Raw genomic sequence first — 49,476 nt, forward strand, 5'->3', positions numbered from 1 at the left:
TCTACAATGTGTACTCACTTAACAGCAGTATCATCGAAGTGAGCTACTTTTTTGCCATATCTCCTATTATTATTTGGCTTATATCCATCGTTATCATAGGGAATTTTTCTTTGCTTTCTAAAAGGAAAATAAGCCTTTCTGACCTAGGAAAAAAAACGTTGGGTGTGTATATGCCATTGGGAGCTTTAATCATCTCCGTACTCATGGGGTACTACTTAAAACCAGCGATGGTTAATTATTTAATTGACCACGGATATCAGTTGAAAGAGACAATTAGAGCTTCTGCTCCTTGGCGACCAGATACTGATATCTACGTGCTTGAAAAGAAAAATACAGGCCTTTGACAAATTGCCACAGCTCACTAAAGCAATTAAGCAATTAAGCAATTAAGCAATTAAGCAATTAAGCAATTAAGCAATTTGAAAGGTTAGCTCAATGACCAGTTTTATTCGCATACTCCGATTTTCTCTCTCTGTAGGCATCATCGTTATCTCCACTATTTTTCTTGTTAAGAACTTTAGTACGTTGTTTGACGAAGATGCAAACTATGTAGTGATACGCGGATTCATCTCACTGTGGGCTATGTTTGGTGTGTTTTTTCTTGGCATCTCAGCATTGTCCATGTCGATAGTGACGAAAGGCAGTTGGCGTCAATCTCATTTCAACCGTATTTATGTAAGTTCGATACTAATTAATGCAGCTGTATTATCACCAGCATTAGCTGGCGTTTTGAAGTACCAATTGGAAAGTAAAGCACATGGTTATGTACAGTGTGAAGACCTTTCCCGCTCATCACGCCGCTACTCTAGTGCAACCTACGCAACAACAGCAGATGAATGCCAAGAATTGGCGAAGCTCAAGCAAAAACACAACGAGTAAAAGTACACGAAGCCATGGTTAATTAATGGTTGACAAAATACTGTTTGTTATTGGATCTGCAGTCATAGTGACCATCATTCCTTTTGGAATGTATGAAATGGCTGAAAGTCTATACGCGAGTGTCTTTTTGACAAAAAATGAAGTCGAAGTTAGCTATATTTTCGGCGTGCTTCCCTTGCTCACCTCAATATGGCTACTTGCACTGTTGGGATTAATTAGCCTTCCAATTAGGAAGAAAATCAACTTATCTAGTAAAACTAAAAAAATCATAGGCACCTACATCCCTATCTACACGGCTCTATTCGGAGTCGTGATAGCCATAATTGGCAAACCATTGATCGTCGAAAACTTACTGAGCCACGGATATGTACTTGAACGTACGGTCGATATAAAAACAACATTCCAGTGGGTGCTTGATAAAGAAGTTTATGTATATAGGGGCAATAATAAAGCGGATCCAAAAACATAATGATTAGGCCTACCTAGCCAAACCTGGCCTATATCAACATAACACATTGATTTTAAATTAAATTTACATCCTAAAATCAACCCTAGACTTACCTAAGGATTAAATTATAAAATCGTTGTTGAATAAAACCTTAGAGTATAGACTCTAAAAAATCATATTGAGTCAGAACGGTTTTTATGAAAATTCGTCCATTAGCAGTGCTCGCCGGAGGCTTGTGGCTGGCCAGTTCGTCTGCGTTTGCCGCAGCCATCAGCTTTGATCAGGCCTGGCAACTTCTTCAGCAGGAAAACAATTCGCTTGCCGCGCAGCGCTCCAATGTTGAGCGCTACCAGAATCTACAAAACGCAACCGGAAACCTGAATCTACCTCAAATCACGTTGGGTGCGAACTACACGGTACTTGATGATGACATTAAAGTCTCTGGCAAACAGTTGTTTGACAGCACAGGTGAGAGCATTAATGTGCCGCCGACGCTGGCCCCCATATTAGGCCCTATCCTATCGGACTTAGGGTCCGTCACATCGACGATCACTGAACGAGAGATTTTCACCTCTTCTATCCGGGCGATCTGGCCAATTTTTACGGGTGGACGCATCTCAGCCGCACAATCTGCTGCAGAAGGTCGGAAAGAAGAAGCACAAAGTGAACTGAAGATGGAAACTCAGGCCCGCTATGAAGACCTGAGCAAATACTATTTTAGCGTTCTGCTGGCCAAAGATGTGCTCGACACACGCTTAGCTGTAGAGAAAGGGCTGACGCGACACAGAGACAATGCGCTTAAACTGGAACAACAAGGCCAAATCGCTCACGTTGAAAGACTTCAAGCTGAAGCCTCGTTAGACAAAGCGACGGTAGAGCGTAAAAAGGCACAAAAAAATCTCGATATCGCCCAGGCAGCGCTAACTCAAATCCTCAATCAGGACGACATCGTCGAGCCAAGTGGCGCATTGTTTATCAACGACAACTTACCCCCACTGAACGCGTTTGTGGATCAAACCCTAAATACCTACCCGGGGCTTTCCTTACTGGATGCCAAAGAGAAGCAAGCCAGCAGCCTGATCAAAGCGGAAAAAGGGAAGTACTACCCTGAGGTCTACCTGTACGGTGATTACAACTTATATGAAGATGACTCGCTTGCCAGTCAATTAAAACCGGATTGGCTGGTCGGTGTTGGTGTCAGTATTCCTCTGATTGAATCTTCTGGCCGGAGTGAACAAGTAAAAGCGGCTAATAACGCGGTCTCTCAGGTTCGCTACCTTAAAGCTCAGGCTCAGCAGGATCTTAAAGTGTTGGTGAAAAAAACGTACCTGGAGGCTGAACAAGCTCAAGAAGAAGTCAAAGGTCTGAACTCCAGTATCCAACTGGCTCAGGAAAACCTCAAACTGCGCCAGAAAGCTTTCTCACAAGGGTTGTCGACCTCACTCGATGTGGTCGACGCCGAGCTATACCTTGCGAGTGTACGAACTCAGCAGTCTGCCGCCAGCTTCAATTATTTGTTATCCCTTACCCGGTTGCTGGCGTTATCAAGCGAAATGAACGCGTTCGACCATTACCAACAATCCGCAATTCAGCCAAGTCAAATGAATCAATAGGTGGAAAATGAAACTCGTAAAACCGACTATTATTGCCGTCTCCGCCATCGCTCTGACTGCGTGGATTGGCTACAGTTTTTATCAGGCGTACCAACCCGAGCCTGTACGCCTTCAGGGACAAATTGAATCGCAGCAGTACAGCATTTCCTCCAAAGTTGCTGGCCGTATTGATCAGGTTCTGGTTCGTAAAGGAGATGAGATTAAACAAGGTCAGTTGATCTTCACCATCCACAGCCCAGAGATTGAAGCCAAGCTCGAACAAGCCGTGGCGGGCCAGAGAGCCGCTGGCGCTCTGGCGGAAGAAGCAGAAAACGGCACGCGCGAACAACAGATTCGTGCCGCGCAGGATCAGTGGCAAAAAGCCAAAGCCGCGGCGCTGCTGGCTGAGAAGACCTACCTGCGAATCAACAACTTGTATAAAGAAGGCGTCGTGGCGGAACAAAAACGCGATGAGGCCCTCACGCAGTGGCAAGCAGCCAAATACACAGAGAGTGCTGCGCTGCAAATGTACAATCTGGCTAAAGAAGGCGCGCGAGAAGAGATCAAAACTGCTGCCGCCGAAAAAGCCAAAGCCGCTGCTGGCGCCGTGGCTGAAGTACAGGCCATTGCTGAAGACACCAAAATTGCCAGTTGGTTTGATGGTGAGGTATCGCAAGTTTTGCTGCGTAGTGGCGAACTTGCACCACAGGGATTCCCTGTAGTGACGGTTATTGATACACAAGATTCATGGGCCGTGTTGAATGTGCGAGAAGATCAACTGAAGCATTTTGAAAAAGGCGCTGAATTCACCGCTTATTTGCCGGCGCTGGATAAAGAACTCACCTTTAAGGTCAGCCACATTGCCGCGATGGGCGACTTTGCAACCTGGCGTTCCACCGACGCTTCCCAGGGTTTTGACCTGCGTACTTTTGAAGTAGAAGCCCGGCCGATCACGCCAGTGAAAAATCTGCGCATGGGCATGAGTGTCGTGGTAAATCTGTAAGATGAATCTACACATTCCCTCTCAACGGCAACTGCTCAGACGGGATAAATGGCTACTCTCTTGCCTGACCTGGGTGCCGGTCATGCTGGCAATCATGCTATGGTGGATTTTCTCTCATGGCATTGCCCGAGATTTGCCGATTGGTGTGGTTGACCTTTCACACAGCTCACTGTCCCGTACACTCAATCGAGACTATGACGCGACGTCTGCCATGAGCGTTGATTATCAGTTTCAGGATGTCGCTCAGGCACGTCAGGCCTTAATTCAGGGCGATGTGTACGCTTACGTCATCATCCCGGCCAATTTTGACAAAGACATATACCGCGGCATGCCACCCCAGGTTTCTGTTTTTTATAACAGCCAGTTCATTTTAGTCGGCAAGCTGATCAAATCCTCGGTTGCTGCCGCTCAGGGCACATTCAACGCTAAAGTTGATGTGATGCGCAATCTGGCTAAAGGCAACACCACCACACTCAGTGCAATGGGTCAGGCATTGCCGGTGCGTACTCAGATCACTGCCCTGTTCAATAAAAACTCAAACTATGCCCAGTTTCTGATCAGCGCCATTGTGCCCGCGTTGTGGCAAATCAGTATGGTGGCCAGCACCATACTGATCCTTGCTGCCAACCAGCATGCGGTCGCCCTGACCACGTGGCTGAGTGAGCGGCCGCTTGCGACTATCGCCAGAACTCTGGCCGGCTATGTCCCGCTCTTTCTGGCTCAAGGCGTGGCTTTTCTCATCTGGTTCTATCAACTGATTGAATGGCCGATGCATGGCAGCCTGAGTGCCTTGATTCTGGCACAACTTGTGACCGTGATAGCTTGTATGATCATGGGAAGCTTCTTTTTCTTCATGACGCTGGACGCTGCCCGGGCACTGAGTCTTGGCGGCGCGTTTACCGCTCCTGGCCTGGCATTTATGGGTATTACCTTTCCGGCAACCGACATGAACAGCCTCGCTCAGTTCTGGCGCAGTCTGCTGCCCATCAGTCACTATATTGAAGTTCAAGTAGCACAGGTGAGTTATGGCGCCGACGTACTTACGTCTCTTTACCACCTATTGCCTATGGCGGGATACGTCGTACCGCTCGGGCTGACTTTGCTGTTCGTTCGCAAACATCTCGCGAAAGCGCGCCAGGAGGAAGTGTCTGTATGAGTTTCTTTGAACTGGTGAAAGCCGAATGCAAAGCTTTGTTTACGAACCCTGCCGTCGTTCTGACGATATTTGGCGGGCTGGTCTTTTATTCGTTTCTCTATCCACTTCCCTATGCCAAACAGGTACCTCAGCAACAACGGATCAGTATCGTTAACCTGGATAAGAGTCAGACGAGCTACCAACTAGAACGCATGGTAGACGCCACATCACAAGTTGAGGTTGTCCAGCGTGATGACTCCATCGCCAGTGCCAAACAAGCATTTCTAGAGGGCAAGGTCAGCGGCATATTGGTGATACCGGAACATTTTTATCGCGATCTGCTGCTTGGAACCAGTCCAACGCTCGCCTACACTGGTGATGCGTCCTACTTCCTGGTGTATGGCACCATCGTCGAGGGTCTGGCCGAAGCTGGCGGCACCCTGTCTGCACAGGCGAAGGTGTCGAGGCTGGTATTAGAGGGCGAGCCGTTGTCGCTGGCCAGTCAACAGTATGCACCGGTCAAGCTCAACATGAAGCCGACTTTTAACCCACGCGGCGGTTATGTGGATTACGTGGTGCCCGCGGTGTTTGTCCTGATCCTACAACAAACTCTGGCCATGGCTTCTGGCCTGATGGGGGGAACACAGAAATACGGTCACGGATACTGGAACCGGGTGTCTGCCCCCATGTTGATCACCGCCAGAACCTTAGTGCTGACCATCATCTACTACGTCATGAGCATGTATTATTTTGGTGCCAGCTTTACGATGCACGGTATCAGCCAACTTGCTCAAGCCAGCCAACTGCTGGCTCTGCTGCTGCCCTTCTTGTTATCGACCATCTTTATCGGTATCTGGCTCGGCGCAGTGACACCTCGGCGCGAACTGGTGACTGTGGTCGTCCTGATCAGTTCAATGCCACTGGTGTTTGCCGCTGGGTTTATCTGGCCGGTTGAAGCGATTCCGGCTCCGATTGTCTGGGTATCGCACCTGTTTCCAAGTACCGTCGCGATTCAGGGTTACCTCAAACTTAACCAGATGGGCGCGAGTTGGCATCAGGTTGCCAGTGAATACACACAACTGTGGGCGCTGACACTTGCGTGGGGCGCCATTGCGCTGATCAGTTATCGAAAGAGTCAAAAACAATGGGTCTGTTGACACAACAATGTCAGACCCTACTCATCGTTCGGTGAGTTTTGAGTCATATCTGAGAATCGGGTCTCTATTGAGGCCCGATTGTGGTTTAAGATGGCAGATGAACCTATAAGATATCGACATCCAATCCAACACGCGCGCCCATATGCAACCTAACACCCACCGCAAACCTGAAATTAAGATACGTTCGTTTCTGGCGATCATCTTAGTCCCTCTGCTGATTGTTATCCCAACAGCGGTCTATCTGGCGGTCTCTGGCGTGCAACGTGATTTGCGTACAATTGCTGACGCATACACTCACAGGATTGACGAAGTCATTACTGAACTGAGAGATGAAAACCGTCGGGCCATACAGCACGCTGACCGCTGCGAAGCGATTCGGGAAGAACTGTTGTTTGAGAGCATACTGCGTGAGTTGATCATCGTAAAAAACGGGGTGGCAGTCTGCTCATCAAAACGGGGAGAAATCGATCATAACCTCACCGACTTCATTCATCGTGACGGCGTCACCTCTGGCGAGTATCTAATTGACCTGAGTAAAGACCCGGCGCAGCGTACTTTGATCGTGGTTGATACACTGCCCGGCGATAAGTTCTCCGGCGCTTTTTCCATCGTTGAGCGCGGCTACTTAGTCGATCGCATCGGTCGGGTAGAAAATGACAAACTCAGTTATATTCGGGCGCGTTTTGGGGAACGTACCTACCCCGCCGGACAGTCGTTTCATTCAGAGTCACTGCACCTGATATATCCTTCAAAGAAATATGATTACTCATTGCTGGTTGAAGCCAAGCGCGAATTCATTCTCCGGGAGCTCCTCTACTTTATCGCCAGTGGTATCCCGGTCTCTCTGATGATCTCTGCTCTGTTTCTCGTCACCACACGCTATCTGCGTAATCGTGAATCTCTGCTGGATGATTTGAAAAAGGGATTAAAACGTAGCGAGTTGTTTCTGGTGTATCAACCGATCATCGACGCCAGCCAGAATAAAGTGACCAAGCTGGAAGCCCTCGTCCGCTGGAAACATCCTACTCTCGGGTTGATCGGCCCGGACACCTTTATCTCCATTGCTGAATACCATAACCTGGTGGATGAGATCACTGATTTCGCTCTTGAACGTGCGTTAACTGAATTGACCGAGTTACCGCTGAGCAAAGGCATTCAGGTGGCGATCAATATTCCGCCGTCTTACCTGCATAACCCGGATAATATTGATGCTCTGATTTATTACAACAGCGAGTTCAAGCAGCAGGGATACGAGCTTTGTGTTGAAATTACCGAACGTCAGATGCTCGATGAGCTCAGCCGGAACGAAGTAAATAACCTTCACCACCAAGGTTTGTCCATTGCAATTGATGACTTTGGTACCGGGCACACCTCCCTGTCAGTGCTGAAAGACATACGTTTCAGTTTTCTGAAAATCGACAAGTGTTTTATTGACACAATTGGCATTGATACCGTCAACGCCATGGTGCTGACCACCATCATTGATTTGGGGCACAAACTGGGGGTACGGCTGATTGCCGAAGGAATAGAAACGCAAGCGCAGGCCGATTACCTCAAAGCGCAGAAGGTGCACTTCCTACAGGGCTTTTACTTTGCCAAACCAATAGCGGCGCCCGAACTATCGGCCTGTATTACGGATATCGATCAACGCACGTGAATCCGAGCTGTCCGATCAAAAGCCGCGTTTTTTCCAGAACTGGCCTTCGTCTCTCGCTACCAGATGGAACGTTTTCTCAGCGATGGTTCTACCGTTAAGTTCAATACGCATTTGCCATTGGCCCAGTTTGTCATTCACTGGAGCCCAAATAGCATCGCCAAGATAGAAGTCCCAGTCGTTGCTGCCGACATGCTCTTCACCCTCAAAAGGCGCCAGCGGATCCCCTTTCTTACTCAAAATACCCGGGTGGTCAATACAGTAATGAATGACGGCCCCTTTGGCTTTTTTGATGTTGACGATAAACCCGAACTCGACATCAATGTCTGCTGGTACGTGCGTCGTAAACTCTTGAATTTTAGGAAGGTGCTTAGATTTTGAATCCCATGTGGAATAAATTCCGTAAGACGTCATTTCAATTATCGGGGATCGCTTTGCCACGCCTGCCACCTTTTTCGCATTTCTTTAATAGTGTGTTCATCAACACCGTGGATATTCTGATATTCGCCATCACACTCGATCACTTCCAGACGCGCACCATAAACTTGCGCCATTTTCTGATAGACCCGCATTTCCCAGCGCCGGATAAATGTATTGGCGACCACAACATCCTGACCGGCAGCTAGACAACGTTTGGTTTGGGCCTGGCACCAATGGTGAGCTCGCGCAATATGATCAGCATCATAGTGATACTCCCCTTCGTCATTGAGGAAATACATGTCGGCTTCGAAATGATGGGCATTCATGGTTTTTGCTAAGGTCGATTTCCCCGACCCTGGAAGCCCACGAACTAATGTCAGTGTTGGTGCCATTTGCTGTCCAGACTTAAGATCAAGAGGCGATATTAAGGAAAAATGCGTCAATTGGCTATCGACATCTCAAATTGATTAGGTTAACTTTGGAAGTATAGACGTCCAGAAAGACAAGCTTAGGGAGAAAGCTGTGCCGATCAAGATCCCCGATCAATTACCTGCTACGGATATTTTGCGCAACGAGAATATCTTTATTATGGCGGAATCACGTGCATCCACTCAGGAGATTCGTCCACTTAAGGTGCTGATCCTGAACTTGATGCCAAAGAAGATTGAGACCGAAACCCAATTCCTGCGTCTGTTGTCCAACTCCCCACTTCAGGTGGATGTTGAGTTGCTGAGAATCGATGATCGTCCAAGTAAAAACACACCAACGGAACATCTGGACACCTTCTATCGTCAGTTTGAAACCATTAAGAATCGCAATTTCGATGGTCTTATCATTACAGGCGCCCCGCTAGGTTTGGTTCAGTTTGAAGATGTTCTCTACTGGGAGCACCTTCAGACCATTATGGCATGGGCCAAAGCGCATGTGACATCAACCCTTTATGTCTGCTGGGCGGCTCAGGCAGGGCTAAAACTTCTGTACGACTTGCCCAAACGTACGCGTAAAGAGAAGTTGTCTGGTGTTTACCATCATGAGATTCACGATCCACACCATCCGGTTCTGCGCGGCTTTGATGATACATTTTTAGCACCACACTCCCGCTACGCTGATTTCTCACCGGAATTTCTCAATGAACATACCGATCTGGACATTCTGGCCACGTCCGATATTGCCGGTGTTTATCTCGCCTCCACGAAAGACAAGCGCAATGTGTTTGTCACCGGGCACCCTGAATACGATGCCATGACACTGCACAACGAGTACATCCGCGATTTAGGTGAAGGCATGGAACCGGCGATCCCAATCAACTACTACCCAAACAACAACCCGGACAATAAGCCAATTGCCAGTTGGCGCAGTCACGGGCATTTGTTGTTCTCTAACTGGCTGAACTACTGCGTTTATCAACAAACACCGTACGATCTTGAACATTTCAGCGAAGACAAGTTTACTCGGGACGAGAACTGACGGTTGGGATTGGTTACACCGCCAGCAACTGGCGGTGCAATCTCATGTATATTGCCAGACAGATCGCATTGTCATGCTCCGGAATACTGAAATCCGTCACTCTGACTTATCATACGAGGGTGATTTCAAAGGAGTGAACCATGCGGCTTTGTTTTGTGGCCTGTCTGTTGCTGACCCTCACGGGGTGCATATCGGTATCGGACAACCAACAGACAGAATTTAAACCTAACCCTGTTGATATGTCAGAATCAAGAATAGCCCTAGGGCTGGGTTATCTGGATCAGGGCAACATGCCCCGTGCCCGTGAGAATCTGGAACAGGCTCTCAAGCACGCTCCCGACTACTATCGCGCCCAACTGTCCATGGCCTACTACTACGAAGCCGTAGGTGAAGCAGAATCGGCCGCAGCGCAGTATCGTCAGGCACTCAAACAGCACCCTCACAATGGCAACGTTTTGAATAATTACGGCACGTTTTTGTGTAAGCATGGTAAATACAACCTGGCAGATATTTACTTCAATAAAGCCATCCACCAGCCGGACTATTACCAGGTCGCGTCTTCTTATGAAAATGCCGCGTTTTGCGCCTTAAAGTCAGGCGATAAAGCACAAGCCAAAAACTATTTCCAGCAGGCCGTCGATCACAACCCAAACCGGATTCGTGCGCTATTCCAGTTAACCCAGTTGGATATCGATCAAAAAGACTATACCAATGCCAGACAACGCCTGTTGCAGTTTCAGGAAAAATGGGGCGTGCATCGCGCCTCATTGGAAATGCTGATAAAAGTCGAAGAAAAAGCGGGCAACACCCAAATGAAGAACAGCTACCAAAATCAACTGCTGGCTCTAAGCCATTAAAAAAGCGAGCCGCAGCTCGCTTGCATTATCTTTGCTTGGCTTTAAACCAACGCGCTCTTTGCTCCGGCGTTTGAAACGTCCAGGCGATAAAGCGACTGATTTTCTGTCCCTGACTCATTTCATAAACCCGTGCTTCTGCCGCGCCAGCTTTCTCCAGATTTTTTCTCATCCAGCGAACGTTCTCTTTTTTTGAGAGCAAACTGGTAAACCACAATACCTGAGCGCCAAAGTCACGGCTCTCAAACGCCATGTTCTTAATAAACGACGCTTCGCCACCCGGACACCAGAGTTCAGCTTTCTGACCACCAAAATTCAATACGGTGTTGGCATCCTTGGCCGGTTTTGCAAATTGATGGGACTGGCCTCGCTTTGCCCGGTTTTCATTCAGATTACGTAATTTCCGCTGTGTCCCTTGCTCCGCTTCCGCCAATGATTTGTGAAACGGCGGATTGCAGGTGGTAATGTCGTAATATTCACCCGGTTGGATGATACCTTGAAACGTAAAACGACTCTGTTCCTGAAGCCGACATGTCACTAAGCCAGAAAGAGAACGATTGTTAGCTACGATCTGATTGGCATTTTTGACCGATACCGGATCAACGTCACTGCCTACATAACGCCATCCATACGCAACAGAAGCCACAATCGGATATATGCAGTTCGCCCCTACACCGATATCCAACGCCTGAATCTGGTTGTGCTTTAATCCTGGACATTCGTTGCTCATCAGTTCGGCAGCGCGATGAATGTAATCAGCCCGCCCGGGAATCGGTGGACACAAATAGCCTTGAGGAATATCCCACGCCTGAACACCATAATAGTGTGCCAAAAGTGCCTTGTTCAGACATTTCACGGCCGTCGGATCCGAAAAATCGATACTTTGCTCACCTTTTGGATTTTTGACCACGTGAGCTTTCAGCTCCGGCAGCGCTCTAACCAGTTCCAGAAATGGATAACGTCCCCGGTGCGGGTTGTTGGCGTGTAAGCCCGCTTTTCCTTTTATCGTTTTAAATACCATGCAGCTTTGGGATTCGGCCTGTGTCTTTCCTTGGGCGACTGCACGCTGTAACGATCGGTTATTTTTTTTAGTCATATTGGTTTACTGGTTTTTCAGTTCCTGATAAATCATGAACAAGCGGGCATCAAGTTCGAGTTGGTGGTAATCCGGCTCCATATGACAACAAAGTTGATAAAATGCTTTGTTGTGCTCTTTTTCTTTAAGATGGGCCAACTCATGAACCACCAACATCTTCAACAGGGGTTCTGGTGCATCTTTGAAGATACTGGCAATACGTATTTCATTCTTCGAACGAATTTTTCCACCATGCACTCGTGAAGCATAGGTATGAAGTCCCAGAGCATTGTTAATGAGATGAATTTTGCTGTCGTAAATGACTTTGCTCAATGGGGCCGTTTTCTTCATAAAACGATTTTTGAGCGCCATCGTGTAATCAAACAGGGCTTTCTCACTCTTGATAGTGTGTTTTTCTGGGTAGCGATGCTCGAACCAGCGCACTAACTTACCGGATGTCACCAAAGACGCTACTTGCTCAACAATGTGCTGCGGGTACCCGTGCACGTAACGAAGTGAAGAATGCATGACTCACCAACTCTGCCATCATGTCCTGAAATGAAAGGCGGCAAGTGTATCAGATATGCACGGCCGTGTTGACAACTGAAATGGCCAGCGAGCGCTTTTGTCTCGGGTCGGTTTTCGCTACACTAGCCTGCTAAATTTTCGAAAACCCGTACTGCTATGAAACGTGTTGTTCTGTACGTCAAAGACAAATGCCCACACTGCAAAGATGCTCAACGTTATCTGGAATCAAAAAACATTCCGTATCGTCTTTGCAATGCAAAAATGCAGCGTGGCCGCAAAGAGCTGGATGCCATCGGCGCCCGTTCTCTGCCGGTACTTAGAATTGGCGATCGTATTATGATTGGTTGGAACCCTGCCAACTTCGAAAAAATGTACCGCTCCAAATAGCGAGCGGTTAAAACGACAAAAGCCCCGAGAATATCGGGGCTTTGGTATTTTACATGTCAGTAAAGAAAGACTTACTGTTCAACCGTGTACTCAAATTCTGGTACGTACACATCAACACGGCGGTTCTTAGCGCGGCCTTCTCTGGTCGAGTTATCTGCAACCGGATTGCTCTCCCCTTCACCGCGGGCAGAGATGCGATTAGCCGAGATACCACGCTTCATCAGATCATTTTTAACAGATTGCGCGCGTTTCTCTGAGATCATCTGGTTATACTTTTCCGTACCGGAAGAGTCGGTATGCCCCACGATTTCGACATTGGCTTGAGGATACTTGTTGAGGAAATCCACCAGCTCACCCAAGTGCTGTTCACTTTCAGGTTTTAGCTCGGTGCTGTTGAGCGCGAACAGACCTGAACCCAGTAGCGACGCTTCGTAAGTTTTGGTCATAACCACAGGCTCTTCGACAACCATCTCCTCTTCCACCATCATCACCGGCTCTTCTTCGGCACCAAACTTGAATGCCACACCCAGTGTTGCAGAATTGGCTTCTGCGCGAACGATATCATTGTTGATGTCTGTCAGTACCTGGTACTCCAGACGGACCGCAACTTTCTTGTGTGGGTCAAGTTGCAGACCGACCGCACCCAGATAAGAGGCGTCGTTTTCGTCACCATAGTCGACGTACGCACCTCCAAACTTGCCGTAGACAGAGAACGAGTCGGTTAAATAGAGGTTGAGTTTCGGTGCCAGAGTGAACGCCTGAACGGAATCGTCGTCAAGACCAGCAGCATCAAACTTACCTAAGTGATCGTAGCCAGCTTCAAGTGACAGAAAATCCCAGAACTGGTAACCACCAAAGACACCCAGAGTCACATCTTCGTCATCACATGCGGATGTAGAAGTACATGCGTCATCCAGCCAAGATTTACCTGCTTTAGCACCGAGATAGAACTCAGCCATTGCAGACGTTGACGCCAATAACATTGACGCTGAAATTAGTGCAGCGAGCTTTTTCATTGTCATTCCTTAGTCTGTTTTTCTAATTACATTCCAGCTACGCACTTTTACCACTGCGCAACCTTATGAACATAGATTGGAACAAACAAAAGTCAAACCAGACAAAGCGGAAACAAATTGAATTTATTAAAATTAATGAAACAAATTGTGTACCGTTCCAAAAAACTCGAAAAATAATGAGAACTTTCTTGATTTTTGGCTGTCTCCCGACTCTGTACCCAAGAATCACACATAGCGCTTGATGAATTCGATGAAAGTACGGTCCGCTTTCGACAAATATCCGTCTTTACGCCAGGCTAAAGCTAAATCGAGCATAACGGGCTGTTGAAAGGAAATACCAACCACATCCTTTTCGTGCTGAGTCACCAGCTCCAGCAATGCCGTAATCGCGAATTCGTTCTTTACAATACTGAGTATCATCGGCAACAAATTGGTTTCAAACGAAAATTTCATGCTCAGCCCATATTTCTCACACACAGCATCAATGAAGTCCCGGTGAAAGTAGCCCGGTTTGAACATCACTAACTCGTGCTCAAAAAATTCGTCAAAGGTAAGCGATGCTCGCTCCGCCAATGGATGATCTCGACCCACCACTGCGACCATTTCCGACGTCAGCAGATGGTCCGTTTCCAGATCGTCCGGCACATCCGCATTATTGATCACGCCGATATCCAGCTCACCGTCCAGAAGCATCTGACGTATTGATTGTGTTCCGGCATCGATCAAGGTCAGTTTCAGGTTCGGGTAATGACTTTTGAACGCCATAACAATCTCAGGAAAAAAGTACGACCCCATCATACTTGGCGCCCCCAACCTGACCTCTCCTTTTTCCAGACCGATCAGTTCATCCATGGCCAGTTTAGCGTCATCGAATTGTTGCAGGATGCGCTTGGCATGTTCATAGAGCACCTTCCCTTCGTAGGTCAACTCAACCTTACGGTCTTGCCGACGAAACAGCTCCACGCCTAATTGAGCTTCAAACTTGCGAATGGAGATACTCAGTGCAGGCTGAGCTATGTGCAGGGCTTTCGCCGCCATGGTGAAATGTCCGTGGTCAGCGACAGCGACAAAATGTTTCAGTTGGCGACTGTCCATAGTGAATATAAAAAATATATCATTGTGATATTTTTAATATATTTAATTAATCCAGAAGTAAATGATAACTTAATCACGTTTTCTACGTGAGGTGATGAGTCATTTTATGATCGAATTAGGCAGCCGTGAATACCGCCATGTTGTCTTGAGCCTGGCTCTGGGTTCGTTTCTGGTTTTTTGTAACTTATATGTTTTTCAGCCAATGCTGCCCTACATGGCGGTCGAGTTTGGCGTCAGCGAAACGCAAGTCAACTGGATATTTGCTGCCTCAACGTTGGCACTGTCGCTGTTTCTGGTTCCCTGGGCTATCAGTTCCGAATCGTTCGGGCGCCGGCGTATAATGCTACTCGGGCTGTTTGCCATGCCGTTAATTGGCGTTCTGATGGTGTTCACAGACAGCCTATGGTTACTGGCCATGACTCGTGCGCTGATGGGAGTTGCGCTGGCAGCTTTTGCGTCCGTCGCAGTGGCCTATATGGTCGAAGAGTTGTCGCCGGCCGCGTTCAGTCAGGCGATTGGTGGCTATATTGCGGCTAACTCTCTGGGTGGTATATGTGGACGGATCGCAGGCGGAATGATCACAGAAGCATTTGGCTGGCATGAAGCGGTGTTGGCCATGGCAGCCTTCAGTTTTGTCGGCGCCGTTGCAGTCTGGTCATTGTTACCCACTCAGCAACATTTCACGCCCACTCGTGGTCTGTTTTTTCATCATAACCGTGCCTTGGTTAAACATCTCTCTAACCGTACCATCTGGCTTGCCATGTTGATTGGCGGTGCCAATTTCGCGTTGTTTGTCAACCTGTACTCTGTGATGGGCTTTCGCCTGGTCAGTGAACCACATAATCTGCCTATTGGCTTGGCCTCGTTGATATTTGTCTGTTATCTATCCGGAACCATCAGCTCTAAACTGACCGGGCAATGGACTAAACGCCGCCAGCCCATTCCCGGGATGGTGACAGGCAGTATTCTCAGCATGATTGGCATGTGGCTGGCGCTGGTCGATCAACTGCCCTTTATGTTGTTAGGTCTAATCCTGATCAGCTTTGGCGCGTTCTTCACCCATACGCTGGCTTACGCCTGGGTGAGCCAGAAAGCCACGCAAGCAAAAGCGACCGCAACGGCCCTGTATCTGGTGCACTATTATGTTGGTGGCAGTTTGGGCGGGTTCTTCCTGATTTATTGCTGGCAGCATGGTGGCTGGTTGAGCGTGTCTCTGGGAGGAATGCTGCTGTACGTCTGTATTTTTTCGCTCTGTTATGCGTTATCCAAGCGCCAATCGGCTGGTGAACAAAACCAACACCAAGTGACGGCGTAATCTGGTACACTCAGCCGCTTGTTCAACTCAAATACGTGTAGTCATGTCAGAACTCCAATCAGCCGACAGCAATGCAATAGCTCAGCAGGTCGAGCAGTGGTTAACAGAGGTGGTGATCGGGTTAAACTTATGTCCGTTTGCCGCCAAACCTCAACGCAACAAGCAAATCAAGATCTTCGTCAGCTCAGCAAGCCAGGATGAAGACCTGCTACAGGATATCCTTGACCAGATCATTGAGCTGGACGAAACCGAACCCGACGCGCTGGAAACAACCTTGGTCGTCGCGCCACACATGCTTGCAGACTTCTTTGAGTACAACTTATTTATTGATTGGGTCGAGGCACTGATTCGCCAACATGACCGCGAAGGCGTTTACCAGGTCGCGACCTTCCATCCTGACTACTGCTTCGCCGGAACAGCATCAGACGATGCCGAAAACCTGACTAACCGTTCCCCTTATCCAATCTTTCACCTGATTCGCGAGGAGAGCATGGAACGAGTTCTGAAACACTACCCCAACCCGGAAGCCATTCCGGATACCAATATCGCCCGGGTACAAAACTTAACCGAAGCGGAACGCAAACGGCTCTTCCCGTACCTATTTGGCTCTCTGAGATAGCCGCAAGACAGGGGGTCTGGTAAGATTGGCCCATCATTTTGACCACAATGGACCGGGATAATGCACTTATCTAAACTGACCCAAGACATTTTTGATCACCTCTACCGTGACATCACCGAATTCAGAAGTACTTTTGATCTTCCGGTGGCAGCACCTGACAGCCTGGATGAGAAGGCGGATACGCTGCATACATCTTTAGCAATTGAAGAGCTGACGGAACTGGCTGAGGCTGACAACAAAACAGAGCAAGCAGACGCGATCGTCGACAGTGTCTACGTGCTGATGGGACGTCTGGTGCACCTTGGGCACGATAAAGTTGAGGATAACCTGGCAATCAGCTACCTGATTGATTTGTTACTGAACGTGGCTGTTAATCGTGGTATCGAGTTCCTTCCATGTTGGGATGAAGTTCACTCAAGCAACATGAGTAAAGTGTGCCGCAATGAACAAGAATACACCGACACAGAAGTTCACTACGCTGAGCAAGGCATTAAACTGATGGCGGTCCAAAAAGGCGACTACATCATCGCGAAGTGTGCGGAAGACTTTGTTTCCGACGCCAAAACCATTCGTCAGGGAAAAGTGCTGAAATCGGTGTACTACCGCCCTGCTGATCTGGCGCCACTCACTCGCTAAATACGGCAATCAGCCTGTCAATAACATGCCGACCCAATGGTTGGCATGTTACGTTTTAAAAGCAAAAAAAAGCCACCTCAGGGAGACCAAGGCGGCTAGCAATACGTGTCTGTGAGACACAAGCCTAACAAGAACGAGAATGTATCCCTTTCACTAATGCCAAGCGCGTGCCAACTTTTACAAAAACATAACCAATTGATTTATAATGATTTTATTTTTCACCACAATGAATCTTATCGTGCGATTGCTCTAATCTGGTGCTCTTTGCACAAATCTTGTTAACGATTCAGTCGAAGATCAGATACGGCTGCCCTTCCAGGTCAAGCATTTTTACCCGGGTTTTAAACACATCCGAAAGGCGTTGCGGGTTAAGCACCTCTTTTGCCGTACCGACACTTTGCAAAACGCCCTTGTCGAGCAAAATCGCTTTATCAGCCAACCGTAACGTCCGGTTAAGATCATGATTCGCCATTACGACACAAATGCCCTGTTGCGCCACTTCACGAATCAACTGATACAATAATGCTTCCTGACCAATGTCGAGCGGTGCCGCTGGCTCATCAAGAAACAACGCCTTAGCATTAGGGTTCAATGAAGGCCACACTTGCAGGCAAATCGCGGCCAACCTGACTCTCTGCCATTCTCCGCCTGACAACTGATTTATTGAGCGATGCAGTTTATCCCTGATGTCGACCAACTGGGTTAAATGCGCGATGACCTCACCAATGGTTTCTTGTGTTGCACAGGTATGTTCAGGAACCGACAAAGCCAAATACTGAAACACCTCAATATCAAACGCAGGTCGTTCACTCTGACTCAAATAAGCCCGTTTCAGAGCAAGTTCTTTAAGCGTGACGTTTTTGACATCAACTCCATCAACTAAGGCTTGCCCCTGATAATCCAGGACGCCAGCGATGGCCGACAGTAAAGTGCTTTTGCCACTTCCGTTCGGCCCAACAACATGAACGACTTCGCCTCGTTCACACTGAAAGGACATCGGCAGCAACCGTGACCCAACACACAAGCTCTTAATCTTTATCATGCGCAGTAATTCAACCTGAAAGTCTCTCCGCCGCGTAGAATGACGAACTTGTGAAAGAATTTCAACCAATCGCTACAAAGCACTCAATACCAGGTTATTGATTTTTTTATTTTTTCTTTTGAAAGAGAATCTGACTGACCATGATAGAAATTAATAGCACGCACAAGTCTTTGAATTCACAATTTTTCCTGAGCCAACCTTGCTCGTAAATAAGAACAACGTTAATATCTTCGACGTAAGACTTAATTTGCAATTAAAGCTTGGCAAATAGTGACCCTAAACAGCCATAGAAATTTAATTGAGACTCAAAATTACAGCAATAAAAGTGACATAACATCGCACTACTTAATTAAGTCTCCTTTCCTTCACATTTGAAGGTTATTTTTGCTAACGACGTTTGTTTAATCCATTACGCTAGATAAATTATATGAAAATACTTCATACAGAATCCGTAAACGGCTGGGGTGGCCAGGGTATTCGAGTGCTCAACGAATCGTTAGGCATGATAGAGAGAGGTCATGAAGTGGTGATCGCCTGCCCGCAAGACTCCGCGCTATTTGAAAATGCTCAAAAGCGCGGAGTTCCCGCCGTCGCTCTTCCCATCCGGAGAAAATCGTTTTCCGGCCTTTTTAGCATGTATAAGTATCTTTCATCACACCACTTCGATGTTATTAATACGCACAGCTCAACGGACAGTTGGCTCGTTGCAGTGAGCTTGATATTTTGTCGAAATAAACCGAAAGTTGTTCGTACGCGACATATTTCCACTTCAGTTAAAAACAATAAATCGACACTTTGGCTCTACAATCAGGGGTGTGATTTTATTGTCACAGCCGGTGAAAGACTGAGAGAACAGTTGAATCGTGAAAACAAGATTCCTCTGGAGAAAATTCAATCCGTACCAACCGGAAGTGATGAACTGCATTTCCTTCCTACTCAGGATATTCTAAAAAGTAAGCAAGCAGTCAATTTGCCTACTGATAAGATGGTGATCGGTATTGTTGCTAAAATGCGCTCCTGGAAAGGTCATGAGACCTTGGTCGATGCACTGCAAAAACTCAAGCGGGATGATTTTCATCTTGTCATTGTCGGTGATGGCCCTAAACGCGCTGAGATTGAACCCCGCGTTCCGTCCCTTCACTATCCTGTCACCTTTACTGGTGAGTTGGACAACGTGGTACCTTATTTACAGGCAATGGACGTTTTCTGCCTTCCCTCGTACGGTTTTGAAGGGCTTCCTCAGGCAATGATGCAAGCCATGCTGTGCCAACTTCCGGTCATCGCTACCGACGTTGGCAGCGTGACGGAGTTGATTCAGCATGAGCAAAATGGCCTGATCGTTAACATTCGAGACAGCGATGATCTGGCAAAAGCCATTGAGCGTCTGTTGGATGACCGTACGCTGCGTACCCGTTTCGCAGAAAAAGCACGTCAAATCGCGCTGGAAAAATGTACGCTGACTAAAATGGTCAACGACATGGAAACCATTTTCGCCAGCTAAAACGCACAAAGGTTACCTCAAGGTAACCTTTTTAGCGCTTGCCCGCACACTTAGCGTAAGTCGTCGTTAGGCATCATGATTTCGCACCAACATCCAGATAAATACCGGCGCGCCTATGGTCGTGGTTACGACACCGAGCGGCAGTTCTGCGGCATTGAGCGCGGTTCTGGCGACTAAGTCTGCAATCACCAGCAGCAATGCACCAAAGAGAGCCGAAAGTGGGATCAGATAGCGGTTCTCTGTCCCCAGGGCCAAACGCAATAAGTGCGGCACGACCAACCCCACAAAGCCGATCACGCCGCCAAGGGCCACAGCGCCACCCACCAGTACCGACACAGCAAGAATAAGCTTCCAGCGAATGGCATTCACGTCTACCCCTAACTGCTTAGCATGCAATTCACCCAACATGAGTTTGTCTAGCACGTTGCCTTGGCAACACAGCCACAGCACAAAAGGAATCAGCATTATGGTTAACGTATGTTGATACCAGGTTGCACCACCGATACTGCCCATCAGCCAGTACATCAACTGACGTAAGCTCAGGTTGTCACTGAAATAGAATGCCCAGGTGACCACCGCGCCGGACAAAATCCCCAGTGCCACCCCCACCAGCAGCAAACGAGTGGTGGTCAGTTTCATCGCTTTAGCCATCGACACAAGCAGAAGGGTAAAAACCAGAGATCCCATCACTGCCGCCAGCATGAATCCAACTGGCGTTGCCGCCCACGGCAGAAAAAACAACACCAGAACCATGGCAAGGCTGGCGCCACCGGATATTCCAAGTACGCCCGGCTCAGCCAGCACATTGCCCAGCAGCACCTGTAGCACCGCGCCGGAAACCGCCAGTGAAGCCCCAATTGCAACGGCAGCCAGCAAACGAGGCAAGCGCAGTTGCATGACTAATTGTTGGTCCAGTGCTGACCATTCGGCGAAGGGCGAGATGAACACTTCCCCCACCATCAAATAGCCAAAACTGAACAAGATCAATCCGGCAATGAAAAAAGTGGCGCTGCGCTGCCAACGCTGGCGTTTAACTCGAAGAAGCTGATTGAAATCCATCAAAGCATCGGTATTTGTGTATAAACAAAAAGAATGGCTTAACGATACCGTTAAGCCATTCAAATAGAAAGCGAATCTAAGTCGGTCTCAGGTTAATCGTAGACCAGTTGATCGTCTTCGTAACGTGTCGCGACTTCACACACCATCAGAGCTGCACGCTGACCGATTGCGACATGACGGTTCGGGAACACGATCGCCTCACCCTCATTTTTCGCCATCAGCGGCTTATCGCCATCATGACCAAACACTTCTCCGTGCTTAAATGCGGTAAAGTTTTCAACCTGATCATCGAACATAAAGTCGAAATCGTCATGCAGGCGCACCAACGTACGGCTGACACGATACATAATGGTTCGTTTAGGCAAGTGTTCCGCTTTGGCAGAGGCCACCAAATCACGTAACGCCAGATCAAAGGCCACCAATTTCTCGAGATCATTTTCCCCGATGCGAGCCACACGCCCCAGTTCCATCGTCAATGCTTGTGCGCCGAAGTTTTCAGCGCTGTACCAACTGAAGGTACTGGATGGTGCATTGGACAACAACACCGCTTCCACATGGCCGCTTTCAACGAAATCAAACAAGGCTTTGCTGCGCACCGGATGGCGGGTTTTCGGGCTCACCGCAAAAGTGTAATGCTTGGACAAACGAATGGCGCAGTGTAAGTCCAGATGCCAACGGGTTTCTGGCTCTGTTCCGGCATAGAAGTCCGACACCACCGATTTCAGATTGTCTGCAATCGTGGTCTCTTTCGACGGCTCATGCTCTTTGTCGTCAAACAAGCGGTTGAGGTTTTGCTCGATAAAACGCGTGTGATTATTGGTGGCTTCCGGGTGCGCAACAATAAACAGACAACGTTCAGTGACAGGCTGAAAACCGGTTTGAATATCTTCGATAATCTTATCGGCCAGCTCCATGGGTGCGGTTTCATCGCCATGAACACCACACGAGATAATAATGTTTTTGGTCTCAGACCCGACATGCTGAGGAATCACTTCCAGCACACCACGTTGGTGCAGTTTCAGTGTCACTCCGGAAGCTGACGTTTGCTCGCCCGGGAGCATTTCGTGTTCTAAGTCGAGGCTGTCAAAAAGAAAAGATTGGCGAAAGAGGGATTTCGTCATGCGCTACTCCTTTATTGCACAGCGGTATGTTAATGAATTGTACGGACGATTTATGTTGAAATGATCTCACTTATCGACAGAAAACCTGTCTCTGCCTGTAAATCCATTCACACTCTGCACAAAATTAAGCCGAGCATCACCGCTCGGCTCATATTCCGCATATTCTACCACTAAATCATTGCGCTAGCAGTTGTTCAAAGCGATCAATTTTTTCTTTGACGCGCGCAAAACTCTGTTGCCAGAAATCGGGCTTGGTCAGGTCCATGCCCAGGTGCTTTTGCACTACCTCTTCTGCCATCATACTGCCGGTGTCGCGGAGCAACGCAACGTAATCGGCATAAAACTGGTCGCCTTTTGCCTCGCGTTGCGCGTAAACGCCGCCACTGAAGAGATAGCCAAACAGGTACGGGTAGTTGTAAAAGCTGATTTCCGAAATACTGAAATGCAGTTTGCTGGCCCAGAAATAAGGATCCGTTTCGTCCATCGATTCCCCGTACCACACTTTCCAGGATTGGCTCATCAGTTCGCACAACTGACTGGCGCTAAATTCTCCAGACTGACGTTGCTCGTACAGAGCTTTCTCAAACTCAAACCGCACCGGAATATTGATCGTGAGCGCATAACAGGAGGAGAGCTCTTCCCACAACATTTCCAACTGCTCTTCACGCGTTTCGGCCTGACTGAGCAAAGTATCACGGACGATATTCTCAGCAAAGATCGAGGCGGTCTCAGCCAACGTCATCGGATACCGTGTCTGGCACAGTGGCATATCCCGCATGACCCAATTGTGGAAAGCGTGCCCAAGTTCATGAGCCAGCGTCAGAAGATCGGAGCGGCTTCCTCCCCATGTCATGAAAACCAAAGGCGATCGGGTTGCGGCGAATTTGGTGCAGTACGCGCCCAAACGACGGTTGTCACTCGGTGAAGCGTCAATCCAACCATTATCAACCATCATCTGTACGAAGTCTGACATTTCCGGATGCACTTGCGCAAACGCGGTTTTGATAACCTCAATAGCTTCATCAAAAGAGTACACTTTAGGCTCAGAACCGGTCAGTGACGGCATCGCCGCCATGTGATTCCACGGTTTCATCGAGTCCAGCCCATAAACCTGAGCCATCAGTTGCCCGGCTTTCTGGCCAATACTGCGTTGCTGGTGCGCCACTGACATCATGGCATCCAGCGTTTCAGGTTCAATACAACTCTCATGTAGCGCAGGCTCAAGAAAATGCATCTCACGCTGATAAGAACGTTTCGCGTATTCCGTTAGTCTCCAGCCCGACAACGCATTGAGAATCGATGCGAAACTTTCCTGATGCGTTGCCATGGCTTTTTGAATACCACGCCACGCCGGTTCCTGCTTATCAAATTCACCACCGTAGAGTATGCTCGCTGCCTGAGAGAACCCCATGGTTTCATTCTGTCCGTCAGGCAATTCAAGCGTGACCTGTAGCGAGCCAGTCAGGTTATCGTAGAGTCTTCCCCACGCATCTCGGCCATCCACTTCCAGTGCTGAAATCAGCTGCTCTTGTTCTACTGGCAACATCACATCTGCCAACTTACGCAGGCTTTCTATGCCAAAGGCCTGACCATAAATATCACCGCTATCGTGGTCCAGCACCTGACGAATGAACTCATCGTCGGCGTAAGTCAGCGTATTTTCATACGGGCTGTAAGCTTGCGAAAGATCCGAGCTCAGTTTCGCCATTTTTCCGGTCAGAGACTTGGCCTGCGCGTTGGTGGCATCGACGGAAGCATGGCAGGTTGCAAACGTATTGATCGTGGCCAGCAGTTTCCCGGCGGCTTCGGAGGTTTGAATGGCGTTTTGTACGACGGACACAGAGTCACGCTGGTCGCTGTGTTGTTTGAGCACGGTAATGCACTGCTCGATAAGTTGAATGTCTTGCGTGATTTTGGGATCGTCCAAGCCTTGATAGGCAATCGTGAGGTTCCAACTTGGCGTTGTCATAGGTTGTCCTAATGTCATGCTTAAAGCACTTCACCAATCGTTTTTACGCTGGCAAAGCGCGAGTCCGTTACTGAAATTTGTACGTGAGAGAGCGACTGGTTGGCAATATTCAATTGTGAATACCACGCCGGGTTTTTCCAGTCCAAGTTAAGTATATGAGCCAGTATGATACGTATCGTCCCGCCGTGGCAAATAAGAAGTGTATCCCCGTGCGCCGTATCGACCAGTTTATCCCACGCCTGAGTAACGCGTTGATGAAACTCGGCTAGGCTTTCTCCATTGGGAAGCGGGCGGTCTGCCGGGTCGTACCAGAATGCTTCGAGCTCCTGCCATTTATCGTCCAGCTTTTCAAAAGCGACACCGTCGTAGTCACCGAAGTCCATTTCCTGAAACGCGGCATCCAGGTTTAGCCGTACATTATCCAGCCGTTCATGAAGTAAAGCCGCCACTTGTGCACAGCGCTGTAATGGAGAGCTCACAATGTGGGTTATCGGTAGTTCCTTTTCCACCATTCGGTCACGAATTCGGTGCTGAACGGCCAAATCGACCCCGACGTCGGTTCTGCCGTTCAGAGCCGATTGCCCGAGTGTTTTACCATGACGAAGTAAATAGAAATTCAGCACTTTCATCGTTTATCCTTTCAATCTCATTGGTAAACCCGCTGCGACAAAATCAACCCGATCAGCGATCGCGGCAATACGCTGATTCATCCAGCCAGCGTGATCGACAAACAGGCGAGACACTTGCCCCATCGGTACGACACCAAGACCGACTTCGTTCGAGACTAAACAGAGATACGCCGAAGACGCGCTTAATACGTCAACCAGAGTGTTCACTGCATCATGAATGTCGTCTGCCCTAGCCGTATCGCCATGATTAAAAATCACATTGTTCAGCCACAACGTCAGGCAATCGACCAACACCACATCGTCGGCCTGAAATCGTTTCAGCAGCTCGGCCAACGCCAAGGGCGCTTCATGTTCCACCCATCCCACACCACGAGAGTGTCGATGATGTTCGATCCGCGTCTTCATCTCATCATCAAACGCAATCGCCGTCGCAACGTAATGCAATGGTCGGGACACCTCTCCCCGCTGGAACTGAGTGGAAACCTGCCTGACCCACTGCTCTGCGTGCGACGATTTGCCCGATCGCGCGCCGCCTAAAATCAGATGTACACTCATACCAATCCAGCTTCGATAAGCCAGCCATTGTGCGCAAACGCGACCAACAGCAAATAGATCCACAGCTCAGTCAATTGCTGAGCTGCGCCCAGACAATCCCCCGTAAAACCACCGATTCGTTTGATAAGCCAGGACTTAAAACTAAAACGAAGCGCCACAACAGACAAAATAAGGCTCAGCGCGACAACCGGGGAAAACCACAGGCAAGGCAATACGCCGCACAGAATCAGAAACCGCAACTCGCCTTTCGTCTGTTTGCTGGCCAGAGGCTTGGATTTACTGGTCTCACGGTCACTGACGTAATCCATATCGTAAATCAGACTGGCCGCCACCGTACGACTGAGCGTGTAAGCCAGTACCCACACCATCAGCAGTGAGGTGTGGGCAACCAACGCAGTCAACAGCGCATACTTCGCCAGTAAAGCCATGGCCAATGTTACCGCACCGTAGGTCCCGATACGACTGTCTTTCATGATCGCCAAACGGCGTTCGTGAGTCATACCGCCTCCGATACCATCTGCCATGTCGGTCAACCCGTCTTCATGAAACGCGCCTGTGAGGAGCAAACTAAACACCATGGTCAGCAGGACTGCGATATGACCCGGCAGGAACAGCGACAGCCATCCAAACACCAATGCGCAGAGTAGCCCCAGCAACGCCCCAACCAACGCGAAGTAACGGCCAGCGCGATTCATCCGCTCTTCAGAATACGGTGTGGATGACGGGATCGGTAAGCGCGAGAAAAAGCTCAGAGCCAGACAGAACAACTGATACTGCTCGTGTATACGAGAGATCATGGCACAGTCACTCCCGCGTCTTCAAAGCTGGCCATGGTGTTATAAAACTCGGCCGCTGCTTGCACTAATGGTACCGCCAACACCGCCCCGGTACCCTCACCCAGGCGAAGCTCCAAGTCCAGTAGTGGCTGAGCGTTAAGCTCTTCTAGCAAATACTTGTGGCCAGATTCGTGGGATTTGTGAGCAAAAATCATATATTCACGACACTCAGGTTCGACCAAAGACGCAACGTAGGCTGCCGCTGTGACAATAAACCCGTCGACAATCACAGGCACACGACGCTTGTACGCACCGAGAAACGCGCCCACCATCTGCACGATTTCGTATCCACCGACTTCAGACAATACATTCTTTACCGAGAGATCATCGCAGCGAGCGACCCCTTGTCCGACGACGGACAGCTTCTTATGAAACTGCGCGTCATCTATCCCGGTCCCGCGGCCAACGCAGAACTCCACGTCCCGTCCCGATAACGCGGCCAAAATTGCGGCAGCGCTACTGGTGTTACCAATCCCCATTTCACCAAACATGACTAAATTCGAGCCTTTGTCGATCACTTTCTGAACCACGCTGGCGCCTAACTTCAACCCTTCTTCCACTTGCTGGACAGACATGGCCGACTGGTGAGCAAAATTGTGCGTACGATCGCCCAAACGCTGCGAGACCAATGCTTCAGATGAGCGGTCAACCGGTATCAGGATACCGCAGTCAATAACTTTCATCGCTACCTGGTTCACGCGGCAGAAGCAGTTAATCGCCGCGCCACCCGCGAGAAAGTTCTCTACCATCTGCGATGTGACTGCGCTGGGCGCGATACTGACGCCCTCGTCCGCCACACCATGATCACCGGCAAACACAAGTACAATAGGGTTATGGACCTGAATCTCGGTGACTGCATTGGCTTTACCCTGACTCTGAATCAACGCCAGTTGGTGAGCCAGTCGCTCGAGCGCACCTAACGCCCCTGGTGGTTTCGTTTTTTGGTCGATACGATGTTGAATAAATGCAGAATAGGAACGATCAAGCATGGGTTAAGTCACTGAGATAAAAAGAGTAGCAGCCAATATAAACGTTTAATTACTCAGTTACCACTCGGTAAATAGTAGAAATATCACTCGAATCAAATCCCATAATTAGATTTGCGTCAAACTCCACAGGATGGCCCCCCGCTTTGCTATTCTGGCCGTTTAATCGAAAAGGTTCGCTCTAGGGTCGCATACTCACTGCCACCCAACCTGGACAATGGGTTAACCTTTAGCGCATCGACTTTGAGACGGTCAGTGCGCTCATCAATCACCTCCTGACGTATGTATATTTGCTCAATCTGAGCAAATATCAGGCTCTGTGGCGTATCCCCGATTTCTTTGACTTCATACAAAGCGCATCCAAATGCAACCGGGCAAGACGCCACCCGGGGTAATTCAAACCCCTCGAATTCAGTCAGGCGCACCCCGGTGAGCGCTATTTCAGACTCGCCATGCGCCAGCGGTGCGGATGACGCCGTCACTTGTTGAGCCAAGTCGACATCGGCAATGTGGATGACCAGTTTTCCTGTTTCCAGTGCATTGCGTGTGGTGTCTTTCACAACACCCGTGGACTTCTTTCCGACCGAAATCATCAGCAAGGGAGGCTGACTGGATATCGCGGTGAAGTACGAAAACGGCGCCAAGTTTAACGACTGCTGTCCGGAGTCTGTCAGCACCCATGCAATCGGTCGTGGGATCACCGTTTGGGTCATCAGATGGTAGATTTGTGTTGGAGCAAGTGTGGTTACATCGATATTCATATCACATCCTGAGAGGTTTACATCTGCATGTGGCCTTTCCTGACACTCAGGACTAGCAGTGTATTTTGAAGTATGTTGCAAACTTAGATTGCATTGACGAATCATTGTCCTATCAACTATTAGTAAAGATACCCAAAGAACTCCAGATTTTTCAGATACAGGTTCTGGTTTGGGAAAACCTCAACCCATCTAAATACTCAACCGTCATAACCGTGGCACCATAAATGCTCTAGGAATCACCCAACACTCGGTGGTATTGCATTCAGAATCGAGGAGGTTTGTATGTTTGCTAATCAACGCCCTCAAAAGACCAAACCGGCGAATCAACACAGCAATAAAAAGAAACAAAAGACCGTCCCACTATCCATTACCTAATTCACAAACGATGCAAAAAAGGCCTCAATAATGAGGCCTTTTGCGTTGAGTCATAGCGTATTGTTCACTTCACGTATACCATATTTGCATCAGTACTGATGAGATGAGCGTTATGGCGATAAATGGAGACAATCAGGTTGCAATCATTGCCGGTGGCACGGGTTTAGTCGGGGGAGAACTGACTAAACTGTTGCTCGACCATGCACCGATCGCGAAGCTTTACGCGCTCAGCCGTAAACCCTTGCCGTATTATCACAACAAGCTGGAACTTATTCAGGATCCTTATCTGAGAATCACCGACTGGGAAGCCGATAAGGCTTCTCCGACTCTGGGCTTTATCTGCCTAGGCAGTACTCGCAAACAAGCCGGCTCAAAGAAAGCGCTCGCCTCTGTCGATTTCGAGTTAGTGCGCGAAGTGGCGAAGTCGATGAAAACTCTGGGAGTCAAACGACTTGCCGTGATATCCAGTTACGGGGCCAATGCCCGCTCTCCCTCCCACTACCTAAAATGCAAAGGCCGAATGGAAGCGGTCCTCTCAGAAATGGGCTTCGATCAACTGGTGATCGCCCGCCCCGGCCCTTTACGCGGACTGCGCGATCAACCAAGAACCGACGAAACAGTTGTTCAGACCGTTTTGTCTGCCCTCAAACCCGTAATGAGGGGACGTTTGGCTAACTTTGTTCCCATCGACGCAGAGAAAGTGGCCAAAGCGATGCTGTACGCCATCTACGAGCCTATGGGGCGAGGTATCACGATTCTAGATTCTAATGCCATACGACATTTGCTCAATAAATACCAATAAGTGGCCTTATTTACAGGGATTATGACCAAAATCCACCCAATTGTTAGCATTGATAACTATCCGTTCTAACTCATAGGGATTTGGTCTTTTTCTCTTTATAAGCAAATCGTTATCTTTACCCTCAATTTCGTGTCAATTCACTTCCAACACATCCATCAAATTAAGGGTTCTTTATGTCAGTTGCGGTTATCGCTTCATTGGCAGTATTTGTCGGTATCCTTTTCTTCCTGTTTGGTCAACAACAGAAAGAACACACTACACTTTCCCGACTGGTGCTGCTGGGTCTTATTTTCGGTAGTTTATTTGGTCTGGCGCTGCAGTTGCTTTTTGGCGAAGGCAGTGAGGTCATCGCACAAACATTGCAATGGGTGGGCATTGTAGGCAGCGGTTACGTCGGCCTATTGAAAATGATCATCATGCCACTGGTACTGGTGTCTATGATTGCGGCCGTGGTTAAGCTGGAAAAAGGCGGTTCGCTGGGTAAGATTTCTGCTCTGACGATTTCCGTACTGCTGATCACAACCGCGATTTCCGCCTTGATCGGTATCGCGATCACGCACACATTCGGGCTAACGGCAGAAGGTCTTACCGAAGGTGCACGTGAAACAGCCCGTATTGCGGTACTGGAAAGCCGAGCCGACAGCGTTAGTGATCTGACGATTCCTCAGATGCTGCTGAGCTTTATTCCAACCAACCCGTTTGCGGACTTAACCGGCGCACGCTCAACCTCAATCATTGCAGTGGTGATTTTCGGCGTACTCACTGGTATTGCTGCACGCAAAGTGATGGGCGAAAAACAAGAGCTGGAAACCCCGATTCGCACGTTCATTGAAGCCATTCAGTCTATCGTGATGCGTCTGGTTAAAATGATCATCTCGCTTACCCCTTACGGTATCGCCGCATTAATGGCGAAAGTGGTCGCAACGTCCAGCGCAGCAGATATCCTCAACCTGATTGGTTTTATTGTGGCGTCTTACGTCGCTATTGCTCTAATGTTCGTCGTGCATGGCGTGCTGGTTGCCTTTTTTGGCGTGAACCCGAAAGAGTACTTCCAGAAAATCTGGCCTGTTCTGACGTTCGCATTTACGTCTCGCAGCTCTGCCGCGACCATTCCGTTGAACGTGGAAGCTCAGATCACCAAACTGAATGTACCACCGGCTATTGCTAACCTGTCAGCGTCATTTGGTGCCACCATAGGTCAAAACGGTTGTGCCGGTATTTATCCTGCTATGCTGGCGGTAATGGTGGCACCGAGCGTCGGCATCAATCCAATGGACATCAATTTCATTCTGTCATTGGTGGCTATCATCACCATCAGCTCATTCGGTATTGCCGGTGTGGGTGGCGGCGCCACCTTTGCGGCGCTGATTGTTCTGCCTGCGATGGGTCTGCCTGTTACGATTGCAGCATTGCTGATCTCCATCGAACCTTTGATTGATATGGCGCGTACCGCGCTCAACGTATCAGGCTCCATGACGGCCGGTACTATCACCAGTCGATTGTTGGGTAATAAACAGACTGAACCGAATCAGGCTCAGGAAGCCTGAACACCGTCTTAAAAAAAGCCGATGCGAACGCATCGGTTTTTTTATTGGTCAGCGGGATGATTCACACCATCGTTGACCACAACCTCGCCAAGTTGATAAGGATTCACCCCTTCCAGACAGCCGATGTTGTAGCCGTATTCACTGGGATTTGAGCGGCGCTGATGATGCGTATAAATCCCACATACGCTGCAAAAGAAATGCTGCGCCGTATGCGTATTGAACTGATAGCGTGTCAGGCTCTCCTCGCCTTTCACCAATTGAAGATTGGCCAGTTTCACCGATCCTACGATCGCGCCTTTACGGCGACAGATAGAGCAATCGCACCGACGAGGTTTTTCGATTCCGTTTGGCAACGTCAATGCCAGCTCCACCGCCCCGCAATGACAACTCAACTTATGTACCGGTTGAATGACTGTCGCGCCAACTTGCTTGATCATATATCGTCCTTGATTATGTTGAGAAAAATCAGATTATACAAATCCTGATGTGCTAGCGATTCTCAGCTTCTGATTGTCAGATCTAAGGCACAAAAAAGCTCTGATATCCATCAGAGCCGGCACTGGGGAAAACACTTGATATTATTCTTTCGGTGCAAATTGTTCGAAGACTTCCAGGCCCGTCATTTTGTGAGTGTCGTTTTTAAACTCATAAAATTCGGGCTTTTCATCAATGAAGATTTCGCTCGCCAGATGGAATGATTGGTCGGCAAATAGTCCCGCAGGCAAAATGTACTCATCACCAGGTAACAAATGATAAAACAAGTGTGTTCCACAATTGGAGCAAAATCCCCGTTCAGCCCAATCAGAGGAGCGATAAACTGACGGTCTTTCTCCAGTGAATTTCACGGCCTTGCCACAATGTACCGCAAACATCGGCCCACCGGACCAACGTCGACACATAGAGCAATGACACAATCCAACATCAGCGTGATCTTCTGCTTCAACTTCTACACTGCCACACAAACACTTTCCTTTCATGAGTCCTCCTTAGTGCGCCTGGTGAGGCATACCTTTAAATATTTAAAACACGTGTTCAAGTCTTTCCCATGCACACAGTATCGTCGACTGATCCGATTCCTGTTAGATAGGTTAGCGCATTTCGCAGTATCTCGACATTTATGTGTTGTAGAGACAAGGCCTCTACAACACCAATCCACCATCAATTTTTAGCACTTGCCCGGTAATAAAACGGCTTTTGTCTGACGCCAGAAACGCAACGCCGTCAGCAATATCCTGCGCGCTGCCCATTCGACCAAGTGGTGTTTTTGAGGTCATGTAGTGAATGACTTTTTCCGGAAGTGCCTTAGTCATGTCTGTTTCAATAAATCCAGGCGCAATGCAATTCACTCGGATTTGGGCGCCTTTTCTTGCCAGCTCTTTCGCCCAGCCTTTACTCATGGCGATCACCCCGCCCTTGCTGGCAGCGTAATTGCTTTGGCCGACATTCCCATCCGTCCCGACAATGGATGAAATATTAATGATGCTGCCACTTCCTTGCTCCAACATCAGTGGCGCGACCTGCTGCGTGAGCAAAAATACGGCTTTAAGATTGACATCCAATACTGCATTCCAATCACTTTCCTGCATATCCGGTAACATTGCGTCACGAGTAATACCCGCATTATTGACCAACACATCGACACATTCGCACTGTTCACGAATCTCTTGTACAACATCTCTCACCTGCTCGGCATCACACAAGTTTACTTCGCATGCAATCAATGCCGGCGAATCGCTCCAGACTATCGGTGTGATATCTAAACCAATCACCTGATAACCATCATTCAGAAGCTGTTCACAGATGGCTCTGCCAATGCCTCGGGCGGCACCAGTCACGAGCGCGGTTTTTTGGCTGTTGTTCATGGCTCTTCCTTTCCTGAGTGGGCTTAAATCAAATGGCCTCCCCGCACTTCATCGAAGACTTTAGGGGTAAGCGCGTCATTCAACACTGAGGTGGCACTGGCAATGCGTGCCTGGGTAACAAAATCTGCCGTATATCAACGTCAGTAACCGATCCTGTTCTGTCGTTTAGCTAGTATGACTGACGCCTGTGAAGCCGAGACAACAAAGTGATGATTGTTTGATGGCGAAAATATGAAGGCCAAATACCGTGAATCACACGTGCCTGCGTTGTTTTCTCAGCCGTTGCGGTAGATTTGTCGGGTGATATGCCTTGCTTTCATGCCGTCGCTTATCGGATACTTAGTCCTATGAATTCGCTTGTTTTTCCGAGCTTTCTGCGAGCCTTTAACGCTCCCTCAGCCAGATAAGCTTAGTGGGGAAAACAACCATACATTGAGCGCATTCACACCCGAATGTACTATCAAACTGATTTATAAGGGCTATTTTGTCTACTTCGAATCAAACAAATGCGACCACAGGTACCTCAGAGCAACCCACTTTCTTCTTTTTTGACTATGAAACCTGGGGAACCAGTCCATCGCTAGACCGTCCTTCACAATTTGCTGGCGTACGTACCGATATGGATTTCAACATTATCGGTGACCCCCTGGTCATATACTGCCAGCCTCCGTCCGACTACCTGCCGTCTCCGGAAGCCGCATTGATTACTGGCATCACGCCTCAAAAAGCCAAAGCACAAGGGTTACCGGAGCCCGAGTTTATTGCTCGTATTCACGCCGAGCTGTCCAAGCCTAAAACCACCAGCCTTGGCTACAACAGTATCCGCTTTGATGACGAAGTCACTCGCTACACCTGCTATCGAAACTTCCTTGACCCTTATGCATGGAGCTGGCAAAACGGCAATTCTCGTTGGGATTTACTCGATGTAATGCGCGCCTGCCATGCACTGAGACCAGAAGGCGTGGTTTGGCCAGAAAACGAGGAAGGCTTCACCAGCTTTAAACTGGAGCACTTGTCTGTCGCCAATGGTATAGAACACGCCAACGCACACGATGCGATGGCAGATGTTATCGCTACCATTGAAATGGCCAAAAAGCTCAAAGCCGCGCAGCCTAAGCTCTTCGGCTACTTCTTTGACATGCGCCATAAGCGTAAACTTAATGAGTTGATTGATATCGTCAACATGACACCGCTGATGCACGTTTCCGGCATGCTCGGACGTGAATGCCAGTACACAAGTTGGATAGTGCCGTTGGCCTGGCACCCGACCAATCAAAACGCCGTGGTCGTGGTCGATCTGGCGAAAGATCCTCAGCCATTGCTGGATCTGAGTGCGGATGAGCTGCGTGAACGTCTATACACCAAACGCAGCGAGTTGGGTCCGGATCAAGCACCGGTGCCGATCAAGCTGGTTCATTTAAACAAATGTCCAATTCTGGCACCGGCCAAGACCCTGACCGCAGAAAACGCGGCTTCAATCGGGATCGACCGCGAGCAGTGCCTGAAAAATCTCGCCGTATTGCGTCAACATCCGGAAGTGCGCGAAAAACTCATCGCGATCTACAGCGTTGAACGCGAGTACGAAAAGAGCGACAACGTTGATACACAGTTATACGCCAACTTCTTTTCCCCGGCAGACAAAGCGTCGATGGACATTATTCGCTCCACCGATCCGAATAACCTGGCCGCGCTAGACATTACATTTAATGACGCGCGCATCGAGCCATTATTATTCCGCTACCGTGCACGCCATTATCCATGGACGCTGGACGAAGCTGAGCAGCAACGCTGGGCAAATCATTGTCGTGAATACTTCGAAAGTCGTCTTGAGGACTATATGCTCAATCTGGAAAACTTAGTTCACGAATATGAAACTGACGAAAAGAAAATAGCTATTTTAAAATCCGTCTACCAATACGTGATGGAGCTCACATCTTAGAGCGCCACACGCGACTTCTGCTCTTTTCCTTTATCTTTACGGCACTTAAAAATGGCGAAAACCATTCTGCAATACATCGTCTCCATCGGGCTTATTTTCCTTTGCCTGATGGCAGGCGTAAATCTTCAGTCCCTCCTCGGTATTTCGATTCCGGGCAGTATCATTGGCATGCTTATTCTGTTCGGATTACTGGCCAGTGGCCTGGTTCCTTCCGACTGGGTTAAGCCAGGCGCCAGCCTGTTTATTCGCTATATGATCCTGTTGTTTGTTCCCATCAGTGTGGGATTGATGGAGCATTTTGATCTGCTGATCAACAATGCTCTGCCCATTCTGGCCAGCGCCATCGGTGGCACGCTGATCGTCCTGGTCCTTCTTGGACTGATGCTGGATCGTCTGTTGAAGAAGGGGAACAAAACATGTGGTTAATCGCGACGCTCGTGGTGTTTTTTTTCGCCCGCTGGTTATGCCAGAAATTTAAAACACCTATGATGAACCCTCTGCTGATCAGTATCGCGATCATTATCCCGACTCTGACTTACCTCAAGGTTCCGTTTGAGACTTACTATCAGGACAACCAGTGGATCAGCATGTTACTGCAGCCGGCCGTCGTCGCACTGGCGTTTCCTCTGTACGAACAGATCCCACAAATACGAGCGAACTGGCGCATTATTATGCTGGCGTGCAGTGTCGGCAGTGTGATGTCGATGATGACCGCAGGTCTGATAGCCGTCGCAATGAAAGCCGATGTGGCACTGATTGCCAGTTTGATGGGAAAATCCGTCACCACTCCGATTGCAATGGAAGTCGCCAGCCATCTCGGCGGAGAACCAGCGATTGCTGCCGTTTTAGTGGTATTGGTGGGGCTGTTTGGCGCCATTCTTGCCTACCCGATTTATAACATGTTGAACATTTCGCACCCGATCGCCAAAGGGCTGACCATGGGTACCGTCTCGCATGCCCTTGGGACGGCAACCTGTGCAGAAAAAGATCCCCGTGATGCAGCATTCAGCTCACTTGCGCTGGTCTTGTGCGGCGTCATCACTTCCATTCTGGCGCCCAGCATTTTTGCTCTGTCCGTCTGGTTGTCTCACTAACACACGTTCCGCGTTCCTCCGTCGTATACTAAGGTTGATATACGACGGAGTTCACTGAAACATAAAGTGCAATCGATATCATGTGTGATATCACTCTAATTATGAAAACATCAACATCATTACACTATTTAGCGTGATCTGAATCTCAGTAATGTTTTAGCGTTATCATAAAATGTAATCCAGCATTCAAATAAGGATTCATTATGAAAAGCCGTATTGAACAAGCACTCTCAGATGTGCCGGCGTCCATCGCAGATTACCTTGGTCCTATTCTGCTGGCGGACGATTTTGACGCGACTTTGTCTCCGGAGCAGTTTAAACAACTGCAAATCGTTTCTGGTTTGAACGACGCGGAACTTCGTGTGGCGCTTCTTCCGTTTGCCGCCTGCTACTCCTACACGCCCATTTCTAAATTCAATGTTGGTGCTCTTGCTCGCGGCCTGTCCGGTCGTATCTACTTCGGTGCTAATGTCGAAATTGCCGGTTGCCAGCTAGGTCAAACGGTTCATGCTGAACAATGTGCGATCAGTCACGCATGGATGAAAGGTGAAACCGGCATCTCAGACATTACGGTCAATTTCAGCCCTTGCGGTCACTGTCGTCAGTTTATGAATGAACTGAGCTCGGCAGACAAACTGGTCGTTCAACTTCCAGAGCGCGATGAAATGACGTTGCAGCAATACCTGCCAGATTCGTTCGGCCCGTCCGATCTTGGTATTGAATCGGCATTGATGTCGAAAGTCGATCATGGCAAGACCACTCAGGACAGTGATCCGCTGGTACGATCGGCATTAAGCGCATTGAACGCAAGCCATGCACCTTACACTCACAACCTGAGTGGCGTCGCTTTACAATTGAATGATGGAAAAGTCTTTAAAGGCGCGTATGCGGAAAACGCGGCGTTTAACCCTAGCCTGCCGCCTCTTCAGGTCGCTCTGATTCAGATACTGCTAGATGGTCGTGAGTTCGGTGATATTGTTTCGGCTGCGTTAGTTGAAATGGCGGAAGGAACCATCAGCCATCTGGCCGATACTCAGGCAACACTGGAAGCCATCAACCCTGACATTCCGGTCTCGTATCTGGCAATGTAAACCCAATCATAATTAGCCCCGACATGACTCGGGGCTTTTTATTATTGGTCGTAGAAAGGTTTGACGTCAAAATCGAGTTGTGAAGGAGCCAGTGCCCGCTCAATTTTCAACGCACTGCTTTTCAAATCGATAAACGCCACATCCGTAAAACGGTGGTACTTATTGGAGTAGAAACTCTTCACTTCAGGTTTCAGAGGCTGACTTGGATTCGCTGTCCAGACGATAGCGACCCGGCCATCACTGAGTTCAACGATCGAGCCAACCGGATACACACCAATACAATTGATGAACTTGTACACCAGCTCTTTGTCGAGATGAAATGGCGTCAATGACAGCATGATCTTGAAAGCTTCTGCCGAGCTCATCCCCTGCTTGTAACAACGGTCTGCCGTCAGTGCATCATATATGTCCACGATACCGCTCATGCGGCCATGAACGGGCAGTTGATCGCCTTTGAGCCCTTTCGGATAGCCGTTGCCGTCAAGTTTCTCGTGATGCATCAGGCAAACGTCGCGGCTGATCTGACTGAGCCCGTGAACGTTGGCAATGATCTCATCAGCAAACACCTGATGCAGCTTCATATGCTCAAATTCTTCCGGCGTTAACTTACCTGGCTTATGCAGAATCTGATCGTCAACCTTTACTTTGCCCACATCATGAATAATGCCGCCAATCGCCATCTCTTTGAGTGTTTCCGCCTCAAACCCGAGGTGTCTACCAAACGTCACCATCAGGCAAGCCACATTGACCGAGTGCTCTAGTAAATAGGCGTCTTTATTTCGAAGTGCGGAGACACATTGCAGAGCATTGTTGTCTACTAACGCCGTATCAATCATCTCCCCCGCCCAAGATTCTATTTCACTGACGTGAATATCCTGATTATTCAGAGATTTATTGAGCAGTTTCTGAGCCAGCGTTTTGGCTTCTTCAATGATACGCGCCGCTTTTTTTTGTGCCGCGTCACGACTGAGTTGTTTTCGTCCCCGCCGATTGGTTTGGGGCTCGGGCGACTCTCCGACTGGGGGAGCAGGTTCGACGTCTGGCTCCACATAGGCATTAATCACTACACCACTTCGGGATAACTTCTGGTCCACCCAGACAAACTTCACCCCATTACTGACCAACTGCTGAATGGAGGCTTGGGAATTGACTCGCCCGGCATGAGAAAGGTTCACCTTTTCGCTCTGCTGAATCGCCGTCACAAACATGCCTGGCAGCAGATGTTCAATGGAAATTTTGACCGATTCTTCTGGATTAAACTGCATCTCAATCGCTCAATCTATGTCTCTCAGATACACAACAACATGATTATAAGGAGAGACGTCGGAAAAGATCACCTTTTAATCGACAAAACTATAAGAGACAGCCCACATTTTTGCGAAACACACCGCACATTAGCATTTAATAAACACAATAAAAATAAGCGTATTACACAATAAAATGTAGTGTTTGGCGTTCCTTTCATTTGCCTTTATCATCACAATCAGACTGTTCAACTCGGATGAGCTCACACTCATCATGACCTAATCTGGTAGCCTATGGAGCCACTAACACACTACTTCACTGCTGGGACGATTGGATATAAGGTACTGATCGGCCTTATCATTATTCTTTCGTATCTGGTAATCAAGAAAGTCGCCAACCGTACCATAGCCAGCCTGGCACGAGCCAAAGGCGTAAACAAAGCTCGGTTAACATTCGTGACTCGCTGCTTCAATACCATGTATCTGTTCCTGTTTGCGTCAATTTTCGCGATTGCCACCGGGATCGGCTATGGCGATGTCTCACTGTTCCTTTCGTCGGTGTTCGCCGTTTTGGGGGTCGCTTTATTTGCTCAGTGGTCGATCCTGAGCAATATCACTGCCAGTTTTCTGATCTTCTTCGTCTTTCCATACCGGATTGGTGATCGCATCAAAGTCGTGGATAAAGATGAAGACATCAGCGGTGAAATCCATGACATTCGGATGTTCCACGTGTTAATCAGACATGATAACGGCAACATTATCGCCTACCCCAATAGCCTGATGCTGCAAAAAGGGGTGATTAAACAAGTGAAAAAACCTTCCACCAAAACGACTCGCCGGCTTTATACCCGCATACCACGCAAATAAAAGCAAGGCTGCACCACGTGCAGCCTTAATTCTCTGATTGATTGCTCAGGCAAGTGATTCGTCTTTTTTGTGCTCGATAACCTGACTTTTATCGGCCTGGGTGATGGCAATGCGCCTTGGTTTCATCGCCTCCGGTACCTCTTTGATCAGGTGAATGGTCAACAACCCACTGGCCAATTCTGCATCTTTGACTTCGACGTATTCAGCCAGGTCAAACTTGCGCTCAAATGAACGATTCGCTATCCCCTGATAAAGGAACTTACTTTCCGCTTTGCTGGATTTGTGCCCTTTTATCATCAGGACACCGCGTTCAACCTGAATATCGAGTTCGCTTTCGTCAAACCCGGCAACGGCTAGTGTGATGGTATATTGGTTTTCGCCCACCATTTCAATATTGTACGGAGGGTATCCCGCTGAAACTGGATCAGCGTTCAGTGCGCTGTCGATCATCGACGCCAGCCGATCAAAACCAATAGTATTACGATAAAGTGGAGTCAGATCAATTGAGTTCATAATATCCTCCTAAAGAAGCAATATTAATATCCAACAAATCCGGTATTAATCTCTCTGAGACTTAATACCTACTATTTAAATATGAATACTTGAAATAAAAATCAAGAGACTATTTATATTTTTAAATAACAAATAAATAAAAAATATAACGTTAAGTAATATATGCCATTAGTGAATCGTTATGTTTCCTGGCTGAATAAGATCAGACATATTCATGGTAACCAAAATAATATTGACCTTTGTTGGCACAGTACGACAATTTGGATATACCGTAAAACATGTATTTCCAGTGTATCGCGGAAACACTTGGGCAACCGGCCAAATACCCTGATTCTGGTGCAAACCAGATTCCTCAACGCAACAGTGTAACGACGGATAAGTTTTGTTTGTTTCCATCTCACCTCACTTATTCTACTACGCTCACTTTCCACTCCAAATTGAGCGGGCGCCTGGCCCGCTCGTCAGGATTAACCTTCCTGAGATTGATGCTCAGTCACCATCGCTTCAGTGGTGATCATTAAACCTGCTACGGAGGCTGCAAATTGCAGAGCAGAGCGAGTAACTTTGGCTGGATCAAGGATCCCCATCTCAAGCATATTGCCATAACTGCCCGTAGCCGCATTGTAGCCATAATGCGTATTACCTTGTTTCACCGCATTGGCTACCACAGAGCCTTCGTCACCGGCGTTGATGGCAATCTGGCGCAGAGGTTCTTCCATTGCACGCAGCGCAACCCGAATCCCCACGTTTTGATCGTCGTTGTCACCTGTCAGCGAGCTCAGCTCATTGGCAATTTTTGCTAAGGTTACGCCACCACCGGCAACAATGCCTTCCTCAACCGCCGCGCGGGTAGCGTGAAGCGCATCATCCACACGGTCTTTTTTCTCTTTCATTTCCACTTCAGTCGCTGCGCCAATCCGGATGACCGCAACCCCACCGGACAGTTTAGCGATACGCTGCTGCAGCTTATCCTTGTCATATTGGGAAGTAGTATTGCCCATTTGATGTTCTATCGTGGCAACGCGCTCCCGAATAGCATTTTCATCCGCTGCACCGCCTATGATGGTAGTGGTATCCTTACTAATCGTCACTTTCTTCGCACTGCCCAGTTGCTCCAGTGTCACTTTTTCCAGCTCAAGGCCAAGCTGCTCGGTGATCACAGTTCCTGCTGTCAGTACAGCGATGTCTTCTAACAAAGCTTTACGGTTATCACCAAAGCCTGGCGCTTTCACCGCTGTTGCTTTCACGATACCACGCAGGTTGTTCACCACCAGTGTTGCCAACGCCTCACCTTCGATGTCTTCGGCAATGATCAGAAGTGAACGAGAAGCTTTGGCAACCGACTCCAGAACCGGTAGCAACTCGCGGATATTACTGACTTTCTTGTCAACCATCAGGATATACGGGTTTTCTAATTCCACCGCGCCAGCTTCCTGATCGGTAATGAAATACGGCGAAAGGTACCCACGGTCAAACTGCATGCCTTCAACAATGGACAGCTCATTATCCAGGCCCTGGCCTTCCTCTACAGTGATCACACCATTACGACCAACTTTGTCCATCGCTTGAGCGATGATTTCACCAATCGCCAGATCACTGTTGGCTGAGATACTGCCAACTTGGGTAATGGACTGTTTATCGTCACAAGGCTGTGCCATATCACGCAGCTTTTCGACTGCTGCCGTAACGGCTTTATCAATACCGCGTTTCAAATCCATGGGATTCATGCCCGATGCCACAGCTTTCAGGCCTTCATTGATCAATGACTGAGCCAGTACCGTTGCAGTCGTCGTACCATCACCGGCTTCTTCATTCGCTTTGGACGCGACCTGTTTTACCATCTGAGCGCCCATGTTTTCGAACTTGTCTTGCAGCTCAATTTCTTTGGCAACGGAAACACCATCTTTGGTGATCACCGGAGCACCGTAAGCCTTGTCCAGCACCACATTGCGTCCTTTGGGCCCCAAAGTCACTTTCACGGCGTTCGCTAGCAGGTTGACCCCTTTCAGCATTTTCTGACGGGCATCATTTTCAAACAATACATCTTTACCAGCCATGCTCTTCTCCTCTTAGCATTACAACAATGACTTATTCAGAAACCGCCAATACATCAGACTCAGACAGGATCAGATAGTCCTTACCGTCGATGTTTTCTTCTTTAACGCCATAACTCTCGTTAAAAATGACGGTATCGCCGACTCGGACTTCCATCGCTGCCCGTTCGCCATTCTCCAGGCGCACGCCCTGGCCAACGGCGACCACTTTGCCACGGTTGGATTTTTTAACCGACTTTGAGGTCAGAACAATTCCCCCTTCAGATTGATGCTCAACGTCAAACCGTTCAACAATCAGTTTGTCATGCAAAGGACGAATATTCATTTTGGGTTGCCTCCTATATATTTATACCCATTATAAAAGACATCGAGGTTATCGTATTATTGCGCAGTCCTGCGCGTCGATTTTTATATATGTTCATTCATGAAAACTTCAAGAGAAAGTATTAATAAAAATTTTTTATTAACCAACAAACAATATTTATCGCTCTTGTCAAACAGTCTGAGGCGTAATAGTTGCTGACGAAACGATGGAATACTGATAGCTTAATGGTTTTGGCGATTTCAACAGGGATAGTATGTTTAATCAGGTCATCAGTATTCTGTTCCCGGTGTTCGCACTGGTTCTGGTCGGGTTCTGTGTCGGACGCTGGTTAAAACCGGATTTTCGCCCTATAAACCGCATCAATATGGACGCTTTCACACCCGCACTGGTGTTCTCCTCGCTGGTCGCGATGCCGCTTGACACCAGCCAATTACCTTTATTGAGTGCGTCTCTTATCGCCATTCTGCTGCCCGCTGTAATTATGCTGCCACTGTGCCGGCTGTCCGGCCTGAACTATAAGACCTGGACACCTCCACATATGTTTCGTAACAGTGGAAACCTGGCTATTCCGTTGTTTACTTACACATTTGGTGACACTGCTCTTGCGCCTGCGGTGATGCTGTTTGTGGTATCGGCCTGTCTTCACATCAGCCTCGGCATCATGTTGCTCAGTCACGGCAACCCAATCAAACAAGTTGTTCGTATGCCGATTTTTCTGGCCGCCGCCGCCGCTTTATTACTCAACCTGAGTGGTCTTTCGGTCTGGGCCCCCCTCTACGAAGCAACCGCCTTGCTCGGACAAGCAGCCGTACCCGTTATGCTTCTGTCACTCGGGGCACAGATGTGCAATATGCGCATGAGCGGTTTGAAAATCGGTTTACTTTGTACCGGACAATCGCTACTGACGGGCGCCATCGCATTTACGGCTATTTACCTGTTGGTACCGCTGCCCTCGCTGCATTTGCAAATGATGGTCCTGTTTACCATGTTGCCGCCTGCTGTTATGAACTACCTGTTTGCTGAGCGCTTTCACGTGGAGCCTGAGAAAGTGGCGTCTATGGTGCTGTTTGGCAACTTTTTTAGTATTTTGACCTTGCCACTGCTTCTGGCGCTGGCGTTATCTCTGGCCTAGTTGGTTTATTGGTATTAGACGTATACCAGCGCTACGAACAGACCTTCACAGGCACGGTGTTCGATTCCTCTTCAAACCACACCAGTGACCAACACAAAACAACCGCCATCCAGGCGGTTGTTTTATTTGTCATGCTATTGAGCAAGTTCAATAGTCTCCGTTTGCGATGGCGCAGCATGCCCGACCGCATTGGTGCCTATCACCGTGACATCCAAACTCCCGTTTTGCCAGCCAGACATATCAACGGGTGTATCCGTGATCCACTCGCCAGAACTGTTAAGCGTCGCGGCAACCGTTGCATGATCCGTGTCTGGTTCGAGTTGTGAGATGACCGTCACTTCAACCGTATCTCCGGCCAAAAATCCTTTCGCATCACCGGACAGAATCACCGACGCCGATTCCGTGGCATCAATAATGTCATCTCCGGTCACCGGGTGACGAGTCAATAGCGGTATCACTTCCAAGGCGTGCGTTTGTGGCTGGCCCGAATTGCCAGCACTGTCCTGATAACCATCAATCAACACAGTGACCGACGTTGCATTCACCGGCAATGCAATCTCAGCGGACACACCATTCCAGTTGGTTGCCAACTCGGTGGTATCGCCGAAATCGACCACCTTACCAGCCACCGTGGCGCTAAGGTGGGCAACAGGCTCATCAAACGTCAGCGCTAAACTCACCTTATCGTTTTCTGTTGGATTTTCGGGCGTGGCATTGAGTGTCGTCATACCCGGAGCAAGCGTATCGCGGATTTCGATCGCACGACTGACTTGCGTTGCCGCTACCCCAGAACCGGACAGGTTAGTTCCATCAATCAATACCGTCAGTTGTCCCACCTCCCAGGACGACCAGTCAAGTGGGCTCCCGATATTCCAGTTACCATCAGAAGCAACACTGACCTGCGTAGCATACTCTTCAGTGGTGTCGCGCATCACGTGCACCGACAACTCATCCCCCGTTTTGAAACCTTTGCTGCTGCCAGTGATGGTCACGGAATGACTCTCATCGGAGTCGATTACATCGTCTCCGGCGATAGCGTTCAGTTGGATCAAAGGCGTAACCTGAATGGAGTGACTAAAGGCTGCGCCCGGATTTCCAGATGCGTCGACAAAGTCACGGATCACCGCATCAATACTGGTTTCATCCGCGCCAAAGCTGACCGGAGCATTGGTCGTCCCACTCCAGGAGTCCGATGCACTGCTGGTGTCACCAAAATCCACATTCACGTCGCCAACCTTAGCCGTAATACCAGTGACTGGTTCATCAAACTTCACCGTCAGAGTCACGGCCTGATTGAACTGTGGATTCAGCGGTTGCGACTCCGCAGAGATGGCCGACGGCGGTTGGGTGTCCACCCGCGTAACCAACCGGCTGACCGAGTCGGCGTCAATGCCCGGCGAGTTACTGGCTGAAAGATTCACCGATACGTCTCCCACCGGCCACGCCGTCAGATTATGTGCAGCCGTGTGCCAGTGCCCATCGGCCGTCATCTCCGCATGTTCTTCGAAGGAGTAAGTAGGGTCGACAGTAGACACTACTGCAACGGTGACACTGTCACCAGATACAAACCCCACGCCCGTGCCTTCAATCACAACTGAGCTTGCTTCCGCAGAGTCTATCTCATCATTTCCAGCCACTGGTGATAATGATAGCTGCGGTTTCACCGCTACATTGGTGGATTTCGCCGCTCCGCTGTTTCCAGAAACATCGGTGTAACCCGCCTTTACCTCAGCAATCACGGCTGAAGAGCCTGCACTCAGAGTCAGAGGACTCGCCGTTTCGCCCGTCCATGTTGTCGCAAGCTCATTGTTCGGGAAAATGACATCCACTCCGTCGAGGCTGGCACTCACGTTGTTAACCAGTTCACTGAAAGTCACCGTGATGGTGGCTTTACTGCCGTTAACTGGGTTTTGTGGCGATATCTGGATATCACCGGTGATTTCCGGTACCACGGTATCTTCATAACGAACACTCTCGGTCACAGAGCTGGCAGCAACCGACTCACTGTTGCTCCCCGAGACAGACACCTCAATATCGCCACTTGGCCAAGCGCGGATATTCTGCGCAGCGGTGGCCCATACGCCATCTGCCTGTACCAATGCGGTCACGCTGAAATGGTCAGCAGAGTTGCTGGCCTGCGCTTTAACCGTCAATAGTTCACCACCAGCGAAACCTCTTGCCTGACCTGAAATGAACAGGCTTTCAGCTTCCGATTGGTCGATGCCGTTTCCGCCTGCAATAGGGTCCAGTTCGATCACAGGTTTCACGTTGACCATTTGAACATACGGTGTCGGGTTTCCCGGGTTGTTGGCGGTATCCAGATAGCGACTGACTTGCACCTCAACCTGAGTTTGCCCGGCCACCAGAGCAATGCTGCTGTTGGTTGTACCTTCCCACTCCTGGCTGACGTCTCCCGCTACACTGAACGCCACTGGCACGCCCGCTACGCTTGCTTGCACCTCTTTCACCCGCTCGCTGAATGTAAGAGAGAGCGTCACGGGCTTTTGATCTTCCGGATGTTCGGGGGAAACATCGACACTGTTCACTTGCGGGGCAATCGAATCTTCATAACGGGTGACATGGCTTGCCACACCAGATTCAATCCCATCAGAGTTTGTCCCCGATACACGAATGTCGATGTCACTTTGCTCCCAACTCGTCAGATGATGCGCGGCCGTTGCCCAGTTGCCGTCGGCCTGAACCACCACATCGCTTTGTTCAAAACGATCTATCTCTGGTCTATCCCGAGAAGTGACTTCCACCTTAAGTTTGTCATTCACGGCAAAGCCTTTAGCGGAACCTGAAATGACCACGTTGGTCGCTTCAGCTTCTGTGATCACGTTATCGTCCGTTACATTATTGACCGTCACCATGGGTGTCACCGACACCGCCCGCTCTACCCGCTCGCCTGTATGGCCGATCCCATCAGAATAAGTTGCCTTCAGCAGCAGTGGAATAGTCGTATCGCCCGCACTCAATACAATCGGCGATTCAGTGTTTCCTACCCACTCTTCACTGGCACCGTTTTCTGTAAAGGTGATATTGACCCCCGCGAGGATCGCTTCGACCCCGGAGACAGGCTCATCAAACGTCAGTGTAACTTGTACGCTTTCCCCGTTCCCCGGATGTTCCGGCATTGTCGTGGCTAACGTCATCGTTGGCGGCTGATTGTCGACATAGTAGGTCATGATCAGCGTATTGCCAGTTGCGTTGCCTCGGCTATCCTGCGCCGAGCCGACAATTTCAAACCGCGCCACATCAGGGTACTCAGAGCTCTCAGAATCTAAGGTGAAGTGATACCCATGATGGTAAGCATCACTGCTGGGATCGAGAATAAACTCCACATCCGTCGCCTGATGGCGCAGAGAAGGCTCGGCGTGACTGTACCAGTACACCGCTTGCTGTGGTGGCTGGCTGCTGGTCTCAATACCTGAAATATCCTCAAGACTCAATGTCGAAGCGATTTTCCCCGTGATCGTATAATCTTGCCCGGGGCCGCTGATAAAACGGCCATCACTTTGCAAGGCATCCGGTAGCACACGCATCTCAGGCGGAAACTTATCGATACTTTCGCCAGGAGAATCAAACACGGTGTCACTGCCAATGCTGGGGTTAGCCATAGCGAACAGGTCCGCCTGTTTCAGCGCTGTCGAGGCATCAACCTGGTATTGCGTTGTCGCAACGTTGAAGTAGCTCTGGGCCAGCTCGCTACGGTAAGTGTCTGCACTCAGATCCCGGTTTCCAATTGTGATTTGGCCTTGAGTGCCTTGCCCGTTGGCTTTTCCGTCGTAGAGAAAGTCGTCGTAAAACCCTTTGGCATAGTCGGTCGTATCTGTCTCTGCACTATTGGATGCAGCCATGTCTGCCAGTGCTTCAAGTAGAAATCGGTGTTGATACGGTTTGGTAGGCGGATTCGGGATGGTCGCGTTGAGCATGTCGGTGGTCGCGTATTGAGTCAGGGCAGGATTAAACCCAAAAAAAGACGCATCCTGACTTTCCAGAGCGGTGTTGACGTCGGTTAAAATAGACGCCGCGTTTTGCGGCGTTTTGTCGTCGGCTTCGAGCGCATTCCAGGCATTGTCAAACAACCCCGTCTGGTACACCGAAAGTTCCGTCAGGTATACCGTACCGGACTCCGCGCCTGAAAAATACGCGCCAATATTGGCCATCTGTTGGCCCTGGCTGTTTTCATCCTGCTCACCATAGCGAAATGTGACCGATTTTTTCGCATCGAGACTGTCTTGCCATTGATAATAGTGCGTTCCCGCATTGCTCTGTAACACGACGCGGAAAAACTCATACTTAAACGGATTAAACTGGGTTTCACACTCTGCCACATCAAGGGCTTTCTCTCCAGAGACACTGTCCACCTGTTCGGTGTTACAACTGGCAAGAAAGCTGAAATCACTGTTGATTGACTTCAAACCCTCAATCCTTGCTGTGGCATTAATAAAAGGCGTAACCACCTTAAGGCTCGGCAGGTCAAAGGTAGACTTGAAATACACTTCCGACTTGTCACTCACGTTGCCGGAAGAATCTCGGACTTTAATCACAAGTTTCTGTGAATACTCTTCGGTCGTACTGGCGAATGTCGTGCCGAGAATTTCTTTCACGTATGGAATGTAATAGATCACCTCTGACACTCTGCCATCTTCTTCACGAATCAATTGCTCATGAGGAATACCCGCTTCTTTACTGTCAGTTGACGCCTGAGTTTCTTTACTGGATATCCATTGATAGTCACTGCCTGCAATGTTCTTTTTCCGATAATACTCTACCGACAGAGTCAACTTGTCTGCAGACGTTCCGTAGATGTCACCATTGGTTGGATCGTACACCGTGACCTTGACATAGGGAATTTTGTTATCGTTGAGTGTCGACGCCTCAAAGTCTGCAAAATTGATGTTTCCCAACGTAGCCTTAATACCGTCAACAGCATAGGCGTAATCGATCTTCAGGTATTGGTTGGACTCGTCCACGGTAACCGCATCATAGGTGGTATCTCGATATATCTGAGAAACCGGGTTGTCATCGACAATAAAGTTCATCTCGACACCGTCCGGATATTCCAGAATACGCACTGGCGGCGTGTCGTCTTTGTAGACGGTAAACTGCTCCTGACCTTTGTTGCCGAGTATGTCTTCCGCGGTGAGATTGAACAAGGTACTGTCACCGAATGAAGAGGTCGTATAAATCTGGCTGAACTTACACCAGACATTCGAGCCTTCATTGATCTCCGAACACTCCAGATTTGTTGGGTTTTGAGCACCCAATCTCACTTGAACATAGCTGAGCTTAGCCGGATTTTCTTTGACGATCCCTTCAAGGGTATAATCCGTTTTGGATGAGCTGATCGCGTCGGCCGAATTGACCACAATGACGGGCGCAATGTTGTCCCAGTCAAAATCAATCGTCACCCCATTTTTCGCTTCGTAACCATTGCCCAATACGTCCGATGCATACACCACTAAGCGTGCTTGTACCGGGTCGTCGTCCTGAGGATCAGTATCCAGTGCATCCAATGCCAGAGTAAACACGTTCACTTTAACCTTCGTATCCCGAGGACCAGACTTAAAATCGGACGTATCCAGTTGGCAATACTCTCCCGCAGGACTGACCGGACACTCAAATTCTGTGCTCCAACTGCTGTCGCTTTTCATCTTCCATTGCAACATCACCTGCACGTTGTCGACACCAATAGCGTCACTGAGGCCAATGTCGACACTGTCGTCGCCTTTCAGGGTGTCACTATCCAGACGGGTAACCACTGGCGGATCCAGATCGATGTCCGTTTCTGATCGCGGCGGAATGACCGAGCTACCAGAGCCATTGGTACCGAGATCATTGATATGTTGGCTGAAATTTTTGTAATCAGAAACCGGCGTCCCGGAAATATTCAGATCCGGGTCACTGACTACGATCAGCACATGCTGCGCCATGCTTTGGGTATACAGATCACTGGTCACGTAAGACTGACCAAAAGCCATGTCTTTCAGCAAGCCTGAACTGTCTAATTCTCGCCCATCGAGCTTACCATCGGCGGAAATGTCGCGATAACCAATATCAGACAAGTTCATCGACGTATACGTCAACTCACTGTCGCTACCAGGATATTGCTTGATGAAATCATAGGAATATGAGGAGTATGCCGTCAAAAGCGCGCCATACTGATGACCCGCAGACGCGAAGCTGCTTTGCCCACCCGTGGTAATATCAATTGGCTTGGTGGTATTGACGTTAAAGCCGTACATACTGATGAACGTTGAAATGGCATTGTCTACTGACGCGGTGGCATCCAGACCCTGGCCGATATTGTATTCTGCCAGACCCGCAACCTGATAGGTTAAGGGAGTCACCATCACCGATTGGTCTGTCCCTTCGGTGTAGTTGATGACGCTCGACATCGAAATAATTTTGCCTTCGCTCAATGACACGATATTTTTCGTCAGCGGATCCCGGTACGCACCACCTTCGGCTTTGATCATTAAAGGCATGGTCGACGCGTCAATTTTGACCAAGTAGTCACCCACCGGGTTGGTTGAGGTCTGCCCTAAAAGGCGCCCAACTTTGCCATTCTGATACTCATAGACGGAAACCGTTGCCCCCGATACTGGCGCATCAAAAACGTTTCCTGAAATCACTCCTTTGACGCGCGATGGCGGCGAGGTGTCTTTTCCTCCTCCACCGCCCCCACAAGAACTGATCGCTAATATTGAAAGTATGGCGCAAGCAAGCTTGTTTTTATTATTGAATCTCAACATGATTTCGACGTTGTATAAAAATTTACCAAATTATATTTTGGCTAATAAAAAGAACAACAACTCGAAATAACAACCCAATATATCGCTTTGATCTTAAGATAATGAAGTTAGATAGTGATTAAAAATAAGAC

The 49,476-nt window shown here is 48.9% G+C and carries 46 protein-coding genes; 23 read left to right on the forward strand and 23 right to left on the reverse strand.

Translation table 11 applies throughout. From position 1 onward, the window contains the following. The 8 genes from CAG64_RS06475 to CAG64_RS06510 form a co-directional block, all read left to right on the forward strand. Positions 1-344, forward strand: a 344-nt coding sequence (locus tag CAG64_RS06475) for a hypothetical protein (protein ID WP_161489288.1), incomplete at its 5' end; no start/stop codon positions are given. Between the two features lie 91 nt (positions 345-435). Further along, the gene (locus CAG64_RS06480; RefSeq protein ID WP_161489289.1) at positions 436-879 is read left to right on the forward strand and encodes a hypothetical protein; all 444 of its coding nucleotides are present in this window, start codon (positions 436-438) and stop codon (positions 877-879) included. Between the two features lie 25 nt (positions 880-904). Continuing rightward, positions 905-1,348, forward strand: coding sequence for a hypothetical protein (locus CAG64_RS06485; protein ID WP_021705555.1), 444 nt, complete (start codon positions 905-907; stop codon positions 1,346-1,348). Positions 1,349-1,524: 176 nt separating this feature from the next. Further along, the gene (locus CAG64_RS06490; protein WP_161488835.1) at positions 1,525-2,940 is read left to right on the forward strand and encodes a TolC family protein; all 1,416 of its coding nucleotides are present in this window, start codon (positions 1,525-1,527) and stop codon (positions 2,938-2,940) included. Positions 2,941-2,947: 7 nt separating this feature from the next. Further along, on the forward strand, positions 2,948-3,922 hold the full coding sequence (locus tag CAG64_RS06495) for an HlyD family secretion protein (protein WP_161452885.1): 975 nt from the start codon (positions 2,948-2,950) through the stop codon (positions 3,920-3,922). A gap of 1 nt (position 3,923) precedes the next feature. Then, positions 3,924-5,078 carry an ABC transporter permease gene (locus CAG64_RS06500; RefSeq protein ID WP_161488834.1) on the forward strand — a complete coding sequence of 385 codons (1,155 nt, stop codon included), beginning with the start codon at positions 3,924-3,926 and terminating at the stop codon, positions 5,076-5,078. Continuing rightward, on the forward strand, positions 5,075-6,214 hold the full coding sequence (locus tag CAG64_RS06505; RefSeq protein WP_161488833.1) for an ABC transporter permease: 1,140 nt from the start codon (positions 5,075-5,077) through the stop codon (positions 6,212-6,214). Before CAG64_RS06500 ends, CAG64_RS06505 begins: the two co-directional genes overlap by 4 nt. Positions 6,215-6,356: 142 nt before the next feature. Next, positions 6,357-7,871 (forward strand): EAL domain-containing protein, encoded by a 1,515-nt coding sequence (locus CAG64_RS06510; protein ID WP_161488832.1) that lies wholly within the window; start codon positions 6,357-6,359, stop codon positions 7,869-7,871. A 15-nt stretch (positions 7,872-7,886) separates the two neighbouring features. Here CAG64_RS06510 and CAG64_RS06515 read toward each other — a convergent pair whose 3' ends face one another. Both CAG64_RS06515 and CAG64_RS06520 read right to left on the reverse strand, forming a co-directional pair. Next, entirely contained in the window at positions 7,887-8,309 is a 423-nt protein-coding gene (locus CAG64_RS06515; RefSeq protein WP_161488831.1) for a DUF3859 domain-containing protein, read from the reverse strand. Then, positions 8,288-8,680, reverse strand: a complete 393-nt coding sequence (locus CAG64_RS06520; protein ID WP_161488830.1) for an AAA family ATPase — start codon at positions 8,678-8,680, stop codon at positions 8,288-8,290. The genes CAG64_RS06515 and CAG64_RS06520 overlap by 22 nt, the downstream gene beginning before the upstream one ends. A gap of 130 nt (positions 8,681-8,810) precedes the next feature. Between CAG64_RS06520 and metA the strand changes: the two genes are divergently transcribed. Continuing rightward, positions 8,811-9,755 carry a homoserine O-acetyltransferase MetA gene (gene metA, locus CAG64_RS06525; RefSeq protein ID WP_021705547.1) on the forward strand — a complete coding sequence of 315 codons (945 nt, stop codon included), beginning with the start codon at positions 8,811-8,813 and terminating at the stop codon, positions 9,753-9,755. A 140-nt stretch (positions 9,756-9,895) separates the two neighbouring features. Further along, a complete protein-coding gene (gene pilW / locus CAG64_RS06530; protein WP_021705546.1) occupies positions 9,896-10,612 on the forward strand; it encodes a type IV pilus biogenesis/stability protein PilW in 717 nt (238 codons plus the stop codon). 25 nt (positions 10,613-10,637) lie between these two features. Here the strand turns inward: pilW and rlmF are convergent, their stop codons facing one another. Continuing rightward, the gene (gene rlmF, locus CAG64_RS06535; RefSeq protein WP_161448368.1) at positions 10,638-11,705 is read right to left on the reverse strand and encodes a 23S rRNA (adenine(1618)-N(6))-methyltransferase RlmF; all 1,068 of its coding nucleotides are present in this window, start codon (positions 11,703-11,705) and stop codon (positions 10,638-10,640) included. A 6-nt stretch (positions 11,706-11,711) separates the two neighbouring features. Beyond that, on the reverse strand, positions 11,712-12,212 hold the full coding sequence (locus tag CAG64_RS06540) for a M48 metallopeptidase family protein (RefSeq protein WP_161448366.1): 501 nt from the start codon (positions 12,210-12,212) through the stop codon (positions 11,712-11,714). A 156-nt stretch (positions 12,213-12,368) separates the two neighbouring features. On the opposite strand from CAG64_RS06540, the gene CAG64_RS06545 reads away from it, so the two are divergent. Then, positions 12,369-12,599: a glutaredoxin family protein gene (locus CAG64_RS06545; RefSeq protein WP_161448363.1), complete on the forward strand. Its 231-nt coding sequence runs from the start codon at positions 12,369-12,371 to the stop codon at positions 12,597-12,599. 71 nt (positions 12,600-12,670) lie between these two features. Here the strand turns inward: CAG64_RS06545 and CAG64_RS06550 are convergent, their stop codons facing one another. Both CAG64_RS06550 and CAG64_RS06555 read right to left on the reverse strand, forming a co-directional pair. Further along, positions 12,671-13,615, reverse strand: a complete 945-nt coding sequence (locus CAG64_RS06550) for an OmpA family protein (protein WP_161448361.1) — start codon at positions 13,613-13,615, stop codon at positions 12,671-12,673. 225 nt (positions 13,616-13,840) lie between these two features. Then, positions 13,841-14,710: a LysR family transcriptional regulator gene (locus CAG64_RS06555; RefSeq protein WP_161488890.1), complete on the reverse strand. Its 870-nt coding sequence runs from the start codon at positions 14,708-14,710 to the stop codon at positions 13,841-13,843. A 106-nt stretch (positions 14,711-14,816) separates the two neighbouring features. On the opposite strand from CAG64_RS06555, the gene CAG64_RS06560 reads away from it, so the two are divergent. From CAG64_RS06560 to CAG64_RS06570, 3 genes are read left to right on the forward strand one after another with little or no spacing between them, the layout of a single operon-like run. Continuing rightward, positions 14,817-16,025 carry an MFS transporter gene (locus tag CAG64_RS06560; protein WP_161488889.1) on the forward strand — a complete coding sequence of 403 codons (1,209 nt, stop codon included), beginning with the start codon at positions 14,817-14,819 and terminating at the stop codon, positions 16,023-16,025. Between the two features lie 43 nt (positions 16,026-16,068). Further along, positions 16,069-16,644 carry a DUF1415 domain-containing protein gene (locus CAG64_RS06565; RefSeq protein WP_161488888.1) on the forward strand — a complete coding sequence of 192 codons (576 nt, stop codon included), beginning with the start codon at positions 16,069-16,071 and terminating at the stop codon, positions 16,642-16,644. Positions 16,645-16,704: 60 nt separating this feature from the next. Further along, entirely contained in the window at positions 16,705-17,280 is a 576-nt protein-coding gene (locus CAG64_RS06570; RefSeq protein ID WP_161454183.1) for a nucleoside triphosphate pyrophosphohydrolase family protein, read from the forward strand. 286 nt (positions 17,281-17,566) lie between these two features. On the opposite strand, the gene btuD is transcribed toward CAG64_RS06570, so the two are convergent. Continuing rightward, a complete protein-coding gene (btuD, locus tag CAG64_RS06575) occupies positions 17,567-18,322 on the reverse strand; it encodes a vitamin B12 ABC transporter ATP-binding protein BtuD (protein ID WP_161488887.1) in 756 nt (251 codons plus the stop codon). A gap of 427 nt (positions 18,323-18,749) precedes the next feature. Here btuD and CAG64_RS06580 point away from each other — a divergent pair, with 427 nt between their 5' ends. Beyond that, positions 18,750-19,823 (forward strand): glycosyltransferase family 4 protein, encoded by a 1,074-nt coding sequence (locus tag CAG64_RS06580; RefSeq protein ID WP_161489132.1) that lies wholly within the window; start codon positions 18,750-18,752, stop codon positions 19,821-19,823. 66 nt (positions 19,824-19,889) lie between these two features. On the opposite strand, the gene btuC is transcribed toward CAG64_RS06580, so the two are convergent. From btuC to CAG64_RS06620, 8 genes are all read right to left on the reverse strand, one after another. Further along, positions 19,890-20,882 (reverse strand): vitamin B12 ABC transporter permease BtuC, encoded by a 993-nt coding sequence (btuC, locus tag CAG64_RS06585; RefSeq protein WP_161454225.1) that lies wholly within the window; start codon positions 20,880-20,882, stop codon positions 19,890-19,892. A 92-nt stretch (positions 20,883-20,974) separates the two neighbouring features. Then, complete coding sequence (locus tag CAG64_RS06590) at positions 20,975-22,003, reverse strand: succinylglutamate desuccinylase (RefSeq protein WP_161454224.1); 1,029 nt, start codon at positions 22,001-22,003, stop codon at positions 20,975-20,977. Positions 22,004-22,178: 175 nt separating this feature from the next. Beyond that, the gene (locus CAG64_RS06595) at positions 22,179-23,972 is read right to left on the reverse strand and encodes a M3 family oligoendopeptidase (protein ID WP_161454223.1); all 1,794 of its coding nucleotides are present in this window, start codon (positions 23,970-23,972) and stop codon (positions 22,179-22,181) included. 20 nt (positions 23,973-23,992) lie between these two features. Next, positions 23,993-24,601, reverse strand: a complete 609-nt coding sequence (locus CAG64_RS06600; RefSeq protein WP_161488423.1) for a histidine phosphatase family protein — start codon at positions 24,599-24,601, stop codon at positions 23,993-23,995. A 3-nt stretch (positions 24,602-24,604) separates the two neighbouring features. Continuing rightward, a complete protein-coding gene (gene cobU, locus CAG64_RS06605) occupies positions 24,605-25,156 on the reverse strand; it encodes a bifunctional adenosylcobinamide kinase/adenosylcobinamide-phosphate guanylyltransferase (protein WP_021705531.1) in 552 nt (183 codons plus the stop codon). Next, the gene (locus CAG64_RS06610) at positions 25,153-25,953 is read right to left on the reverse strand and encodes an adenosylcobinamide-GDP ribazoletransferase (RefSeq protein ID WP_161454220.1); all 801 of its coding nucleotides are present in this window, start codon (positions 25,951-25,953) and stop codon (positions 25,153-25,155) included. The genes cobU and CAG64_RS06610 overlap by 4 nt, the downstream gene beginning before the upstream one ends. Further along, positions 25,950-26,981 (reverse strand): nicotinate-nucleotide--dimethylbenzimidazole phosphoribosyltransferase, encoded by a 1,032-nt coding sequence (gene cobT / locus CAG64_RS06615; protein WP_161454219.1) that lies wholly within the window; start codon positions 26,979-26,981, stop codon positions 25,950-25,952. The genes CAG64_RS06610 and cobT overlap by 4 nt, the downstream gene beginning before the upstream one ends. A 146-nt stretch (positions 26,982-27,127) precedes the next feature. Beyond that, a complete protein-coding gene (locus tag CAG64_RS06620; protein WP_021705528.1) occupies positions 27,128-27,739 on the reverse strand; it encodes a flavin reductase family protein in 612 nt (203 codons plus the stop codon). 487 nt (positions 27,740-28,226) lie between these two features. On the opposite strand from CAG64_RS06620, the gene CAG64_RS06625 reads away from it, so the two are divergent. Together CAG64_RS06625 and CAG64_RS06630 are read left to right on the forward strand one after the other, a co-directional pair. Continuing rightward, positions 28,227-28,916: an NAD(P)H-binding protein gene (locus tag CAG64_RS06625; RefSeq protein WP_161488422.1), complete on the forward strand. Its 690-nt coding sequence runs from the start codon at positions 28,227-28,229 to the stop codon at positions 28,914-28,916. Positions 28,917-29,089: 173 nt separating this feature from the next. After that, a complete protein-coding gene (locus CAG64_RS06630; RefSeq protein ID WP_161488421.1) occupies positions 29,090-30,463 on the forward strand; it encodes an L-cystine transporter in 1,374 nt (457 codons plus the stop codon). A 41-nt stretch (positions 30,464-30,504) separates the two neighbouring features. On the opposite strand, the gene CAG64_RS06635 is transcribed toward CAG64_RS06630, so the two are convergent. The 3 genes from CAG64_RS06635 to fabG all read right to left on the reverse strand — a co-directional run bounded on the left by CAG64_RS06635 (position 30,505) and on the right by fabG (position 32,325). Next, on the reverse strand, positions 30,505-30,900 hold the full coding sequence (locus CAG64_RS06635; RefSeq protein WP_161488420.1) for a GFA family protein: 396 nt from the start codon (positions 30,898-30,900) through the stop codon (positions 30,505-30,507). Positions 30,901-31,041: 141 nt separating this feature from the next. Further along, on the reverse strand, positions 31,042-31,440 hold the full coding sequence (locus tag CAG64_RS06640) for a GFA family protein (RefSeq protein WP_161488419.1): 399 nt from the start codon (positions 31,438-31,440) through the stop codon (positions 31,042-31,044). 162 nt (positions 31,441-31,602) lie between these two features. Continuing rightward, positions 31,603-32,325, reverse strand: coding sequence for a 3-oxoacyl-ACP reductase FabG (gene fabG, locus CAG64_RS06645; protein ID WP_161488418.1), 723 nt, complete (start codon positions 32,323-32,325; stop codon positions 31,603-31,605). Positions 32,326-32,809: 484 nt separating this feature from the next. On the opposite strand from fabG, the gene sbcB reads away from it, so the two are divergent. The 4 genes from sbcB to cdd all read left to right on the forward strand — a co-directional run bounded on the left by sbcB (position 32,810) and on the right by cdd (position 36,449). Then, positions 32,810-34,264: an exodeoxyribonuclease I gene (sbcB, locus tag CAG64_RS06650; protein WP_161452243.1), complete on the forward strand. Its 1,455-nt coding sequence runs from the start codon at positions 32,810-32,812 to the stop codon at positions 34,262-34,264. Between the two features lie 51 nt (positions 34,265-34,315). Next, positions 34,316-34,690 carry a CidA/LrgA family protein gene (locus CAG64_RS06655; protein WP_021705521.1) on the forward strand — a complete coding sequence of 125 codons (375 nt, stop codon included), beginning with the start codon at positions 34,316-34,318 and terminating at the stop codon, positions 34,688-34,690. Continuing rightward, positions 34,681-35,358: a CidB/LrgB family autolysis modulator gene (locus CAG64_RS06660; RefSeq protein WP_161488417.1), complete on the forward strand. Its 678-nt coding sequence runs from the start codon at positions 34,681-34,683 to the stop codon at positions 35,356-35,358. The genes CAG64_RS06655 and CAG64_RS06660 overlap by 10 nt, the downstream gene beginning before the upstream one ends. A 203-nt stretch (positions 35,359-35,561) precedes the next feature. Continuing rightward, positions 35,562-36,449, forward strand: coding sequence for a cytidine deaminase (cdd, locus tag CAG64_RS06665; protein ID WP_021705519.1), 888 nt, complete (start codon positions 35,562-35,564; stop codon positions 36,447-36,449). A gap of 41 nt (positions 36,450-36,490) precedes the next feature. Here the strand turns inward: cdd and CAG64_RS06670 are convergent, their stop codons facing one another. Then, positions 36,491-37,714, reverse strand: a complete 1,224-nt coding sequence (locus CAG64_RS06670) for an HD-GYP domain-containing protein (RefSeq protein ID WP_161488416.1) — start codon at positions 37,712-37,714, stop codon at positions 36,491-36,493. A gap of 273 nt (positions 37,715-37,987) precedes the next feature. On the opposite strand from CAG64_RS06670, the gene CAG64_RS06675 reads away from it, so the two are divergent. Beyond that, complete coding sequence (locus CAG64_RS06675) at positions 37,988-38,560, forward strand: mechanosensitive ion channel family protein (protein WP_161488415.1); 573 nt, start codon at positions 37,988-37,990, stop codon at positions 38,558-38,560. Positions 38,561-38,605: 45 nt separating this feature from the next. Here CAG64_RS06675 and CAG64_RS06680 read toward each other — a convergent pair whose 3' ends face one another. From CAG64_RS06680 to CAG64_RS06690, 3 genes are all read right to left on the reverse strand, one after another. Next, entirely contained in the window at positions 38,606-39,073 is a 468-nt protein-coding gene (locus tag CAG64_RS06680) for an Hsp20 family protein (RefSeq protein WP_021705516.1), read from the reverse strand. A 467-nt stretch (positions 39,074-39,540) separates the two neighbouring features. Further along, on the reverse strand, positions 39,541-41,130 hold the full coding sequence (gene groL, locus CAG64_RS06685; RefSeq protein ID WP_161457611.1) for a chaperonin GroEL: 1,590 nt from the start codon (positions 41,128-41,130) through the stop codon (positions 39,541-39,543). A gap of 31 nt (positions 41,131-41,161) precedes the next feature. Further along, positions 41,162-41,452: a co-chaperone GroES gene (locus tag CAG64_RS06690; RefSeq protein WP_161453795.1), complete on the reverse strand. Its 291-nt coding sequence runs from the start codon at positions 41,450-41,452 to the stop codon at positions 41,162-41,164. A 253-nt stretch (positions 41,453-41,705) separates the two neighbouring features. Between CAG64_RS06690 and CAG64_RS06695 the strand changes: the two genes are divergently transcribed. Next, the gene (locus CAG64_RS06695; protein WP_161457610.1) at positions 41,706-42,584 is read left to right on the forward strand and encodes an AEC family transporter; all 879 of its coding nucleotides are present in this window, start codon (positions 41,706-41,708) and stop codon (positions 42,582-42,584) included. Between the two features lie 134 nt (positions 42,585-42,718). On the opposite strand, the gene CAG64_RS06700 is transcribed toward CAG64_RS06695, so the two are convergent. Continuing rightward, positions 42,719-49,345 (reverse strand): tandem large repeat, encoded by a 6,627-nt coding sequence (locus CAG64_RS06700; RefSeq protein ID WP_161489129.1) that lies wholly within the window; start codon positions 49,343-49,345, stop codon positions 42,719-42,721. Between the last annotated feature and the right edge of the window lie 131 nt (positions 49,346-49,476).

Origin of the sequence: Vibrio sp. V38_P2S17PM301, from assembly GCF_009904845.1 — a bacterium.
GTDB lineage: Bacteria > Pseudomonadota > Gammaproteobacteria > Enterobacterales > Vibrionaceae > Vibrio > Vibrio proteolyticus.

Bases quoted from the DNA above. Each gene is read 5' to 3' on its own strand.
- CAG64_RS06480 (WP_161489289.1), top strand. From the start codon at position 436: ATGACCAGTTTTATTCGCATACTCCGATTTTCTCTCTCTGTAGGCATC.
- CAG64_RS06485 (WP_021705555.1), top strand. From the start codon at position 905: ATGGTTGACAAAATACTGTTTGTTATTGGATCTGCAGTCATAGTGACC.
- CAG64_RS06490 (WP_161488835.1), top strand. From the start codon at position 1,525: ATGAAAATTCGTCCATTAGCAGTGCTCGCCGGAGGCTTGTGGCTGGCC.
- CAG64_RS06495 (WP_161452885.1), top strand. From the start codon at position 2,948: ATGAAACTCGTAAAACCGACTATTATTGCCGTCTCCGCCATCGCTCTG.
- CAG64_RS06500 (WP_161488834.1), top strand. From the start codon at position 3,924: ATGAATCTACACATTCCCTCTCAACGGCAACTGCTCAGACGGGATAAA.
- CAG64_RS06505 (WP_161488833.1), top strand. From the start codon at position 5,075: ATGAGTTTCTTTGAACTGGTGAAAGCCGAATGCAAAGCTTTGTTTACG.
- CAG64_RS06510 (WP_161488832.1), top strand. From the start codon at position 6,357: ATGCAACCTAACACCCACCGCAAACCTGAAATTAAGATACGTTCGTTT.
- CAG64_RS06520 (WP_161488830.1), bottom strand. From the start codon at position 8,680: ATGGCACCAACACTGACATTAGTTCGTGGGCTTCCAGGGTCGGGGAAA.
- pilW (WP_021705546.1), top strand. From the start codon at position 9,896: ATGCGGCTTTGTTTTGTGGCCTGTCTGTTGCTGACCCTCACGGGGTGC.
- rlmF (WP_161448368.1), bottom strand. From the start codon at position 11,705: ATGACTAAAAAAAATAACCGATCGTTACAGCGTGCAGTCGCCCAAGGA.
- CAG64_RS06540 (WP_161448366.1), bottom strand. From the start codon at position 12,212: ATGCATTCTTCACTTCGTTACGTGCACGGGTACCCGCAGCACATTGTT.
- CAG64_RS06545 (WP_161448363.1), top strand. From the start codon at position 12,369: ATGAAACGTGTTGTTCTGTACGTCAAAGACAAATGCCCACACTGCAAA.
- CAG64_RS06550 (WP_161448361.1), bottom strand. From the start codon at position 13,615: ATGAAAAAGCTCGCTGCACTAATTTCAGCGTCAATGTTATTGGCGTCA.
- CAG64_RS06555 (WP_161488890.1), bottom strand. From the start codon at position 14,710: ATGGACAGTCGCCAACTGAAACATTTTGTCGCTGTCGCTGACCACGGA.
- CAG64_RS06560 (WP_161488889.1), top strand. From the start codon at position 14,817: ATGATCGAATTAGGCAGCCGTGAATACCGCCATGTTGTCTTGAGCCTG.
- CAG64_RS06565 (WP_161488888.1), top strand. From the start codon at position 16,069: ATGTCAGAACTCCAATCAGCCGACAGCAATGCAATAGCTCAGCAGGTC.
- CAG64_RS06570 (WP_161454183.1), top strand. From the start codon at position 16,705: ATGCACTTATCTAAACTGACCCAAGACATTTTTGATCACCTCTACCGT.
- btuD (WP_161488887.1), bottom strand. From the start codon at position 18,322: ATGATAAAGATTAAGAGCTTGTGTGTTGGGTCACGGTTGCTGCCGATG.
- CAG64_RS06580 (WP_161489132.1), top strand. From the start codon at position 18,750: ATGAAAATACTTCATACAGAATCCGTAAACGGCTGGGGTGGCCAGGGT.
- btuC (WP_161454225.1), bottom strand. From the start codon at position 20,882: ATGGATTTCAATCAGCTTCTTCGAGTTAAACGCCAGCGTTGGCAGCGC.
- CAG64_RS06590 (WP_161454224.1), bottom strand. From the start codon at position 22,003: ATGACGAAATCCCTCTTTCGCCAATCTTTTCTTTTTGACAGCCTCGAC.
- CAG64_RS06595 (WP_161454223.1), bottom strand. From the start codon at position 23,972: ATGACAACGCCAAGTTGGAACCTCACGATTGCCTATCAAGGCTTGGAC.
- CAG64_RS06600 (WP_161488423.1), bottom strand. From the start codon at position 24,601: ATGAAAGTGCTGAATTTCTATTTACTTCGTCATGGTAAAACACTCGGG.
- cobU (WP_021705531.1), bottom strand. From the start codon at position 25,156: ATGAGTGTACATCTGATTTTAGGCGGCGCGCGATCGGGCAAATCGTCG.
- CAG64_RS06610 (WP_161454220.1), bottom strand. From the start codon at position 25,953: ATGATCTCTCGTATACACGAGCAGTATCAGTTGTTCTGTCTGGCTCTG.
- cobT (WP_161454219.1), bottom strand. From the start codon at position 26,981: ATGCTTGATCGTTCCTATTCTGCATTTATTCAACATCGTATCGACCAA.
- CAG64_RS06620 (WP_021705528.1), bottom strand. From the start codon at position 27,739: ATGAATATCGATGTAACCACACTTGCTCCAACACAAATCTACCATCTG.
- CAG64_RS06625 (WP_161488422.1), top strand. From the start codon at position 28,227: ATGGCGATAAATGGAGACAATCAGGTTGCAATCATTGCCGGTGGCACG.
- CAG64_RS06630 (WP_161488421.1), top strand. From the start codon at position 29,090: ATGTCAGTTGCGGTTATCGCTTCATTGGCAGTATTTGTCGGTATCCTT.
- CAG64_RS06635 (WP_161488420.1), bottom strand. From the start codon at position 30,900: ATGATCAAGCAAGTTGGCGCGACAGTCATTCAACCGGTACATAAGTTG.
- CAG64_RS06640 (WP_161488419.1), bottom strand. From the start codon at position 31,440: ATGAAAGGAAAGTGTTTGTGTGGCAGTGTAGAAGTTGAAGCAGAAGAT.
- fabG (WP_161488418.1), bottom strand. From the start codon at position 32,325: ATGAACAACAGCCAAAAAACCGCGCTCGTGACTGGTGCCGCCCGAGGC.
- CAG64_RS06655 (WP_021705521.1), top strand. From the start codon at position 34,316: ATGGCGAAAACCATTCTGCAATACATCGTCTCCATCGGGCTTATTTTC.
- CAG64_RS06660 (WP_161488417.1), top strand. From the start codon at position 34,681: ATGTGGTTAATCGCGACGCTCGTGGTGTTTTTTTTCGCCCGCTGGTTA.
- cdd (WP_021705519.1), top strand. From the start codon at position 35,562: ATGAAAAGCCGTATTGAACAAGCACTCTCAGATGTGCCGGCGTCCATC.
- CAG64_RS06670 (WP_161488416.1), bottom strand. From the start codon at position 37,714: ATGCAGTTTAATCCAGAAGAATCGGTCAAAATTTCCATTGAACATCTG.
- CAG64_RS06675 (WP_161488415.1), top strand. From the start codon at position 37,988: ATGGAGCCACTAACACACTACTTCACTGCTGGGACGATTGGATATAAG.
- CAG64_RS06680 (WP_021705516.1), bottom strand. From the start codon at position 39,073: ATGAACTCAATTGATCTGACTCCACTTTATCGTAATACTATTGGTTTT.
- groL (WP_161457611.1), bottom strand. From the start codon at position 41,130: ATGGCTGGTAAAGATGTATTGTTTGAAAATGATGCCCGTCAGAAAATG.
- CAG64_RS06690 (WP_161453795.1), bottom strand. From the start codon at position 41,452: ATGAATATTCGTCCTTTGCATGACAAACTGATTGTTGAACGGTTTGAC.
- CAG64_RS06695 (WP_161457610.1), top strand. From the start codon at position 41,706: ATGTTTAATCAGGTCATCAGTATTCTGTTCCCGGTGTTCGCACTGGTT.
- CAG64_RS06700 (WP_161489129.1), bottom strand. From the start codon at position 49,345: ATGTTGAGATTCAATAATAAAAACAAGCTTGCTTGCGCCATACTTTCA.